We start from the raw sequence: 57671 nt of genomic DNA, 5'->3' as shown, positions 1-57671 counted from the left end.
CCTGCCTCTCCCCAGGAAGCACGTAATTTTAAACCACTTAAAATATTATTGATTTTACCATTTTTCCAGAAATCTAAATCAGATGGTACAAAACTACCGCTCAATTTAGGATATAATTGCTTAGTCTCACTTGGGGAGAATTTAGACGAACGATCCTGACGGATAGCACCTGTAATGAATGCCAGGTTTTTGTATCCGAAAGTAGCTTGTCCGAAAACTCCACTCAGGCTGTATTGGTCTAAACCAAAACCAGCTGTTACAGTTGTACTTGCAGCACCACTTACAGTTTCAATGAATGGAGCTAGGTTTTCACCGCTGGCTCTGGCAAATTCCACTTTGCTCGATTGATAGTTACCACCTGCAATCAGGCTCATTGTAAAGTCTTTACTTAATTCACGTTGATACGAGATGTTCAAGTCAGTATTGAAAAGCAAAGAATTATTATTGGCATTCGCCGCATACCCATTCGGATAACGTTCAGCTGGAAGACCTGCTACTGCCTGATATGGATATGCAGGGATATAGTTTTTACCTAGTGCTGAATAAGCGTCAACCCCTACAATCCAGTCAATGGCAAAACCTTTGAATGGTGTTAAGTTCAACTGGAAGTCGTTAACTGTACGGTTGACAGCTTGTGTAAACTTCATAGCTTCAATAGTAGTCAATGGGTTCACACGTGTTGGTTCAACTGCCTGTAAGTTTCCGGCTGCATCGCGTACTGTAATATCATAAATATTATTGGTGATATTAATTGAGTTGATAGGGCTGTAGAATACGTTACCATTAGCTTTCTCATTAGAGAAACTATTAGTATAACTTAAACCTACCGACATTTTAGCCCAGTTAGCCAGACGTTGGTCAACTCTGGCTCTTACACCATAACGGTTGAAATCGGTGCCTTTAATAATACCTTCGTTTTTCATGTATGACAATGAAGCGAAGTATTGCGTTTTATCATTACCACCGCTGATAGACACATTATTGTCTGTTCCCAATCCCGTCTGGAATATCTGATCCTGATAATCGTAGCGTTTCACATCTACTAGATTACTAGCTAAATTATTGATAGTTCCATCACGGAGAATACCTACAACCGTTGTTCCCGGATTAGCCGCAACCTGGGCCGGCGTAACAACACCGATAGTATGCAAGCGAAGACCTGCAAAACCAAACTGTTTGCCATAGGTAGAGATAAATACCTTTTTACGTAACTCATTTGCATTTACGCTGGTAGTAAATGTTATACGAGGCGTACCTGTTTTACCGCGTTTGGTTGTAATTAAAACCACACCGTTTGCTGCACGAGAACCATATTGTGCTGCTGCTGCTGCACCATTAATTACATTAATACTTTCGATATCAGCAGGGTTAATGTCGGCTAAACGGTTGGTTCCGATGGTAGCTGCACCAACCTGATTGCCCAAAGCTGTCTGTGAAACGTTAGCAGAAGAGTTACTTACAATTACTCCATCAATTACATAAAGTGGGTCTGAACTACCCTGAATAGATTTTACCCCACGTAAACGAACCGTAATTCCACCAGCAGGGTCTCCTGAGTTCTGGGTAATCTGTGCACCTGGAACTTTACCTTGTAGTGCACTTACCAGGTTTGATGAACCCGTTTCTTTCAATTGGTCTGCATTCACTGCGCTGATGGCATTTCCTAATTCACGACGAGATGTACGGATAGTTGAACCTGTTACTACCACCTCATCAAGATTCATTACATCATCTGTCAGGGTTACATCTAAAGTAATAGACGTCTGATTGTCTAAACTTACTTCCTGTGTCTTAGTAGCATATCCTACTGAACTTGCCGAGATTTTGTATTTTCCAGAACTAAGATTGGCATTCAATGTGTATGAGCCTTCCATATCTGTCATTGTACCAAAGGCCGTTCCGTCAATTTTAACAGTTGCTCCCGGTACACCGCCAGAGGCATCTGAAACCTTGCCCTTAATCACATAGGTTGTTCGTTGCGCCCATACGCTCAGCGAGCAGAGCAGCATCACAGCTATGTAAGTAAAAGTCCTTAATTTTACCTGGTAATTTTTCATCATAAGAATAAGAGTTTAATATGATTAAGTAAATAGCTGTTGAAAAACGCATAAAACCGCATTTCTTTTTAGCAGATTGATTTGCATATTTACGACTAAAATGTTGATTATAAAATTATTGTTTTAAATTTTTATTATTTTTTTTTTGTATTTGAACTGATTCATATAACTTAGCTTATATAAAATTGCATAAAACCGCAAAGTAATGATGCACAAAGTCGCAACGCCTCTATTATTGAAAAAAGAACGTCAGGATTTCATTATTAAAGAACTGAACTTACATAATAAAGTACTGTCGTCAGACCTTTGTAGTCAACTCAATGTTTCAGAAGATACTATCAGGCGTGACTTGAATGAACTGGCAGAAAACAGCAAATTAGTAAAGGTGCATGGCGGCGCTTTATCGGTTTCTTATTCTGGTAATAGTAGTGAAGATGTAATTTATGCCCGAGAGCAAAAACTTGCTATTGCTAAAAAAGCCGTAAGCCTTATACAAGATGGTATGCTTGTTTTAACCAGTGGAGGAACTACTTTGCGAGAGGTAATTAAACTATTGCCCAAAGACCTGAATGCCACCTTTTGTACGGTAAGTTTAATGACCGCAGAAGAACTATTGAAACACCCGAATATAGAAGTGATTTTTATTGGTGGAAAACTATCAAAAGATGCCAAAATATCTGTGGGTGGTGATTCTATTCTGAGACTTGGCGAAATGTCTTTCGATTTATGTTTGATTGGTACTAATGGCATAGATGCTAAATCTGGCTTGACAGATTCTGATCTGGAAGTTGTGCAAGTAAAAAAAGCTATGCGCCGGGCTTCAAAAAAACTGGTAGTACTCTCAATCTCCGAAAAACTGAATACTGTTTGTAGAGGCAATATCTGTAAACCAAATCAAATAGATTATCTGATAACTGAATTAGATGAGGATGCACCAGAATTAATAAGCTATCATGAGGCAGGTATAAAACTATTGTAATAATGTGGCTAAACTGATAAATACTTGTAATTAAGCCACTTAATTCTCCGAAGTTTTTTATTATCCTATTCTTTTCCGAACTTTGTAGGCTGAATAGCCGTTAGTCTATTCTATGTTTATCAAATTCCAATTATTACAAAGTTGAAAACAAAAGGTTCTCTCAAAAATAAAGTTAATATAGTTACACTTGGTTGTTCGAAAAACCTGGTCGATTCAGAGTTGATTTATACACAATTGAAGGGGAACGGATTAAATGTAACACACGAATCAAAAAAAGATGATGCCAATATCGTCATTATCAATACCTGTGGATTCATTGATAATGCCAAGCAGGAGTCGATAGATACTATTCTTCGCTATGCTGATGCTAAAGATGCAGGTGTAGTAGATAAAGTATACGTAACGGGATGTTTATCCCACCGTTACAAAGACGAATTAGAATTAGAGATTCCAACCGTTGATGCCTGGTTTGGTACAAACGAATTACCACGTTTATTAAAGACTTTAAAAGCTGATTATAAGCAAGAGCTGGTAGGGGAGCGTTTATTGACTACTCCGGCACACTATGCTTATATGAAGATTTCAGAAGGTTGCGACCGTCCTTGTAGTTTCTGTGCGATTCCGTTGATGCGTGGCAAACACGCTTCGAAATCTATTGAAGAACTAGTGCTGGAAGCAAAAAATCTGGTAAGAAAAGGCACTAAAGAGTTGATTCTGATTGCACAAGACTTAACTTATTATGGTCTGGATTTGTATAAGAAAAGAGAATTGGCTAATTTACTCGACCAATTATCAGATGTGGAAGGATTGGAGTGGATTCGTTTACAATATGCCTATCCATCAGGCTTCCCTTTAGAGGTTTTGGATGTTATCAAGAACCGTTCGAATATCTGTAAATATCTCGATATGCCTTTGCAACATGGCTCAACTGAAATGTTGAAAATCATGCGTAGAGGTATTACCAGAGAAAAAACAGAAGATTTGATCAAAACTATTCGTGATACAATTCCCGAACTTGCTTTACGTACAACTTTAATTACCGGACACCCGGGCGAAACAGAAGAGCATTTCGAAGAAATGTATCGCTTCGTAGAGCAAACCAGATTTGAGCGTTTAGGTGTTTTTCAGTATTCGCATGAAGAAAATACTCATGCCTATTCAATGCCGGATGATATACCTGCCGAGGTAAAACAGGAACGCAATGATTTGATTATGGAATTGCAACAGGGCATTTCGCAGGAGTTGAATCAGGAAAAGATAGGTAAAACCTTTAAGGTATTGTTTGACAGAAAGGAGGGAGGACATTTCATTGGCCGTACAGAGTTTGACTCACCAGAGGTAGACAATGAAGTACTAGTACCCGCTTCTCAATATGTTCGCAGAGGAGATTTTGCCAATATCAGAATCACTGATGCCACCGAATTTGATTTATATGGTGAAGTAGTAGTTTAATACTTCACCTTATGATATAGATTGCTTTCCCTTTACATGAGCCAATTATAAACTTTCCACCTATTCGTTAAATCAACAGGTTTTTGAAGATTTATTAAAATTTTTAAAAATGCTAATAATATTACGAAACCTGACGTTATTTAATCGATGTTCATGTCAAGATAAGTGATGAGATTGATTTTGTATTCGTGTGTATCTGTACTTGTTTCAGTCGAGTTACTGGCGCAACAACCTGTTTTTCGATCGCAGAGTACAAATGTGAGTGTTTTTTCGTCAAACACCACGCACACCATTTCTAAGCCTAATTCTTTTATTCCGGAAACTGAAAAAAAGAACACGAAAAAACATTTCGCTCCTGCCGGAATAAATATCCATCTGATGCCTCTGTTTGGTGGATATGACAAAACCGACAGCCAGAAAGCTATTGATGCCGAATTTCTGAAAGTGTGCGATGTGAACTTCAAAAACCGCAAAGAGGCAAGTGAATTCTTCTCTATCAGGGCCTGGGAGTATTTAAGCGAAGGACAAAAAGATACAGCTACATACCGTTTCAATCTGGCATATCTGCTCGATGATGAAAATATAGATGTTTATTGGGGGTTAGGAGTAATTAACTATCAGAATGAGAAGTATGAAGATGCGGTCAATCTGATGGAACATGGATTACAATTAGACGATGAAGACAATGCAACTCTGATGGTTGATTTATCGACGGTATACCTGAAATGGTTTATGGTTGATAAAAAGACCGAGCATTTAGATAAGACATTCGATTTATTAGCGAGTGCTCTCAGAAAATCTCCTGAAAACGCCAATGCGTATATGCAATTATCGTTGGCCAGACTAACCAATAATCAGATTGATGAAGCGTGGGATAATTTCCATAAAGGCTATGAACTAGACCCACAAAACGCTAATCCTGAAATCCTGCAAGCATTGTTAGAAAAGAAAGAGGATCCGAAAGGGGTTTTCAAGAAATAATTTACCCAAATCTTCTCCTATAAACCAAAGGTGTTACGCCTGTCTGAGTCTTAAAAATCCTGTGGAAATGGGATAGATTCTGAAACCCACACTCAAGACTTATCTGGCTTATGTCCAGTTGATTATCCATAAGCATTTTGCGGGCATTGCTCAATCGTATTTCGTTCAGGAAATACACATAGGTCTTTCTGGTACGCGATTTAAAGTATCTGCAAAACGAAGGGACGGTCAGATTCGCAATTTCTGCGATGGTTTCGAGCGAAATATCTTCTTTAAAATTCTCCAGCGTAAACTCTAATATCTTTCTCATACGCTCATTTTCGGTCTCATCAGGTCTGATACTAAAACCTTCACTGGCTAAAAGCTCATGATTTTCACTTTTAGCTAAAGCCTCCAAAGCGCTAATTAAAGCCAATAATCGTGCTACACCCTCAGTCTCAAAGATTTTCCAGATAAAGGGCGCTAATTCTTTTGAAAACCTGATACCAAGTTTTGCTGTATTTAGAAGCCCTATAATAGAACTACATTCAGGTAAATTAATCAATATATTGTCCACAAAAAGCGTAGAAAACTGAACCACCACAGCTTCATGCAGTTCTGTATTATTTTTAGAATTTAAATCACTTCGCCAGAAGTGCGGGAGATTTGAACCTAATAAAACTAAATCTCCTGGTTCAAAATTAGCTACATGGTCTCCTACAAATCGTTTGCCTTGTCCTTGTACTATCAGGGTCAGTTCAAATTCTGGATGATAATGCAAAGGCGCATCAAATTGAGGCAAAGCTACATAGCGGGTTAGAAAAGAAGAACCTTCATCGGCCGATACTTTTTCGAACAGGGCTTTCATACAAGATTTAATTTAGGAAAATATAAACACGCATTTATTTTAAAGAAGCACATTAATTAACATTGAGATTCTTTAAATAAACAAATTTATGTTAAAATACTATATAAAAATGAGAATAATAAAGATTTTTCTTAGAAAAATTCTATCGTACTTTGTGGTACTCTATTCAACCTTAACATGATTAAGCAATGACTGCTCATTCAGAGAAAGCGTCGCTTTTGCACCAACTCAACGAACCTTTTCAATTGTCAGACGAAGCCATCGCATTTTATCGTGAGAATGGTTATGTAAAACTCAAAAATGTTCTTTCTGCTGAATTATTAGCTTATTACGGCGAAATTATAACAGATTGGGTTTTTAAACTAAATAAACTTACAAAACCGATGGAAGAGCGCACAACTTACGAAAAGGCTTTTCTACAGATCATGAATATGTGGCGGGAAAATGAGGAGGTGAAAGAATTTGTTTTTTCTAAACGTCTGGCGCGAATTGCAACGGAATTGATGGGAGTCTCAGGTGTGAGACTCTATCATGACCAGGCTCTTTACAAAGAACCTTCGGGAGGTATTACCCCCTGGCATGCCGACCAGTTTTACTGGCCTTTGTCAAACTCTAATACGATTACCGTTTGGATTCCTTTGCAGGATACACCAATGGAAATGGGCCCTCTGGCCTTTGCCGAAAAAAGCCAGAACGTAGAAATTGGGCGTGATAAGGAAATATCGGACGAGTCAGAAGCTTTACTGACAGAAACATTGAAACAATTCAGTATGAATGATACACCTTTTGCCTTAGGCGAAGTAAGCTATCACGCAGGCTGGACTTACCACAGAGCAGGCGCTAATTTGTCAGGAAAACCCCGTAAAGTAATGACCATGATTTACATGGACAAAGATATTAAAGTGATTGAACCTACCAACGAATATCGTGTAGCAGATTGGCAGACATGGCTTGATAGCAAGCCGGTTGGTAGCATTGCAGACGGAAAGCTAAACCCTATACTATACTAATCCACAAGAGGAGGGGCTTTACGCAATTTTTCTTCGTAAAGCTCCAAATCCCAGAGTAGCTACTAAACCCAACGAACCTAGAATATACCATAGCGCATCAAATCCGAACAAAGCAATGGTTTGTGTACCTATTAATGGTGCCGAAATCTGAGCAATCGACCAGCTCATGGCGTATAACGCCGAGTACTGCCCTCTATTATGTGGCTTTGCCCGCTCAATACTAAACGCATTCATAAAAGGCATGGCAAACATTTCGGAGAATGTAGCGAATATAATCCCAACAATCAACCAGGCATAATTATGTGTAAGCAGAAAAATGATATAATTAGGTATCACCAGAAATGCACCAAAGCTAATAAGCGATAGCCGCTTGAATCTGCCCTCAATTTTATAGATAAAAATCATTTCAAATAAGGCTACCACCAGGCCGTTCAGCCCTAATAAATACCCAATCTGAACTTCCGACAGATTGCAGGCTTCTTTATAGAAAAGCGGCCCTATAGTGAATAATTGTGAGAAAGCTATGGCATAAAAAGAAGCTAATACAATAAATATCATATAAGTACGGTCTCTTAAAGCCGAATCTTTCTTGTCAATTATTACTTTGCTGATTCCTACCTCTTTTTTCTTTTTAGTACTTCTCAAAAATGCCCATACAAATATTCCTGCGCCAATATTTGTCAACCCATCTGCCCAAAAAAGTAATTTATAATCTCTTGCTGCCAGAAAACCACCAATAGCCGGACCAATAGACCAACCTAAATTAATAGCTAAGCGTATCAATGAAACGGAACGTGTAAAAGTTTCTGGCGTACTGAAATCGGCAATGGAAGCAGAGTTGGCAGGGCGATAAGCTTCTCCAAAGGCACTGAGGCCAAAGGCATAAATACACAAGAGATAGAAGTGTTGCGTATGCACCATTACGATAAACATGATTCCTCCCAGAAGAAGACTCCAGAATTGTACCGGATAGTATCCTATTTTATCAGTTAACTTTCCACCTACCCAGGTGCCAAAAATAGAACCGACACCAAACATCGTCATCACTATTCCGGCTTCCCGTACGCTGAAATTCAGTTTTTGAGTAAGATAAACCGTCAGAAAGGCAATGACCATCGTACCGCTCCGGTTGACGAACATCACAATTGCCAATAACCACACTTGCCGGGAGAGCCCACCAAAGGCATTACGAAATAAGGAAACCATGTGAGGATAAAAGAAGATAATAGGACTATAACAAAGGTAATATTTTCTGAACTTGCATCAAACTAAAGAAATTCTTAGTTTTGTCAAAGGAGGTATGCAAGCATACCAATTTCAACTAAAACATACTATTCAACTAATGGAAGCATATATATATGATGCCATCCGGACTCCCAGAGGCCGTGGCAAGGCAGATGGGGCTTTATATGATGTACAGCCTATACAGTTACTCTCCACTGTTCTGAAATCTTTAAAAGAACGCAATGATTTAGATACCAGTTATGTCGACGATGTAATTGTAGGATGTGTCTCGCCTATTGGCGAGCAAGGAGGTGATATTGCTCGTGCGGCCGTATTAGATTCGGGTTATGCACAGACGGTTGCAGGAGTCCAAGTTAATCGTTTCTGTTCATCTGGTTTAGAGGCTATCAATATGGCGGCTGCTTATGTGATGTCTGGTCAGGTAGATTTACTGGTAGCAGGAGGGGTAGAGTCTATGTCGCGTGTACCGATGGGTTCTGACGGTGGTGCTTTGATGATGAACCCTCAATTGATAGCAGCGCATAAATTGGTACCACAAGGTATTTCTGCCGATCTGATTGCTACTAAATTTGGTTATTCAAGAACTGATGTAGATACCTATGCCGCTGAATCTGTGCGCAGAGCAGTAGAAGCGCAAAAAAGTGGCTATTATAAATCAATGGTTTCTGTAAAGGATGAAATAGGAATTACAGTTTTGGATAGAGACGAGGGCATCAGACCAGATACAACAGTAGAATCTCTAAGCAAACTCAAACCTGCTTTTGAAATGCTTGGTAGTATGGGGCTTGATGCTTTAGCTTTGATGAAATACAATCATCTAACTAGTATCAATCACGTTCACCATGCCGGAAATTCCTCACAAATCAGCGATGGAGCAGGGGCATTGCTGATAGGTAATAAAGAAATAGGAGAGAAATTAGGTTTAAAACCTCGTGCTAAAATCAGATCTTTTGCCATCGTTGGCTCAGACCCTACAATTATGTTGACTGGCCCAATACCTGCTACACAAAAGGTATTAAAGAAAGCAGGAATGAGCCTAAGCGATATAGATGTTTTTGAAGTAAATGAAGCCTTTGCGGCCATACCAATGTTATTTATGGATCAATTGGGTGCAGATCATACCAAAGTAAATATAAATGGTGGGGCAATTGCCTTAGGCCATCCGCTAGGTGCTACCGGAGCGATTCTTTCTACAGCCCTGATTGATGAAATGGAGCGTTCAGATAAAGCAACTGGTCTGGTAAGTCTTTGTATTGGCGGAGGCATGGGCATTGCTACGATTTTTGAAAGAGTGTAAAAGGGAGCTTTATAACATAAGCAATAAAACAAAAATCTCTGAAACTTTAAGTTTCAGAGATTTTAATACACCTTGATAAGACATTTATCGTAAATCAACTACCTCTACACCTGGATAAAGTTTTTTATCGAATGTGAATATTTTATCGTCGGCAGGGGCGTTTGGCATAAACTTGTCAACACGGAAAACGGTACGTTTGCCACTTTTATCCCACACTTTCCACGATTTCACAGATTTATCATTCTTATTGACTTTGATTTGTACCTTTGCAATCTTGCTTGATTTATCTTCAGGCGAAAGCTCAACTACTTCATAAAACTGGCTACCTTCTTTTACTTCTTCCAGAAATACGTATTTATAGCCTTTTTTGTAGATAGTATAAATCTTGGTTGGAGATAACTCTTCCTGTGTAGTAGGGTCAAACTCTGTAATGTTTACTTCATTGGTCTCTTTTACGTAAGTATACATATCCTTGCCATTCGCAAATACTTCCTGACCAGCCATTTTCAAACGGAATTTAGCGCCTTTTACAGTGACATCACCTTTATAACTCTCGGTCATTTTTGCATTATTACCTTCGGTGCCGTAAGTAAAAGAAGCATTAAATGATTTCATGTTCTGATACTTCTTACTCATTTCGTCAAGAATTACCGTAGCTTTCTGGTCTTTCTGGGCATATACTAAACTGCTAACAAACAGCAGATTAGCAAGTATTAAAAATAGTTTCTTCATCTATGTAAAAAGGGGTTAATTTGGGATACTTACTTAATCTTTAGACTAAAAAAATGTTCCAAGGATTAATTCTTTCGCAAATTTCGTAAAATTTCTTCTAAATGGGTAATATCTTTCACTAAAACCTCACGGGCCTTGCTGCCTTCAAATGCACCTACAATGCCTGCTCCTTCCAGTTGGTCAATGATTCTCCCGGCTCTGTTGTAGCCCAATTTCATTTTTCTTTGTATCAAAGATGTACTTCCCTGCTGATGTGTCACCAACAGACGAGCCGCCTCTTCAAACATCGGATCTAATTCTGATGGGTCAAAATCTAGAGTTTCACTCTCATCATCGCCATAGAATTCAGGGAGCATATAGGCAGAATCGTAGGCTCTCTGGCTACCAATAAATTCACATATCTCTTCCACCTCCGGCGTATCTACAAACGGACATTGCAGACGTACCATATCCGAACCCATAGAAAGCAACATATCTCCATTACCAACCAATTGCTCAGAACCACCTGTATCCAGGATAGTACGTGAGTCAATTTTGGAAGTAACTTTGAACGACAAACGAGCCGGGAAGTTGGCTTTGATAAGACCCGTGATTACGTTCACCGACGGACGTTGTGTCGCCACAATCAAGTGAATACCGATGGCACGGGCTAATTGTGCCAGACGAGCAATCGGTTGTTCAACCTCTTTGCCCGCTGTCATCATCAAATCGGCCAACTCGTCAATTACTAATACGATATATGGTAAGTATTTATGCCCCTTTTCAGGGTTCAGACGACGCTGAATAAACTTGGCATTGTATTCTTTAATATTTCTTACCCCTGCGTCTTTTAATAAGTTATAGCGGCTATCCATTTCGATACAAAGCGAATTGAGCGTATAAATTACTTTCTTGGTATCTGTAATAATAGCCTCTTCCGAATTAGGTAGCATAGCCAAGAAATGGCGCTCAATTTTATTATAGAGTGTCAACTCCACTTTCTTAGGGTCAACCAATACAAACTTTATCTGAGACGGGTGTTTTTTGTATAACAAAGACGTCAGGATCACGTTCAAGCCAACTGATTTACCTTGTCCTGTCGCCCCTGCCATCAATAAGTGAGGCATTTTGGCAAGGTCAGTAATAAAGGCTTCATTAGAGATAGTTTTTCCTAAAATGATAGGCAATTCAAAATTACTTTTCTGAAACTTCTCATTAGCAATAACCGATTTCATCGTTACCATTTCACGGTTTTTGTTCGGTACCTCAATACCCACCGTACCTTTACCCGGCATTGGCGCAATGATACGAATACCCAAGGCTGCTAGATTTAGCGCAATATCATCTTCCAGATTCTTGATTTTCGAGATTCTGATACCAGCATCCGGCACAATTTCATAAAGCGTTACCGTAGGGCCAATCGTAGCTTTAATGCTCGCAATTCCAATCTGGAAATTGCGCATGGTTTCTACAATTTTGTTTTTATTTGCCTCTAATTCTTCTTCCGTTACCTTACCACCTGCATGACTGTACTCACTTAACAAAGTAATAGGCGGATACTGGTAATTGTCTAAATCAAGGGTAGGGTCATACAGACCAAAGTCTTTTAATACCTTCTCATTCACATCATCGTCGTCCAGATCACCCTCATAATCATCGTCTGGCGTATCATTATTTCTGGTATCCTCTATAATAAAAGTTGGTTCAACCTTCGGCTCATTCTTTATAGGCGCAGGCTTATCTACTTCTAATTTAACACCATTATTAGCCACCGGAGTTGGTACGGGTTTTTCAATAAACGGCTTTTCTTCAAAAGGCTTTGGTACTTCAATTTCATCCTCGTAGCGCGGTGCTTTGTAAAGATCATTTACGGTTACAGGCACAGGAATAGGCTCCGGCCTTTTTACAGGCTCTCTGAATGGCGACTCATTATCTTCTACATCATATTGCACAGCTTGGCGGATACGCTCAGTAGAAATATCTTCTTTCGGTGGACGATTAAAGTATTTAGCCAGAAACCAATCATCAATATTGGTATAGCCATGAAAGAAAATAACCCATGCTGCCAATGCCAATAAGATAATTAAAATACCTCCAGAACCAATGGCATGATATAGAAACTTATTGACTGAATATCCAAGCCCTCCACAGAAAGTACCTGCCGGAAGCTCAAACAATAAAACAAAGTAACCGATACAGATACTTGTCCAGAAAATATAGAAAATGCTGCCCAATGTAAAGCGATTCAGGCTTTGTGGCAATAAATCACGCTTAAAAACCAATCTGTATCCAGACCAGAAAACAACCGGTAACCATCCGAAGGCAGCTATACCAAACCATTGAAAGATGAAATAATGAGAAATATAGGCTCCCATTAAACCCATCATATTGCGTGGCTTGCGATCTGTTTGTTCGAGAGCAGAGCTAAATGTACGTTGTACAATATCCTGATCAGCATCGCCAACGGCCAGATGAGATACAAATGATACCAGAAGGATGACCGATAAAATCAATAGAAAGATACCAAACGCTAACAGATAGCTGTCTGTACTCACATTGAACTCAATAGGCACTTGAGTTCCGCCGCTGCTACTTTGGCCTTTCGAAGGTGTACGCGGGGCATTCTTCGGTGGCTGTTTTTTGCGAAATGTATTACTACTAGACATCTGAGAATTTTATAGGAAAGCAATGAATTTTAAAACAAATATATGAATTTTACAATAAAACCCCTTAAAATCTGATAAAATAGTATTGTATAGATACGCAATCAGCTAGTATCCAATAAAATACCAAAACCTGCCAGTTACAAACTTTCACTGCCCACCTACAAATTATTACTTCTATCTAAAGAGCAGATAAATGATATTTGTTACATCAATTTAATTCAGCCAGCCATGAGCGAAAATACAATCTATCGGATGAGTTTCTTTTCTGCATTCTATGCCATCTGTTTTGTTGGTATGTATTTCTATGGCAGAAAAGGTTCGCCTGTATTAGCTCCTGCTTTATGCGCCGGACTATGGGTATTTTTCACCATTGCTACTTATTTTGTTGGCGGAGCGCCCATGAGCTTGTTGGCTCTCCTTACTGTAGTCGTCTTACTATTTACTTTTAAATCTCCACCCGATAACAGCATCCAGCTATTTTTCAGCGAAAACAAAATCTATAAATCAGGAAAAAGACCCAAGGCTGTCATAGACGTACTGGGCGACAGAAGATGGGTATTAGCTGAAAGCAAAATATACACCCGTAATAACGAATGGGTGAATTATTTGTTTTGGCAAGGCATGACAACTTCGGGTATTTATAACGGCAAAACCTACTCAACCACCTATCGGCACTATCTGGCTTTTATTTTTGAGCCGAATACGGTAAGCGAAAATTTTAAGAAAAAGGCAGAGGCTTTAATGGATAAATCACATTATACATTCAAGGAAAAATGGAAGTACTTCTTTACGCTTGATACTGATAAGCCATACCTTGTAAAAACCACCGAAGATGGCGGCTTTGTGATAGCATTTGACACCTTTGTCGACGCCAAAGTATATGCCAAAAATCTGGCATGGATAAAAGCGAATATCGAAACAGCACCTAAAGCGAATCAACGAACCCCAACTTACCAACAATCATGGCGCTAAAGAGCTTATTTTTAAGTCTGATATTGACTGCTTTTTTCGGTTATAGCTTCACAGTAGGCCTTACTACCAAAGACTCTTTTATTCAGAAAGTTCCTGAATGGGGAGGCTTTGTGATTCTGATAGGAGGAGGGGTGCTCTATTTATTAGCATTCTGGTGGGGCATCAAAGGATTTCCTCAACATAAATTCTTAAGCATTGTTTCATTAGGCTTAAGTGGCTTCGGGCTAGCTTGTTACGCTCTGGTTATTTCTATGGAATTGAATAGGGGTAAAGCATCTCCCGGACAGTTTGATTATGACTTAGGGAAAATTCCGGTACAGGAACAAGCCGCTATCCGCTCACTTGCCAAACAAACTGGTATACCCGAAAAAGAAATTCATTTGACTGAATACTGGAAACTCCGGGATTTCCCGATGGCAGTTTGTCTTCAAAAAGGGCACGTGATGGGGATAGGTGTAACAGATAGACCTATTACTGATATATCTGTTTTATCGGTCTTACCAGAATTAGATGGACTTTATCTCAGAGGCACACACCTGAAAGACTTAAGCGATTTAAAATCATCTAAACTGTATCGTCTGGAATTACAAAACAATGAGTTTACTGATTTGACAAGTTTCTCTGGTATCCCCAATGTCGAATGGCTTTTTGTAGATAATAACCACCTGAAAACGTTGGAGGGTATAGAGCAGATGCCAAAATTAAAGGAAAAGAGTTTTAGCGGAAACCCTGATCTGCAAGAAAATTAAGTATGAAAAAGACCATGTTATATATCGTCATTGGTTTTAGCATCTTGTTCATCATTTAAAAGAGACTTGCCTATCATGGTTTCCAACGATTATTTTCTGGAATCGGCCAATGGGAATGCTTATATCGTAGCCAATAGCCTGATCTATAAATTTAGTATCACCCACTAAAATATTCCCCCAATGAATCGCTCACAGATTTTATTAACTCTAGGTATTATTATCGCCTTCCCAATTCTTTTTGGTGGAATATGGAGTGGCGTCTGCTATATGATTAGTGCCATAGGCGGCTGGCAAAGCTTATCTAAAAAATATGAAGCACCTAAAGATACTTTTGTCGATCAGAAATTTACCGACGAAAACGGCAGGTTTGGTCTATCAAACTATAAATTTACTTTGACAGTCGGGTTTTCCAACGCGGGCATTTTCTTTGCCAATAACCCATTTTTCAGAATTGGCCATCCGCCTTTACTCATTCCGTGGAGAGAGGTAAAACTGGTTTCAGCCAACGGAATGTTTCTGCAATTGCAGATAGATAATACTAATATATGGTTGAATTCGAAGTTCTTAAGTACAATTCAACAACATTTACGATAATTCAAAAGCCATGAGCACTACAACCATCCTTCTCGTTTTCTTTGGTTCTCTAGCCTATTATTATTTCGTTTTACGGAAATATAATTCGCTGGGTTTCCGGATGTTTTCTCTCTTTACATTCATGACCACCTGTTTCATTTACTGGTGGTATGGTGGCTATAAAGAACTGGAAGACCTCAAAAAAAATGGGACTCATACCGAAGCCACAGTTATCAAAAAAAGCATTGAAGGAAAACCCAACAGCAATGTACCAGACAACGTGGTAACCATCAGCTATATGTCAAAGAACGGTAAAATGCTCACAGCCGAAGCCCGTGAAATGACCTCCAAAGAAGAATATGAAGAGGTATCTGTCGGACAAAAAGTACAGATAGTATATGGCAACAGAGCGAAAAATATTCAATTACAAACTACTTTTGACAGGTCACTAAAAGACTATAACTGGATTCTTGTCATGCCTGCCCTCTTTTTCTTAATAGGGCTGGGCTGTCTGATATTTTTAAGCAAACTCAAAGTACATGCGCACGAAGGTACTGTATATGAGTACGTGACCGACGAAAACGGAAAAGTAGTGCTTGATGATAGGCAGTCAGATACTACTCGTACGATCAAAAAGCTAAATCTAGTCTCAAAGATTGTTCAGGCGTTCGCTAAATAGGAGAGAACAGATTTATTTCTGCGTTTTAGTAACCCAAAAACGCTCTCCTCTGAACTGGCACCAGGCTTTATTCACAGCCCCTGACTCATTTCTTACAAACAGAATATTCATATTCATTGATGAGAAATAGTCTGGGGCATCCTGGTATAAATGAAAGAAATTCCGGGTATCTTTGCCATTCCAGATGAAATGCAGGATATTGTCTTTCTGGCTTATCTCCAGTTTCTTGCCCGTGGCATCTTCATAAGTGCCTTCATAGGCAGCATATGCTGCTCTCCGGTCTTTCATAGTTGGCAAAGCACAAGTAGCCACACTATCTATTTCTTTCATCAACTCCTGGGCAAATGAAGCCATGTTTTTCTGCCCTTTTTCTTTTGTGCCTAGCGCCGCATAACCATTAATCCCGCTGGTATTCAGGTTGCCTGTTTCAATAATTAACGGTGTCATATTCCCGCTTTTCCCTTTCATGCTCGAATCATTCACTGCCTTTCTCATATCTACCAGATCCGGACGGAGACTTAATACATTTGAGGTCTCTAATTCATCCGCATGGCCGCTATAAGTTTTGGTTCGGATACGCGCCTCCGCTTGATCAAAAGAAGGACGGCTGTACTGACTATAATACAACAATATACCCTCTTCAGCCAATGTTTTAGCCGCCGTTTCAAGCGTAGGAGTCGTGCTGACACCCACATTAATAATATAAAACCTCTTTGGCCCATACCCGGCCAGACTCCTTACAATCTCAACTACCATATTGGTAGCGGTAGCAAAAGTAGTACTCGTTGAGCCCGGATATTTTAAAAAAGCCGGATAAAATCCATAGCTAACTACGGGTGTAATCACTACTTTCTTCTCTAAAGCCACTCTTTTAGACAATCCCTCAGCTTGAAGAAAATCGGTCGATAAGGGTAGATGAGGGCCATGTTCTTTAGCCGCAGCGCCCAAAGGAATTACTACAACCGTTTCACTATTCAATACCTTTTGGGCCTCAGTCCAGCTAATATCTTCCAGATAAATGGCTTTATTAGCTGGGTTTCTCTGCTGTGCCAGGCAAGCAAACGAAAGATTGATGAAAAAGAGGATAAAGATTTTATTCATAAAGTTTAGTTAATTCGAGAGACAATTTCGTTACTAAAAGTTGTGTTGGTCGCAAAAGGTAGTCACCGTAGCGTATACCTTTTTACGTTAAACAAAGCCTTGCAAAAACCTATTTAAGACTACTCACAAACCCATTAGCCAATGTCGGGACACTGCTTTTCAATAATGATTCATTCACTAATAAATTAAAACCACCGGTTTCGTTGTGACGGGCAATAATGCCGTTTTTCTTTAAATTTTCCGAGAATGCTTTCGGTTCAATCCCTTTCACTTTCAGCTTGAAAATATTCGTTCCATTCTGAATCCTTTGTATTTCAAAACTATCATGGCTATCCAGCTTTTTCATCAACTCTTCTCCCATACTCACAGCTTTGCTATATCTATCCGAAAAGCCCTCTAAATAATGCAAGGCTACTGCCGCGTAGGTCCATACCTGATGTAAGCCTCCGCCAAACATCCGTCGGGCATGATACATCGGAGCAATCAATTCTTTTGGTCCGGCCAGTATAGCACCCGATGCCGCATTGAAATATTTATACAAGGAGATATAAACTGTATCAAACAAAGAAGCATAGGTAGCCGGACTAATGCCAGTATACCCGGATGCCAGAAAAAGCCTTGCCCCATCCAGATGCATTTTTATATCATTGGTTCTGGCTAAGGCCGAAATCTGTTTCATTTGCTCATAATCAAATAGCTCTCCGGTTTTTCTGCGCACAGGTGATTCGATAGAAATAACACCTACTTTAGAAGCTACTCTCCCTCCAGCAGTGCGTTTCAGCACTTCATTTACTTCATCAACTGTAAAGGTTGCCTTATCAAACCCCAGAGGAATCAGATTAAGGTTACTCAAAGTCTGAGCACAATCACCAGTATCATTATACACATGGCTTTCATGTTGCAGAATAACCCGGTTGTTTTTGCCCGCCAGCGTTCTGATCGCTAAATGATTGGCCAATGTACCTGTCGGCATAAACACAGCCGCTTCTTTACCCAATAATTTAGCCATTTTATTCTCTAATTCTTCCACACACCCATTCAACGAATAATAATCGGCTGCTAAATCATCCTTTTTGGTAAGTTCGCTCAATAATTGAGTATAAGCCAAAGGAGAAAGGGAGATTCCATCAGAAACAAAATTGACCATACCGGCTGGCGTATCAATCAGATTTGCTTTGGGTGTAAAAGCCTGAGCAGATAAAGCAGGAGCTATCGAAAGCGCAGAAGACAGCTTCAGGAATTTCCTCCGTTGTAGGTGGTTCATGGGTTTGTGAAGTGTTTTTTAGAGAAGTACTAAAATTAAGGATAATTTTTAATGATTGGAAGCAGATGAAAGTTTTTATCAGTAATTATTTTATGAAAACATACTGTATCTGAGTACTTATTTTTAATAAAAAGAAGATGCCCGAAGTGTGATAAAATTATACAAGGTATAAGATATTTAGTTCGTATATTTGAATATGTTTGAATATGGTCGGCAAGTATAAAGAGTAATGCTAATTATCAGATAACCAAAAATGAAAATAGAAATAATAGCTGAGGAAAATCTTAAACCGCTCATTGATTTGGTTTTGGAACTCTGGCCGGATTGCTCGTTTGAAGAAGAATTTGAAAATTATAGAAGTATCATAGGCACTGAAAATGAAATTTGCTATCTGGTAAAAGACCATGGGAAATACATAGCTTTTATACATGTAGGTACCCGCAGTGACTATGTGGAAGGGTCAATAGAATCGCCTGTTGCTTATATTGAAGGGGTTTATGTAAAACCCGAATTTCAGAAAAAAGGCATTGCCAGAGAATTGATAAATACGGCAAAAAATTGGGCTAAAGAAAAAGGATTTAAGCAAATAGCATCAGATACAGAACTTTCAAATACATCAAGTATAGATTTTCATAAAAAATTGGGATTCACAGAAGTGGATAGGATAGTTTGTTTCATTAAAGACCTATAAAAGAATAGAATTGGGAAACAGTCCAAAAAATAACTACTTACATAAGCTAACATTAATTTTTGTTGGAATGATGGCCTACATTTTTGCAGACATTATTCACGAAGCTATTGGGCATGGGTTAACATCTTTGATTTTAGGAAACAAAATCACTCTGCTTACTTCTGTATATTTCAGAAGTGAAAAACATAGTTTCATAACAGATGCCTGTGGCCCTTTACTCAATCTTGCAGCAGGTTTGTTAGTCTTAGTGTTTTTAAAAAGAGTAAATATTGCTGATTTATATGTCAGACTTTTGCTCGTTCTAACTGCGGCATTTAACTTCTTTTGGTTTTCATGGATGTGTATTTATAGTGGATTTACGAATAAAGGAGACTTTGCTTTTTATATTTCATCACCAATAGGCGTTTATGTCTGGCAATTTTTTCTGATTATTTCAGGATTCTTGTCTTATTACCTCACTTTCAATAGTATTATTAAAAGAACAGGATTCCAAAGTGTATCAACTATTATTGATTCAGACAGGTTATTTTTAATTCCATATTTGGCAGCAGGAATATTTTCGTTCATCGCCGTATCGTTTTACCTTCCCTGGTCGTTCAATAATTTTTATGAAGCATTTGTATTCCCTATGTTTCTTCCAACAGTCTTTCTATCAATACAACCAAAAAATAGTATTCCAATTGAGAAAAACTATACGTTTGAGCAGCAAAAGATTCTGATTCTGGCAGGGATAATTTTATTAATTGTATTCTGCTTAACGATGGGAATAGGTATAAGACCGTAAATTTAATAACACCAATAGTAGGTCTACCACAACCAATATAAACTTTTAAGGTTTAAACAAATTATACATTTTTTTTATACATTTGTTAGAAACTCGTCTATACAAGTTCCCTGAAAATGAATTATTAAAATATTTTAATAATATAAGAAAAAGTTTTATTTTTTCTGGAAAAAGTGCTAAATTTGTTTCCCAGATAACCTCTATTTAACACCCTGAATGAAAACGCTAACCGTAAAGATTAAATACCTCTTTCTCCTTTGCCTCGTTACGGTAGGCATTGCTTCTATTGTATGGAATTGCACGAGTGCTTCTGCTGAAACCTCTGCTATGCCTGACGAAGTAGACTATAATTTTCATATCCGCCCGATTCTATCTGACCGTTGTTTCAAATGCCACGGCCCTGATGCCAATAAGAGAGAAGCCAATTTACGCCTCGATACACCCGAGGGCGCTTTTGCCGCTCTAAAAGATAATCCGAAAGCACATGCCATTGTAGCAGGTAACCCAGATATGTCAGCCGTGTTTTTGAGAATTACTTCTAAAGACTCCACTCAATTGATGCCTCCGGTTGAATCTAACCTGAAACTGACTCAACACGAAATAGACCTGATTGAAAAGTGGATCAAACAAGGAGCTAAATACAAAGCGCACTGGGCATTTATTGAGCCTAAGAAGACGAATGTTCCGAAAGCAGATGAAGATTGGGTAGTAAACGAAATCGACAATTTTGTATACGACAAAATGCGCGAAAAAGGACTCAAACCTAATGAGGAAGCTACTAAAGAACAATTGTTAAAGAGAGTAAGCCTTGACCTGACCGGACTACCCCCAACCATAGAAATGCAGGAACGCTTCCTGAAAGATACATCTCCGAATGCCTATGAAAAAGTAGTAGATGAACTCCTGAAAAATAAGCATTATGGTGAAAAAATGGCAACTTATTGGCTCGATGTAGCCCGTTATGCCGATTCACATGGGTATCAGGATGATGGCTTACGCACCATGTGGCCGTGGAGAGACTGGGTGATTCATGCCTACAACGATAATTATCCATATAGCAAATTTTTAAGCTGGCAATTGGCCGGAGATTTATTGCCTAACCCCGATGGTAGCGATAAACCTTCTAAAGAAATGCTATTGGCCACAGGTTTTAACCGCAACCATAAAATTACGCAAGAGGGTGGAGTAATAGATGAAGAATATCGCGTAGAATACGTAACCGATCGTACCAATACCTTTGGTAAATCTTTCTTGTCGCTCACATTTGAGTGTGCCAAATGCCACGATCATAAGTATGACCCGATTTCACAGAAAGATTATTATAGCACCTTTGCCTTCTTCAATCAGGTGCCGGAAAAAGGGCTTTTCGGAACTATCGATGCCTCTTATGCCGATCCACCAAATATGGCAATTACCGATGCAGATGTGAAATCTTTATTGAAATTTATCAATAAGAAAGACACCGCCAAAGTGATGGTAATGGTCATGAAAGATACGTCTAAAGTGCGTACTACTTATGTACTGAACCGAGGCAATTACGATGCGCATGGCGATTCGGTAACGTATGGACTACCCAAGAGCATATTGAAGTTTGATACGATTCAATACGGCAAAGGTCGTTTGGGCTTGGTGAAGTGGCTATTAGATAATAAAAATCCACTTACGGCAAGGGTATATGTCAATCGGCTATGGGCGCAATTCTTTGGTAGAGGAATCGTAAAAACATTAGGTGATTTTGGGATGCAGGGCGAATTGCCATCTCACCCGCAATTGCTTGACTGGCTGGCAGTAGATTTCAGAGAAAAAGGCTGGAATGTAAAGCGATTGGTGAAACAGATTGTGATGTCGGCCACTTATAGACAATCCTCAGTGATTACGGATAAGCACCTGAAAACTGACCCTGAAAATATCTTTCTGGCACGCGCTTCCCGCATTCGTCTTCCGGCTGAAAATGTGCGTGATTATGTATTATCAAGTAGCGGTATTCTGAATGATGAAATTGGCGGACCAAGTATCAAACCCTATCAACCGAAAGGCTTATGGGAAGTAGCTACTTCGGGTAGAGGCAGTTTATCGAGATATGTACAAGACCATGAATCTGAGCTATATCGCAGAGGTATGTATGTGTTTATCAAGCGCACCGTGCCACCGCCAACCATGCTGATTTTTGATGCAAGTAACCGCGACCAATGCGAAGTACAACGAGTACGTACGAATACACCTTTGCAGGCTTTGGTGATGATGAATGACCCGCAGATGATTGAAGGCTCACGGGTATTAGCCGAGAATCTGACGCTTGAAAAAGGCTCTATAGATGAGAAACTGGAGAAGGCATTCAGAAAAGTGCTTTGCCGTGCACCAAAAGAAAAAGAAATGGCTGTGATTAAACAGTATTTCGACAATGAAGCTAGTCTCCTGAAAAAAGACCCTAAAAGAGCTGAAAGGCTTTTGAATATAGGCGAATACAAGCACGAGACCGTAAAAGATAAAGCCTCGGCTGCTGCCTTAATGCAAACAATTCAGATGTTATATAACATGGAAGAAGCCATTATGAGAGTCTGACTTTCTTATGCTTTTCCCTTATCATAAATTTTTCCGATGGAAAACGAGTTTCTTAAAAACAGATTTAATATTAACCGCCGCCATTTCCTGAGCAAATCTGCCGTAGGTCTGGGTAGTATGGCATTAGGTTCATTATTAATACCCGGATTATTTACGGGTGAAGAAGATAGTATGGCGCAATTGCCGTTGGGCTTGCCACATTTTGCACCTAAAGCCAAACGCATCATTTATCTGTTTCAGAATGGAGCCCCTTCTCAATTAGAGACTTTCGAATACAAACCATTATTAAATAAAATGGCAGGAGAAGAACTGCCGGAATCTATCAGAGGTACACAACGATTGACGGGTATGACTGCCAATCAAAGCAAATTCCCTTTGATAGGTTCTTATTTTGGTTTTAAACAATACGGCCAATCGGGGGCTTGGGTGAGCGATATGTTTCCGAACATGGCCAAGATTGTAGACGACTTGTGTATCATCAAAACCATGAATACAGAAGCCATTAACCATGACCCTGCCTTAACCTTTATCCAGACCGGAGCACAGGTAGGCAACCGCCCAAGTATGGGTGCATGGATGAGCTATGGCTTGGGCAGCGAAAACAAAAACCTGCCTGCTTTTTGCGTATTGCTTTCTCGTGGTCGTGGCAATGGACAAGGAGTGTATTCTAAATTATGGACTAACGGTTTCTTAGATTCAACGCATCAGGGCGTAGTATTCAGTAGTGGAGAAGACCCGATTTTATATCTGAAAGACATTGATGGTATCGACAAAGATTCTCGTCGCAGAATGCTGGACAAGTTATCAGAGCTTAATCATTTAGGTTTTGAGACAAGTGGTGACCCCGAAGTACAGGCCAAAGTACAACAATACGAAATGGCTTACCGTATGCAAACGGCTGTACCTGAATTGACAGACTTATCAAAAGAACCTGACCATATTGTAAAAATGTATGGCCCTGAATGTCTGGTACCGGGCACTTATGCAGCCAATGTATTATTAGCCAGAAAACTATCTGAATCAGGCGTACGTTTTGTGCAATTATACCACCAGGGATGGGATCAACACGGTAATTTGCCAAATGAAATGCCTTTACAGGCCGAAGATGTCGATCGCTCATCTGCAGCTTTGATTATGGACTTAAAGCAACGAGGTTTATTAGACGAAACACTGGTAATATGGGGTGGAGAATTTGGCAGAACCAACTATTGTCAGGGTACATTTACCAAAGATAATTACGGCAGAGATCATCACCCAAGAGCCTATACTATCTGGATGGCAGGAGGCGGTGTAAAACCGGGCATTGTCTATGGCGAAACAGATGAGTTTGGCTATAATGTGATTAAAGACCCTGTGCATATCAATGATTTCCACGCAACGGTTATGCACCTGATGGGCTTGAATCACGAACAACTAACCTATAAACACCTGGGCAGAAGATACAGACTGACAGACGTAGCAGGCAAATTAGTGCCGGGCATTATAGCCTAGCTCATTGTCTCAAACCACCTATTGCACCCTAAACACATCGAATGAATCGTTTTTTTAAAGTTTGCTCGTATCTTTTACTGGTAGGCAATATCCTTTTACTATTCTTACTCTTTTTTGAGCAACGGGTCAGAATACCTGTCTGGATTAGTCCGTTTGGGCGTTTACATCCAGCACTTTTACACTTACCGATAGGCTTCTCTGTCATTCTGGTTATATTCTTATTATTTAAAAAGGAGTTTGAGCCTAAAAGCTTTTCTTTCTTTGTAAAACTCTTATTAATTATAACAGCGCTTACCTCATGCCTTACGGCTTTGATGGGCTTCTTTTTATCAAGAGAGGGTGGCTATGATGCCAGACTTCTGCAATGGCATAAATGGACAGGTGTAGGAGTTAGCCTATTTACTTATGCACTAACCTGGTTTTATGATGAATTATCGCAGAAAACCAGAACTTTGCAAGTATTATCGGCAGGTGGTTTAATCCTATTTATACTAGCCGGACATTATGGCGCAGCCATCACACATGGAGAAAACTATGTGTTTGAAGCCTTTGAAACCAAAACAAAAGCGCCGACATTCTCACAAGACAGCAGCCTATATCAGGCAGCCATCATGCCGATTCTGGAGAAGAAATGTATGAGCTGCCACAACGACCAGAAGGTAAAGGGTGAATTGAATATGGCGAGTGTAGCAAAAATTCTGAAAGGAGGTAAACATGGCGCTTTATGGAAAGCAGGCGATACTACAAGCCTTTTATTACAAAGGATTTACCTGTCTGAAGAAAAAAAAGAACATATGCCGCCTAAAGGCAAAGAGCAATTAACGGTTGAAGAAGTTGCCTTATTGACAGCATGGATTAAAGAAGGTGCCGACATGAAGAAAGCTGTGAAAAACTACGTGCCTCTCTCAAAAGCTAAAGCATTAGCCTTTAAAATAGCCGGAAGCAGCGGTACCGAAAAAGTATATAGTTTTCCGGAGGCTTCAGAAAAGGCTTTGACAGAAGTAAATACACCTTTTTGCGTAGTTGCTCCCTTAGCCACAGGTTCACCAGCATTAGAAGCAGAGTTTTTTGTGAGTAGAAAATTCGACCGTAAATCTTTAGAAAACCTATCAAAAGTACAAGAGCAATTAGTGGAACTAAGTCTGGCGAAAATGCCAGTAAAGGATGAAGATATAACCCTGATTGCCAAATTTCCGAATCTTGAAAAACTGAATCTGAACCAGACAGATATTACAGGTGCTACCTTAGACCAACTGGCGCAGTGTAAACATTTGAGTTCAGTGGCCCTATCCGGTACTAAAATCAGCAAAGAAAAAATGCAGAAATTGATGGCATTACCAGCCTTGTCAGAGGTTTTTGTATGGAATACTGCCTTAGATTCAGTAGCTATACAGGAACTTTCAAAAAAGTATCCAAAAGTGGCAATTGATGCAGGATATAAATCCAACCCAAATGAAATTCTGAAACTGAATCCTCCGATTCTGGTAAATGAAGAGTTTATCCTGAAAAAGAATGCGCCTATTGAATTAAAGCATACACTCAAAAACGTACAGATTCATTATACTTTAGACGGCAAAGACCCGGATTCAACTACACAGACTATCTATACCAAACCTTTAGTAGCTGAGAATTATACCCGCATTAAAGCGATGGCTACCAAAGACGGCTGGCGTGCCAGCGGCAAAGTAGATTATACTTTCTTTAAATCAAGTTTTGTGGCAGATACGGCTATTTTGCTTTCTGAGGCCAATGAGCGGTATAGAGGCAAAGGTGCTAAAAACCTAATAGATTTAAAGAAAGGCCCTAACGACAATCATGGAGATGCCGCCTGGTTAGGCTATCAGAATAAGGATTTTGTGAGTCTGGTTGAATTCAAAAAGCCTGAGCCACTTACTATGGTTACCATCAGTTATTTACAAAAAATAGGTTCACATATTATGCCTCCAGCCACCGTTGAGATCTGGGGAGGAAATAGCGAAGCTGATTTAAAGAAATTGCAGAAAGTTACCCCTGAACAACCCGTCAAAGGCGATGGCATGGCCAATCTGGGCATCAATGTGCCAATCAAATCAGGATCATATAAGGTCTTGAAGGTCATTGTAAAACCATTACCAAAACTCCCTAAATGGCATTCAGACAAAGGCAAACCGGGCTGGTTTTTTGTGGATGAGATACTTTTTAATTAAATGAATGATTGAGTGAATTAGTGATTGAGCGATTAAAATTTTTGATACCAATTGTGTACAGATTTTAATGGATTCTTGCTTCCGCCTAAATACATTAATAAATTCGTATATAAATAATTCTAATCACTCAATCACTAATTCACTCAATCACTCAATTCTCATGCAAATCTCCCGACGCTCCTTCTTAATATCCAGCTTGGGCTCCCTGGCCTTCACCATGAAAAAGCCACAGGTAATGACCATTAATGGTTGGATAGATGCTTCAAAAATGGGCAAGACCTTAATCCATGAGCATTTTCTGGTAGATTTTATAGGTGCAGACAGAACCAATACGAGCCGTTGGGATAAAGAGAAAGTGATAGCCAAAGTATTACCCCATCTATCAGAACTAAAAGCCTTAGGAATAAAAACTATTTTCGATTGCACGCCAAACTTCTTGGGAAGAGATGTAGAACTACTGAAATTATTAGGCCAGCGAAGCGGTCTGCAAATACTCACCAATACAGGCTATTATGGGGCCGTCAAGAATAAATATCTACCTCAATGGGCATTCACAGAAACAGCAGAGCAACTAGCCGATAGGTGGATAAAAGAATTCAAGAATGGCATTGATGGCACTAATGTAAAACCCGGATTCATCAAAATTGGAGTAGATAGTGAAAAAACCTTGACCGAACTTCACCAGAAATTAGTCAAAGCCGCAGGTTTGACCCATTTAGCGACGGGACTTACCATTTGCTCGCATACAGGGCCAGCCAACATTGCCTTTGAAGAAATAGAAATATTAAAAAGGATAGGGGTGAGCCCGTCGGCCTTTGTATGGGTTCATGCGCAAGGAGAACATAATAAAGCCGGACATACCAAAGCCGCCCGAATGGGCACGTGGGTGAGTTTGGACGGCATAGGTTGGGGAGATTTCCAAACCTATGCCGATTCAATTGATTTAATGAAGTCGAATGGGGTATTAAACCACTTATTGATTTCGCATGATGCCGGATGGTATAAACCTGACGAACCCAATGGCGGAGATTTTAAAGGCTATACCAATATCTTTAAAGAATTAATGCCTCTACTGAAACAAAAGGGCTTCACCGATGCTGATTTTGAACAGATTTTAGTTCGTAATCCTGCTGAGGCATTTGCTATCAGAGTCAGAAAAGCTTAATACTATTAATAACTTACCGCTTTGTCTTTCTTAAATGGCTTGCCAGACCAGGCTTTTTGCTGCGTCCATTCAGTATCAGCATCTGCCCAGAAAGGGTCAGTGGCTGGTAAACCTAATGGCAAAAAGCCCAATGTGGTCAGATACATACTACCAGCATTAGAATAAGAATCAGCTATACCGGGTTGGTGCCCTGCAAAACCTAAGCTTAACCAGCCTTCTTTATCAAAAACTCCTTCCTGTGCAAACATTCGCTTCATAACAGCCGTCAAGGCACATCTTACCTGTGCCGGACTAACTCCTTCAGGCAATTGATGCAAAAGGGCAGTATGTGTCAAAGCCTGAAAAGCGCCTAAACGATAAGTAATACTACGCCCAAAAGGAGGGAAGCTACCTTCCGGCGAAATCAATCGTTCTAAGAAATCAGCCTGCCGCTGCATTCTTTTTACTGCTTTGGTATATTGGTCTTCGAGATTCTGGTTTTTCTTATCCGGCGATTGTTTCTGATGCACTTTCAGCATTGTATCCAAGACATCCACAATCATCGGGTGAATAACAAAGGAATTATAATAATCCATATGAAAAACCTCTCCGTCTTTAAACCAACCATCACCTACATAAAAGTCTTCAATTTTTCTTAACCCAAATTCAATCCTGAAACGGTCTGCATCCTCACCGATAGCTAATAAAAATACCTCAACAATAGCCGCAAATAAGAGCCAGTTATTGTTAGGCGGAACAACCCTTCTCAATAACCTAAACTCCTCTATCACTCGTTTTTTAGCGGTTTCATCCAAAGGTTTCCATAGCGCATCGGGTGCTTTCAGAAAACTTTGGGCTAAAAAGGCCGCATCAACCAGCGTTTGTCCTTCCTTTCGCCACAACATATAATCAGGGTTACTTGGGTCAACACTATTCTGGATACTTTTAATGGCATAAGTTCTTAGTTGCTTCCGTAGTTTGCCTTCTTCCGTAGTATCGTCTGGCAAAGCCAGCCAAGGTGCCACACCGACCATTGTACGAGCAAATCCTTCCAGATAAGCCACTTTGGCATTGCGGTTATCCCAGATAGGACTATATTCTACTGACCAGTTTTTCTGTAAAGTACTTTCGCTTAGATTTTTTAAAACAGGCTCGGCTATTTTATTGAGGAGTTTTGCCCAGTAAAGTCTGGTATCGTCTTGCGGAGGAGCTGTGTTGGCATTTACGTTGGTTTGGGTTGCAACAACGGCAAGCCCTGCCAAGGTGTTTTTCTGGATAAAATCTCTTCGGTTCATGGTTAAGGCATAATTTTCCGTGAATTTAGATTGAAAATCCCTTGCAAGCAATCAGGTTGCTATATAAAGTCCGGAAAATTATGCTGAATAACCTTTAATTTGTTATCTCAATTTCATCTCCGTGTTTATTCAGGAAATGGAATTCAGTAATACCAATCGAGGAATCTTTCGTGAGTTTTACCCATGTACGATATTTGAAGAACCACTGCATTTGCTTAGAGATGATTCCTTCACGATAATACGCGTACACAAACGGGTGAAGAATGATACTGATACCGCTCTCATTCTGTTTCGAGAGGATATAGTCCAGATTATTTTCAATCAAATCAGTAATCACAATACTTGCCTGAATCGTTCCGGTACCACCACAGGTAGGGCAGGTTTCACGGGTTACGATATTCATTTCAGGGCGTACACGCTGGCGGGTAATCTGTAATAATCCGAATTTAGAAATAGGTAGAATAGTATACTTCGATCGGTCTCCCTTCATTTCTTCTTTCATTGCTTCCTGAATCAAACGACGGTTCTCGTTTTTCTTCATATCAATGAAATCGATTACAATGATACCGCCCATATCGCGCATCCGCAACTGACGGGCAATTTCTTTGGCTGCTTCCAGATTAACCGTTAAAGCAGTTGATTCCTGGTCGCCCTCCTGCGTAGATTTATTGCCACTATTGACATCAATTACGTGGAGTGCTTCTGTATGCTCTATAATGAGGTATCCACCACCGGATAAACTAACCGAACGGCCAAAAAGCGATTTAATTTGTTTTTCTATACCATACTGTTCAAAAAGCTTGTTTTTGCCGGTATGGAGTTTCAGAATCTTTTCTTTATCAGGGGCAATGGTATGCAGGAAGCTCTTAACTCCGTCAAAATTTTCTTTTGAATCTACATAGATATTGTCGAAATCATCATTCAACATATCGCGCAGAATCGAAGACGCTCTATCCATTTCACTGATGATGCGGTCACGAGGTTTGGCATCACGCAGGGTTTTCATACCCGACTCCCACTTATCTACGCAAAAATCAATATCTCTTCTTAATTCATCCAGGTCTTTGCCTTCAGCCACCGTTCTTACAATCACCCCGAAGTTTTCAGGTTTGATAGAAGATACTAACTTATGTAAACGCTGACGCTCCTGCTTATTAGTGATTTTCTTAGAGATATTCACCGAGTTACCAAATGGTACCAGCACGATATTACGCCCTGCAATAGATATATCGCAAGAGAGCCGTGGGCCTTTGGTAGAAATAGGTTCTTTCACCACTTGCACCAGAATAGGAGTATTCTTGGTAACAACGTCGTTGATCTTACCTAATTTATCTATATCCTTTTCTAACTGGAATCCTTTTAAACGAAGATTGACCGGACGTTTCGCAATTACGTCTTTGACAAACTTGCTGAGAGAATTGTACGAAATGATTTCGTTGTAGTGCAGAAATCCGTCTTTGTCGTAGCCAACGTCTACAAAGGCAGCATTATTACCCTGTACGACTTTCTTGACTACACCCAAATAGATATCTCCGACGGAAAACTGATGTTCCGTCTCGTCAAAGTGATACTCGATGAGCCTTTTGTCTTGTACTAGGGCTATTCTATCACCTTTCTGTGTGGTACTGATATATAATTCGTTGCTCAAACTTGAGGTAGAATCAAAAGTGTTAGATATTGTTTTGGCTAAATTGATGGTATTATAGATAGCCACAAGGGCAACAGCTAAGAACTTAACTTGTGGCTATCTTATAAAGAAAGATTATTTTTTCTTATGACGATTTTTTCTAAGACGTTTCTTTCTTTTGTGAGTCGACATTTTATGTCTTTTTCTTTTCTTTCCGCAAGGCATATTTGTAATTGATTATAAACCTCTGATTTCCAGAAGGCATTTAATAAAAATTATTTCCGTATATTTTTCCCTATCTTTTATAAATAGGTGTTTTTATCGAACCGCAAAGATAATGAATTATTTTATACTCTCCAAAGTCTTATTGAGTTCTTCTAATAAAGTCGGTTCTTTTACTTTTTGTTTTAAATCAAGCAGGATTTTTTTCGCCTGTTCTTTTTCTCCCAGTTCCAGCAAGCTATAACCTAATCCAAACTGCGCATTTACATTGCCAGGGTTGATTCTCAACACCTGTCTGAAACGGTCAGCAGCCTTGGCATACTGGTTCGATTGCATCGATAATACACCCATGTTCATTAAGGCAGGCTCAAAGTTTGGTTCTTCTTCCAATACCTCTCTCAGCATCATAATGGCTTGCATCGGTGAGTCAGTCTGTACATAAGTCATAGCCAGGTTAGTCTTGGCCTGCAACTGTCTCGGACTTTTCTCTAATACTTTGTTATAAGCCGCACGGGTCTTTCCTGCCAGACGTTCTACATTTTCTGGTTTCAAAGCCAGGGTAAACGCTTGGTAATAAGCATCTCCAGCTCTCAGCCAATGTTCGGTAGTAGGTTGTGCCAGTGCGATTTTTTCAACGTAAACTGCTGCACTGTCAAAACTGTTAGCTTTGGCAAATGCCTCTGCTATTTCATTATAAACAGGTACTTTGTCGGAAGCAGCGGCTAATTTTTGTTTCAGTTCGCTTATTTGTTTTTCTTCTTCCGGCGATAATTTCGGTGCCTGTGTGGTAATATCACCTTTGCTTTTGTCTGCTGCAGGTGCTTTATCACTAGCTACCTGATCACGATTAGCTTTGGCTTCGTTTTTAACAACTACTTTCGGGCGATAATAAAGAAAGCCCGTCAGGGCTATCGCTATCACAATTAATATCAGAGAATGTCGTTTCATAGAAAGATTTTTTAATCATGGATAGCTCGTCACTATCCATGATCGGGCAATTGGCCCTTTAGGGCAATGAGATTATTTCACGTTTGCTTTTACTTGTTCCGTAAATTCTTTGGCTGGTTTAAAGCCCGGAACAGAGTGAGCAGGAACGGTCACCGTAGTTTTAGCAGAAATGTTACGAGCTTTTTTAGCAGCTCTTCTTTTGTTTACAAAACTTCCGAAACCTCTAACATAGACAGCATCGCCTTGGGCTAATGTGTCTTTTACTGTGTCAAAAAATGCCTCAAGTGTAGATGATACACTTGCTTTGTCCACGCCAGTCTTGTCGGCAATAGCTGAAATTACTTCTGCTTTAGTCACGATCGTAACGTTTTTTTAAGAGTGATAATATTGATTTTCACCAAGATAAATATTGAATTGAAAGGACGTAAAAAAAACTAAATCAGAAGCACTCTGTTTTATTAATTCAACATACCCAAACTCTTTGGTTTTATTTTGGGTTTGCAAAGATATAGGATTTAGCAATACTATGCCAAAAAGATTTTAATATTTTTTTATATAATCGCTTAATAATTAGTGAGTTATACTTTTTTTAATGACAAAATACTTTTTTAGGGAAAGAAAAAATAAGAGATTATTAAGAAAACTTCGATAAAAATTGGAAAGACAAACGTTTTCCGAAATACTTCAAAACTGGTATCAGCGGAATAAAAGAGATTTACCATGGCGGAATACCAAAGACCCTTATCAAATTTGGTTATCGGAAGTAATCCTGCAACAAACCCGTGTAGTACAGGGATTGCCCTACTACAATAAATTTGTTGAAAAATACCCCACCATTATAGATTTGGCCAATGCCGAAGAAAAGGATGTGCTGCGCCTCTGGCAGGGATTAGGCTATTATTCGAGAGCCAGAAATATGCACCAGACTGCCAAAATTATTGCCACTGAATGGAATGGTCAGTTCCCTGAGAATTATGCCGGATTACTCAAATTGAAAGGCATAGGCCCTTATACAGCTGCGGCCATTGCTTCTTTTGCCTTTGACGAAAAAGTAGCAGTAGTAGATGGAAACGTATACAGAGTATTGGCAAGACTATTTGATATTGAAACAGACATAGCCAGCCATGAAGCCAAAAAAGTTTTCAGCGATTTAGCCAATGAATTGATTTCAGAGAAGGCTCCCGGTACACACAATCAAGCCATGATGGAATTCGGGGCAACTTATTGCACGCCCGCAAATCCTGGCTGTATGTTTTGTATTTTCCATTATGATTGTGAGGCAAACGCTAAAGGGAAACAGGCCGTTTTACCAGTAAAATCAAAGAAAGTAAAAGTCAAAAAACGCTATTTTGATTATTTCGTGATTGAACAATCAGGAAAATGGATGATGTCTGAAAGAGGCCCTAAAGATATATGGGAGGGGCTTTACGATTTTTTTCTGGTAGAAAGTAAAGACAGTCTGTTACAGATAGAAGCAACTGACAATGATTTTCTGCTGGAGATTCTACCAGTCTCCACTATTAAAAATACCTCAGAAATTTATAAGCATGTATTAACCCACCAGACTATTGAAGTAAGATTCTGGCATATAGTACTCAATGAAGATACGGGCATACAAATACCATTAGATTATGAATTTTATTCATGGGCAGAAATAGAAGATTTACCAAAGCCTATTCTGATCGAAAAATATTTAAAGAAGCATCAGAACGAATTTAATCCTCAATCATAGATATATACCTATGTTTTACCACGGAGTCGCAAAGAGTTTCACTGAGACAACATCTAAATGCTTGGTACTAATCCATGCAAAACTCCGTGATAAAATGGTTATTTGAATTTATTCATCTTTATTCAGATGACTATGCCGGGCGCTATAAGCGAAATAGATAACAATACCAATTATACTCCAGACAAGTAACCGTAACCACGTCGATTTATCCAGACTAAACATTAGAAGCACGTTAAATATAATTCCCAAAGGAGCTATCAGCGTAAGATACTTTAGCTTGAATGGCCTATGCAAATCAGGTTGTTTTTTTCTGAGAACTAATACCGCCGCACAAATCATAGCAAAGGCAAACAGCGTACCGATACTGGTCATTTTGGATGCTTTTTCGATAGGTGTAAGCGCAGCTACAATAGAAGCCACAAATCCAACCAGTATCGTGCTTTTCCATGGAGTTTTAAAGGTGGGATGAATGGCAGCAAAGTATCTGGCAGGTAATAATCCATCTTTAGCCATATTCAGAAAAATCCTGGTTTGTGAAAGTAGCATTACTAGCATAACTGATATTAATCCTACTACTGCCGCAATAATAATCAAACCAGATGCCCAGTTGAGCCCTACTTCACTAAAGGCAGAAGCCACAGGCGCACCTAAATCAAGACTTTTATAGTTGACCATTCCCGTTAGAACCAGCGAGACCAGCACATATAAAAGCGTACAACAGATTAGCGAAACAATAATAGCAAAAGGAATATCTTTGGTAGGATTAACCGCTTCCTGCGATTGCGTAGATACCGCATCAAAACCAATAAAAGCAAAAAAGACAATCCCTGCGGCAGTCATCACACCGGAAATTCCATAATGAGAATCACCATTGGCATCTACTACTTTTTCAGGAATATATGGCTGCCAATTTGATTCTTTTACATAAAAGGCACCAACAATAATTACAAATAGCACAGCAAGCACTTTGATTGTCACAATCACGTTATTGGTTTTGGCCGACTCTTTTATGCCCTTTACTAATATATAAGTAACCACCCAGAGTATTAGCATAGCCGGAAGGTTGATTGAAAAGGCAGGCGCCTCTATGCCTTTGAGAAGTGCTTCCTCCTTAGCACTAATAGGGTCATTTAATAACCAGACCGGAATGCCATCAACGTTAAACAAATGCAGGAGTTTAACGAAATATTTTGACCAGCTAACAGCCACAGTAGTAGCCCCCATCAGGTATTCCAAAATCAAATTCCAACCTATGAACCACGCAAAAAACTCTCCCATTGTACCATACGAATAGGCATAGGCTGAACCCGAAACAGGTAATATACTGGCAAATTCGGCATAGCATAAGCCGGCAAACAAACAGCCAATGCCAGCTAAGATAAATGAAATGGTTAAGGCCGGGCCTGCATATAAATTAGCCGCTACGCCCGTAAGCACAAAAATACCTCCGCCAATTACCGCGCCCACACCAATAGCGGTTAATTCCCATTTGCCAAGTACTCTTTTGAGTTCACTATTATGCAGGTCGTTCTGATAAGCACTAAGAGGCTTTTTTCTGAAATATTTTTCTAAAGACATAAGTATTGTTAGGGTTATCGTTTTGTTTAGGTAGTATTTATACAGCTGGTTTATTTCTGCTTATATCAGATTTGAGTCTGGTTAATTCGCCTAGTAGTCGGGTTTCTTTTACCAGATGTGCCTGGCCAATGGCTTCGGCCATTTTCACCACAGCAAAATTGAGTGTTTCAATCTCGGTAGTTCTTTTATTGAGAATATCCTGATAAGAAGAAATAAGTTGCCCGTCAGAGAACTTACTGATCATCAAAAGACTATCCAATACCTCTTGCGATGAGAGTTCAATCCCATAAGCATGAGCCACCTGAATACATTCATCAATGATTCTTTTAGCAATGGCAAGCACATCAGCATCTCTATGGAAGATGCCATTATCTACCTCAATTAGTGGACAAACAGAATTATATACACAATTAGTAATAGCTTTTTTCCAGATGATTTTCTGAATGTTTTCTTCTGCTTTGAATGGGAAAAGTTCGGTGTTGAGACTTTCTACAATGGTTAATAATTCATTTTTATTACCTTTAATGGTGCCAATAACCGAGGCCGAAACAGGTTTAAAACTCACTTTGTTTTGATCTAATACCTGACTCGTCGCAAAAAGCACACATCGATAAATTTGTGGGAATTGATTTTCAATAAAAATATCTTCCACTCCCAAGCCATTTTGGAGAATTATAATTGGGGAGTTTCCTGTTTTATCTTTCAACAATTCACAAATCTGCTGATTCCCATATGATTTATTGGTTAGGACAATAAGGCCATCCAATTTTTCATATTGATTAATAGAAGAGATTTTCACCGTAGCCGGAAGCTCACTGCTAGTACTTAAAATCAGGCGTAGGTCCGTATTATATGCTTTTGCTTCAGCCACAGTCGCCCTTAGTAATGTTACGTTATGATTGGTGTTGCTCAGGGCAATAGCCAAAGCCTTTCCGATAGCACCTGCCCCCACGATATAGATATTCATAGAATGTTTCACTCGCTTTTGATAGATAATATGTAATGACCAAATGAACGTGTATTTCAACAATTCATCGGCCGGACAAAATTCTATAATTGAACTTTACCATAACAGATGCAGTTTTGTTATTTTTAACCATAGCAGTTATGACAAGCAGATTAACCAGCGATGAATTTTTGTATGAAAGAATAGCCTCAGTCATTGAGCGGCAGATTATAAAAGGTGTCCTCAAGGTAGGAGAGAAAATTCCTTCCCTTCGCACTATTTGTCAAGAATATGGTGTGAGCCAGAGCACGGCCTTGCAGGCGTATTATTTTCTGGAAAGTAAGGCTTTAATTGAAGCCAGACCACAATCAGGCTATTTTGTGTGTAATTCCCCTAAAAAAATGCTGGATGTGCCCATGGTAAGTAATCCATCAAATCATCATTTTGAAGGAACAATTGAGACACTCGTGTCGAGGGTTTATGATAATATGGGCATTCGTGAGAAATATATTTCACTTTCGTTAGGGATACCTGCCAATGAATTATTGCCTATTGCCAAATTAAACAAAGGACTGGTACAAGCCATGCGGCAGATGGAAGGAAGTGGGATACCGATAGAGCATCCGCAAGGCAATGAAAAATTACGTAAACAAATTGCCAGATGGGCCTTTGCCATGGAAGCCAATCTTGACCCGGATAATATTATCACCACAAGTGGCTGCCTGAATGCTATCTCGTATTGCCTGATGGCATTAACTAGGCCAGGAGATACCATTGTTCTTGAAAGCCCCGTCTCTTTTGGTATGATACAGGTAGCCCAAAGTTTACAACTGAATATCATTGAGCTTCCATGTTATGCCGAGACAGGCATTGACCTTAAAACACTGGAAGAAACCCTGAGCCAAACTCCAATAAAACTTATTTTGTTGATTACCAATTTCAGTAATCCATTAGGGAGCTGTATGCCCGATGAAAATAAGAAAATACTGGTAGAACTGCTAGAAAAATACCAGATACCTCTGATTGAAAATGATATTAATGCCGATGTATATTTCGGCAATCAACGCCCGAAATCCTGTAAAACATTTGATAAAACAGGCTTAGTACTATGGTGTGGCTCGGTTTCTAAAAGTCTGGCACCGGGTTATCGGGTAGGTTGGGTTGAAGCAGGAAGGTTTAAAGAACAGGTATTAAAGAAAAAACTCTATCATGCCATCTCCTCAACCAGTATCACAGAAGAAGCCATTGCTATTTTTCTGGAAAACGGCCGATACGAAACGCATCTGCGCAAACTAAGAAATACTTTGTATTATAATTATCTGCAATACCTGAAAATCATCAACGAGTTTTTTCCTGAAGGCACCAAAGCCAGCAGACCCAAAGGTGGTTTTGTACTCTGGCTTGAATTGGACGAAAGAATTGATACAGTTGAATTATATGAGCGAGCCATTAAACAGAAAATAAGCATTGCTCCGGGCAAAATGTTTACCTTAAGAAACCAATTCAATAATTGCCTGAGGTTGAATTTCGGACTTCACTGGAACGACCAGACTTATGAGGCACTAAAAACACTTGGGCAAATTGCGAAGGATTTGATAGGGTAATGTGTATAAAAAATCTATCCAACTTTCAAATATCACTAACCAGATAATCAGCCAACGCCACCAGCAATCAATCGTCACTTTGGGCATTTGGATTTTCTTCCACCTTTGTGTAATCATTATAAACTAAAACATTGCTCAGATGGAAAGAATGAATTTTAATACGCCTAAAGTGCCCAGAACTAATCTGGCTTTTCAGCAGGCAGTTATTGCCGGAGATTTCATTTTCCTTTCAGGTACCTGGGGACTTAGCCCCGAAACCGGAAAACTCATCAGCGATAGTTTTGAAGACCAGGCCATGCAGACATTCAGAAACATCGAAACAATTCTGGAAGAAGCAGGCAGTAGCCTACAAAAAGTAATAAAGACCAGTGTTTTTATGGTCTCAGGCTGTGATCCTGATTTTAGTGTAATCAATAAAGTATACACTCAATTCTTTCCTGAAAATGCCCCAGCCAGAAGTGCACCACAACTAATGCCTTTCCCGGGTAATATTCTTATTTCAGTAGAGTGCATTGCCATCATTTAAAAAGATTTTTCGCTAAAAATCGACCTTAAAAAATGGCCTTTTTCTCTATTTTATTAAAAATAGAGAAACTCCCGGACGGCTCTGAAAAAGTATGATAAAAACCACTTGAAACTTAAAATAATTGACAAAATTTTAATAAAAATCCAATAAATTCTTTGTAAATTTGTTTATTATCAAAACGTCAATATTTCAAACATTTCAGAAAAATGGCTGGTGTAAACAAAGCGATTATTTTAGGAAGATTGGGGTCAGACCCCGAAGTCCGCACACTTCCGAACGGTGGTAAAGTGGTAAACTTTAGCATCGCTACCTCAGAAAACTATACAAACAGAAACGGTGAAAAAGTAGAGCAAACAGAGTGGCATCGCATTGAGCTATGGGAGAATCTGGCAAATGTTGCTGAGCAATATTTGAAGAAAGGAGACATGGCTTATGTAGAGGGAAGAATTCGTACAGAAAAATGGACTGACCAGAACGGTCAGGAGCGATATACGCAAAAAATCAGAGGCACGGCCCTGCAATTAATAGGGGGTAGAAGCAATGCCGTTGAAGAAAATGAATCAGCATCATCTTATGGCAGCAACAGCGGCGGTGGTGGATATGCACCAAAACCTGCGCCAATACCAACTTCTCCGCCGATTGAAATGGCCGGAAACGGTGGTGATGATTTGCCTTTCTGATTTCGAAATGATATTACAATAAAAAACGTAGGGGTTCAGAATTCTGAACCCCTACATTTTTTATATACATCGTTTTATAATTTCTCAATCTTCTCTTTCAACTGAACCATTTCATCTCTGAATCTGGCTGCCTCCAGGAAGTCAAGCTCTTTGGCGGCACGTTCCATCTTTTTCTGGGTTTCTTCCATTAGTTTTTGTAATTGCCCTTTGTTCATATAACCTACAACAGGGTCGGCTGCTACATTTACTTCCTGTGGTTCCAGATAATAAGTCTTGGTAGTTGCTCTACTATCAGCAATAGAGGTTTGCTCCATAATAGCCTCTTTCGATTTAAAGACCGTTTTAGGAGTAATACCATTGGCCTCATTATAAGCCATCTGGATCGCACGGCGGCGATTCGTTTCTTCAATTGCCTTAGCCATTGAGCCTGTCATGGTATCGGCATACATCAATACCTTACCATTTTCATTACGGGCTGCACGGCCAATTGTTTGAATCAAAGAGCGAATATCACGCAAGAAACCCTCTTTGTCGGCATCCATAATCGCTACTAATGATACCTCTGGCAAATCAAGCCCCTCTCTCAATAAGTTAACCCCAACCAATACATCAAATATACCTAATCTCAATTCCCGAAGAATCTCAACACGCTCAAAAGTTTTCACTTCCGAGTGAATATATCGGCCTTTAACACCCACTCTATCCAGAAATTTACTCAGCTCTTCAGCCATTCTTTTGGTTAGCGTAGTAACCAGTACCCGTTCTTTTCGTTCTACTCTGAGGTGGATTTCTTCCAGTAAATCATCAATCTGATTAATACTTGGTCTCACCTCAATTTCAGGGTCAAGTAATCCTGTTGGACGGATAATCTGCTCTACTACAACTCCCTCAGCTCTTCTGATTTCATAATCGGCAGGAGTCGCACTTACAAAAATGGTTTGCCCCACCAGCTCTTCAAATTCCTGAAACTTCAACGGGCGATTATCCATAGCCGATGGTAAACGGAAACCGTATTCTACCAACGACTCCTTACGTGAGCGGTCTCCACCCCACATGGCTCGTATCTGAGGCATTGAAGCATGGCTTTCATCTACCACCAGAAGAAAATCTTCCGGGAAATAATCTAATAAACAGAAGGGACGCTGACCGGGTTGGCGTCTATCAAAATATCTTGAGTAGTTTTCAATGCCCGAGCAATAGCCCAACTCACGCATCATTTCCAGATCAAACTCAGTTCGCTCCTGAATCCGTTGCGCTTCCATCAAGCGTCCATCAGACTCAAAATATTTAACCTGTTTCACCAATTCGTCCTGTATCTCATGAATGGCATTATGCATCACATCTCTTCCGGTTACAAATAGGTTAGCGGGGAAAATAGCAATCTGCTTTTCAGTCGATAGTTTCTTGCCGTTATTGGGGTCTATCCGCTGAATCTCTTCTATTTCATCTCCAAAAAATATAAAACGGAAAGCAAAATCAGCATAACTTGGATACAAATCTACCGTATCACCTTTTACCCTGAAATTCCCACGGGTAAACTCAGCCTCTGTGCGGGAGTAAAGAATTTCAACCAGTTTATAGAGAAACTGATTCCGGCTAAAGTTCTGCCCTGTTTTCACCTGAATAATACTCTGTTGCATTTCATGCGGGTTTCCTGCACCATAAATACAGGAAACCGAAGCAACTACAACTACGTCGCGACGACCTGACAACAAAGAAGAAACAGTTGAGAGCCTGAGCTTATCAATTTCTTCATTAATCATCAAATCCTTTTCAATATAGGTATTGGTAGTGGCAATATAGGCTTCCGGCTGATAGTAGTCGTAATAACTGATAAAATACTCTACCGCATTTTCGGGGAAGAATTGTTTGAACTCTCCATATAATTGAGCAGCAAGGGTTTTGTTGTGGCTTAGTATCAGCACAGGCCGATCCAGTTGTGAGATAACATTGGCAACAGTAAAGGTTTTGCCCGAACCTGTAACCCCCAATAAAACCTGGGTTTCTTCTCCATTTTTAATTCCCTCTACCAGTTTTTCAATCGCTTGTGGCTGGTCTCCGGTAGGTTTATAATTCGAAGTGAGTTTGTATTGCATAAGGTGAGAGTCTTTGATAAAAGGCTATTAAACAAAAACAAAAGTTTAGTAGTTATAGTTTCGTATTTTCTAACAAAAACGACCATGAAAAACCTCTTCTTTCTACTTTTTTGTAGTTCAAATTTGCTTTATGGTCAGTACAACACTTTCTATCTATCTCCGGCTCATTCTCTTATCAATGTAGGGCAAAGTGTTAATCTGACGGCCTCCGGCTGCACGGGCAGCGTTACCTGGTCAACAGGGCAAACAGGTACCAGTATCAGCGTTTCTCCGGCGAGCACAACTAAAATTTCGGCGAATTGCAGCACAAGCGGCGGATCAAATAATGAAATTATTGTAGAAGTCATTCCATGTGCAGATAATGTGGTGGTAAACACCGGACTTACCAGTGGTACACACGTTTTCGAAGCAAATAATGTAACAGGAACCAGTTTTATCAATGCCAGCACCAATGTTCATTTTAAAGCAGCAAAGGGTGTAGCTTTAAACACAGGTTTTGAGGCGAAACCCGGAAGTATTTTTAAGGCAACCATTGAGGCTTGTCATGATACTTCTTATTTACAAACCCGCAGAGTAGCAAATAAGCTAAATTTTCCATGGGAGATTTTATGGGGGCCAGATAATTATATCTGGATGACCGAAAGAAGTGGTAAAATCAGTCGAGTGAATCCGCAAAATGGTCAGATTATATCAGTTTTTACTGTTCCTGACGTATTGAATAATGGCGAAGGTGGTTTATTAGGCATGGTACTTCATCCTGATTTCAGTAATTCGCCTTATGTTTATGTTGTGCACAATTATACCAATGGAAGCTCTCAGGAGAAAGTAGTCAGATACACCTATAATGGCACTACTTTAGAAAGCCCTCAGATTCTGTTAGACAACATTGCCGGAAATACGATTCACAACGGAAGCCGATTATTGATTACACCGGATCTGAAATTATTTATCACCACCGGCGACGCCGGAAATGGCAATTTATCTCAGGATTCTACCAGTGTCAACGGTAAAATTCTAAGAATAAATCTTGATGGAAGTATTCCGGCTGATAACCCTTATGCAGGTAGCCCTGTCTGGAGTATCGGGCATAGAAATTCACAGGGAATGGTATATGCCAATAATAAATTATATGTCAGTTCTCATGGTGGTTCAATCGAGGATGAAATAAATCTGATTCAGAAAAAAAGGAATTATGGCTGGCCTACTGTAGAAGGGCCTTGTAATACCCCTTCTGAAATAACTTTTTGTGCAAACAACAATGTGGTTGAGCCTATTTTCTCATCCGGTGGCTCAACATGGGCTTTCTGCGGATTAGATTATTATAATAACAATGCTTACCCTGCATGGCAAAACCATTTATTGATGGTATCTCTGAAAAATCAGACCTTTTATAGTTTCGAGCTAAGTGGCGATGGTAATACAATTATTGGCCAACCCACTTTATATTATGCCAGCCAGTTTGGGCGCCTGCGAGACATCGCCATATCGCCTGATGGTAAGGTATATATATGCACCAGCAATGGCGGAAATAACGACCAACTGGTTGAAATAAAACCCATGTCTTATTAGGAATACTTAAAATGAATGTGCAATTCTGAGGGAATTGTGTTTATTTTGCCAAAAAAACATTTTTATGAAGCCAGTTTACAAAGCACATCCTTGGCATGGTATTCCGATTGGAGAAAAGGCCCCTGAAACAGTCACAACATTTATTGAAATTGTACCATCTGATACCATCAAGTACGAAATTGACAAAGAATCCGGTTATTTGAAGATAGATCGTCCGCAAAAGTATTCAAACATTATTCCGTCTTTATATGGCTTTATTCCACAAACCTATTGTGGTGAAGAAGTAGCCAAACTAGCTCGTGAGCGTGGCTCTGAAAAAGTAACAGAAGGCGATGGTGACCCATTGGATATTTGCGTATTATCAAGCCACAATATCCCGCATGGTGATATTCTTTTGCAGGCTATTCCGATTGGTGGTTTGTGTTTATTAGATAAAGGCGAGGCCGATGATAAAATCATTGCTGTATTGGTAGCTGATCCGATCTATCAGAAATTTCAGGATATCAGTGAACTACCAGAGGCTATTTTAGCGAGATTGAAACACTATTTCCTGACTTATAAGAGTTTGCCTGATGAAAAGAATGCCATCGAAATCTCGAATGTATATGGCAGAGAGGGCGCACATGAAGTAATCAGAAAATCAATGATGGATTACCGTGATTTGATTTTTAAACCGATATAAATATGTGTCTACTAAGAATGGCGATTGTTACTATAAACAATCGCCATTTTTTGTTTATACATACTTATTAAACCTATTTTAATAAAAATATCATTTTATTATTGTACCTTTGCGCCTTGATAATCAATATATTACAGCAGTGATGCTGCAAACTCAATGAAAAATACAGACAGACCTCAAAGACCGAGGAAAGACACGAAAGAAAAATCTTTCAATCAAGGAGCCGATAAGCGCTCAGACAAAAAAAGCTTTTCAGACGATAAACGTCCACGCAGCGAAAAGAAATCTACAGAATCAGTTGCCAGACCTAAGGGCAATTTCCCCAAAAAAGATGGTTTTGAAAGAAGTTTCTCCGAGCCTCGTTTCGGTGAAAAAAGACCATTTGGTGATAAAAAACCATTCTCTGGCGACCGCCCAGCACGTCCATTTGCAAAAAGAGACGGCGATAGTTTTGAAAAACGTCCTTATGGTGATAAGAAGCCTTTTTCAAGTGACCGCCCAGCGCGTCCATTTGCAAAAAGAGACGGCGATAGTTTTGAAAAACGTCCTTATGGTGATAAGAAACCATTTTCAAGTGACCGCCCAGCGCGTCTATTTGCAAAAAGAGACGGCGATAGTTTCGAAAAACGCCCTTATGGTGATAAGAAACCATTTTCAGGTGATCGCCCGGAACGTCCATTCCAGAAGAGAGACGGGGATAGTTCTGAAAAACGCCCTTATGGTGATAAGAAACCTTTTTCAAATGACCGCCCGGAACGTTCATTCGATAAAAGAGAAGATAGCAGAGAAAAACGTCCATACGGCGAAAAGAAATCATTCTCTGGCGACCGCCCAACTCGCCCATTTGCTAAAAGAGATGGCGATAGTTTTGAAAAACGCCCTTACGGTGATAAGAAAACTTTTTCAGGTGACCGTCCGGAACGTTCATTCGATAAAAGAGAGGACAGCAGAGAAAAGCGTCCTTATGGTGATAAAAAACCTTTTTCAAGTGACCGCTCAGAACGTTCATTCGATAGAAGAGACGATAACCGTGAAGAAAGAGGTTTTGGCAGAAATGCTAAACCAGAAAAAAAAGAGAATCAGGCAAGTGGATCTAAATTATCAGCACCCAACTATAATTTAGATAAAATGAAAAGCTCGTTGCCGGCAAGAGTGCAGCGCAAGGTAGAAAAAGAAGAAAGAGAAAAAGATTCAGATGGACTGATAAGACTGAATCGCTATATTTCTAATGCAGGTATTGCTTCCCGCCGTGATGCGGATGAACTGATAGCCTCAGGCCAGATTACAGTGAATGGCAAAGAAATCACAGAAATGGGCTATAAAGTTAAGCCAAACGATGTGGTGAAATATGGCAAGAAGATATTGAACCGTGAGAAAATGGTTTATCTTTTGTTGAATAAACCAAAAGATTTTATCACCACTACTGAAGACCCGAACGAGCGCAAAACAGTAATGGATCTGGTAGCCAATGCCTGTGAAGAAAGAATATATCCGGTAGGACGTCTCGATAGAAACACTACTGGTTTATTACTATTAACCAATGATGGAGAATTAGCCGAAAAACTATCGCATCCGTCAAATGAGATAAGAAAAATTTATCAGGTAGAATTGGACAAACCCATTACGACCGAACATTTTGAAGCCATTAAAAATGGAGTTGAATTGGAGGATGGTTTAATCAAACCAGATGATTTAGGTTTGGTAACGCCGGATGCCGAAGTAGTAGGAATCGAGATTCATAGCGGTAAAAATCGCATTGTTCGTCGTATTTTCGAGCATTTTGGCTATGAAGTCATGAAATTAGACCGTACTACCTATGCAGGGTTAAACAAAAAAGACCTGCCACGTAGTAAATGGAGATTCCTGACAGAGAAAGAAGTGATCAGACTCAAATATATGATTTAAAAAAGATTTCTAAAATGCCATAACTTTGAGTTATGGCATTTTTTATTGCTGCCACTTGTATAGATTAATACTAGCGATTATCTAAAAATTATTACATTTGCAAAAAAGTATTTGTAAAGAATGAATTATAACCTAAGTCAAGTCCCTAAACGTACTGGTAAACCCCGTGAGTCTGGTCTAACAATGGTAATGGATAAAGGGTTGAGTATCAGAGAAGTAGAAGATATGCTTTCTATTTCCGCACCACATATCGACATCGTGAAACTGGGCTGGGCCACTTCTTTCGTAACGCCGAATCTGAAAGATAAATTGAAAGTGTATAAAGACGCAGGTATTCCTGTGTACTTTGGCGGTACCCTCTTTGAAGCTTTTGTGGTAAGAGACCAGTTTGAAGATTATCTGAGAGTATTGGATCAGTTTGACTTAGAGCATTGCGAGGTTTCCGATGGTTCTATTGAGATTCCACATGATGAAAAGTGTGGATATATAACTCGCCTGGCTACCCGTGCAAAAGTGCTTTCAGAAGTAGGTTCAAAAGATGCAGAAAAGATTTTTGCTCCTTATAAATGGATTGAAATGATGCAGGCCGAACTGAATGCAGGTGCATGGAAAGTAATCGGTGAAGCACGCGAAGGTGGTAATGTGGGTTTGTTCCGTAGCAGTGGAGAAGTACGCCAAGGATTGGTAGATGAGATTATTCATGCTATTCCGGCTGAGAAAATTATCTGGGAAGCACCACAAAAATCACAACAGGTATATTTCGTGAAACTGGTTGGTGCTAATGTGAATGTGGGAAATATTGCCCCTAACGAAGTGATTCCTTTAGAAACGATCCGCTTAGGATTAAGAGGCGATACCTTCGGTACTTTCTTAACTGAAAAAGCCAAGAAACGTTTCAAATTGGGTAAGTACAGCAGCGATAGAAGAATCGTTCAGGACGAATAAATCCGATTAAATCACAAACACATATCCTTTTAACTCCAATTGGGGACAGACTTTTATGGAAATTATACATTTTCTCATCGACTTACTCAAAGACCCTTTATTGACCTTACAGGGTTTTCTTGATAAATACGATACGCTCACTTACGGTATTCTATTCCTGATAATTTTTGTAGAAACAGGATTAATCGTAATGCCATTATTACCGGGCGACTCATTGCTTTTTGCCGCAGGTTTACTGGCTTCTTCAACCGGAAAACTGGATATTACCATAATGATTCCTTTGTTAATTCTGGCGGCATTATTAGGTGATAACGTGAATTATTTTATCGGCAAAAATTTTAGTAATTACATCAAATCAAGAGATAAAATACTTTTCTTAAAGCGCTCATATATTACCCAAACCGAAGAATTTTACGAAAAACATGGTGGTAGAACCGTAATTTTAGCCCGTTTTATGCCTATCGTTCGTACTATCGCTCCGTTCGTAGCCGGTGCAGGTAGCATGAAATACCCTAAATACATTACGTACTGTATCCTTGGCGCTATTTTGTGGGTAACAAGCATTACGCTTCTGGGTTATTTCTTAGGCTCTAACCAATGGGTGAAACAGAATTTTGAGAAAGTAGTTTTGGGCATCGTCTTTATTTCAATTGCTCCAATGCTTTGGGCAATTATTAAAGCCAATTTCTTTACTAAAAAATGAACATCTACGGATTGATTGGCTACCCTCTTGGCCATTCGTTTTCAAAGAAATATTTTACTGAAAAATTTGCACTCATAGGTATTGCTGATAACAATGCCTATGAGTTATTTGAGCTATCCGATATTCAGACTTTTCCTGAATTAATCAAAAGCCAATCTGATTTAAAAGGCTTGAATGTAACTATTCCACACAAACAGGCAGTGATGCCTTTTCTGGATGGTCTGGATGCTTCTGCCGAAAAAGTTGGCGCAGTAAATGTGATTAAGATAGGAGAGGGAGGGAAACTAATAGGCTATAATTCTGATTATTACGGTTTCAAAACTTCATTAGAAGAATTTATCCCAGCTAACACACCGCTAAAAGCCTTGGTATTAGGCAATGGTGGAGCTGCCAAAGCAGTCATTGCCGCACTTAATGATTTATCAATCTCCTATAAGATAGTTTCTCGTACCAAGTCAGATGATACGCTTGGTTATGAAGATTTAGCTACTGAAATCGGTAACTATCAACTCATTATTAATTCTTCGCCCGTTGGCACTTATCCCAAGGCGGACGTTTGTCCTGATATTCCTTATGAGCAATTAACGTCCAATCATTACTTATACGATTTAGTGTATAATCCGGTGCAGACGCTCTTTTTGCAGAAAGGAGAGGAGCAAGGCGCTAAAACACATAATGGCTTGAAAATGCTCCACCTGCAAGCCGAAAAAGCCTGGGAAATCTGGAATTCTTAAGCAACCTTTTTATTGGAATAAGCATCTTATAGTCAATTGTGGCGCGAACGTCCCGTTCGCAGTTGGTATAGCTTCTTTTGTGATTGGTTTTATTGGGAATAGTTTATGAATGCAAACAATAATAATTGCTAATACTTAAATTACCTCAAAACAGTTTTCCGTTTTTCTATACCAATCGCGAACGTCCCGTTCGCGCCACAGTTACTAATTTACATTAAACCTCCCTCCACAATGAAAACAAAACTAAATCTCCTGTTAATCTTGCTTTTGGGTATTACTATCTCAGGTTTTGCCGCTACCGCTGCTACTGGTGCTAGCACTGCTACTGTCGCCTCGGCTGATTTAGAATACAAAGAGCAAACTATTGATAATGAATTTGCCAAAGTAGAAAAACTGGAACAATACCTGGCAGCGCATCCTGAAGCTAGTTTAGAGATGGTTAAGAAATCCAATCCTGAGTTATTAGAAGGTTTTGATTTGATTCCTAACACCGAAACAAATTTTTCGCCAAACAAAGAAATGCCCATTGTTGGTGGTTTCTGGTGGGGCTGTTGTTTAGGTATTGTGGGCTTAGGCTTGGTTTATTTCATTACTGACAATGATAAGGATCAGGTGAAACAAGCGCTCTGGGGCTGTATTATTGCTACTATCATTTGGGGTATAGGTGGTCTCTGGAACCCATTCGGTTGGTTCTGATAACAGAAAGAACATATACAATATGCCACAGACGCCACAAAGTTTTCTTACCTTTGTGGCGTTTATTATTATTTTAACGACAGCATATGAAATTTAAAAAACACGTATTTATTTGTACTAACGATAAAGAAGCCCCTAAGAAATCTTGCGGAAGTGTACACGGTCTGGAATTAGTAGAAGCTTTTAAAGCCTCTATCAAAGACAAGGGATTGTCATTTGCTGACATCAGAGCGCAAAAATCAGGTTGTCTGGACGCTTGTGCCTTTGGCCCATCAATGGTTGTATATCCTGAAGGAGTATGGTATGGCAATGTGCAGTTGAGCGATGTAGATGAAATCGTTGAAAGCCATTTAGCAAATAATCAACCTGTTGAGCGATTGATCATTAAATTTCCTGTCAGAGCCTAAGGCAGGAAATACATTCTCTTATGTATAAGCATCTCTTTTTTGACCTCGACCACACACTCTGGGATTTTGAGAAAAACTCCAGAGAATCTTTGGCAGACTTGTATGAAGCTTTCAGCCTTCACACATCAAATATATCTGAATTGAGTGCCTTTCAACAAGAGTTTTCAGTAGTCAACAAGCGCTATTGGTCTTTGTTGGAAAGAAACGAGATTACCCATGAAGAACTCCGCCGTCGCCGGTTCAGAGACACGCTTGTTAATTTGGGAGTAGATGCTGACGAAACTTTTGGACTGCAATTAAATGAGGCTTTTTTAGAATTGCTTCCGCAAAAATCTCATCTGATAGAAGGGGCTATTGAAATTCTTGATTTTTTTGCACCTAAGTATGAATTGCACATCCTCAGCAATGGTTGGCAAGAGGTACAGGCGAGAAAAATAAGTAGCTCTAAGATTGATCACTATTTTAAAGAGGTGATTACCATTGAAAAGGCAGAGGCTCGCAAGCCGGATAAAAAGATTTTCGATTATGCCATTCGGGTAACAAAAGCTAATCTCTCTGAAAGTATCATGATTGGTGACAACTTTGAAGCGGATATTCTGGGCGCCATAAATGCCCGGATGGATTCAGTTTTCTATAATCCAGATGATTTTGTGGCAACGCAGAAGCCTACTTTCGAGATTAAGAAACTAGTGGAATTGAAAGAGATTCTCTGATAAATTAAAAATGCCTGACGAACATCAGGCATTTTCATTACTTGTTTAATGATTAATTTTACTAATGTATCCTTAATAGAAAATATCAATGGAGACCTGTATAAAATAATTTTTATGCTCGTGCAGACTTTAGTCTGCACTTGAAAGATGACATTTCCTTTGTTATTTTAGACGGCGAATTCATTCTCTGTTACTTTTCATTAGTTTTTGAAATACCTGGGATAACGCGTAAAACGCAAGCCCACAGTAAAATCTACTCTGCTCAGATCTACAGGATTCGCCAGACTGACTACACCTTTGCCATCACTGAAATTCATTGATTTAATTTTGCCGTAATTATATCCGGCTTCCAGACTCAGAATAATGTCTCTGCCCGTAATATCATTACCCAACAAGAAATCTATTCCTAGGGTAGCTGCACCGCCAAAATCCCAGCCTTTATAAGGAATGGTATAACCATTATAAGTGCCTTTATCACTATAAAAATAAGCGCCTGGTGACAAGCCTAGAATAACCATGGTTTTAAAATCAATATTTTTACGGAAATAGACCACAGGCCCGACAAATTTAGCAGAACGTTTATTGGCTATACTACCCGAAGTATCTTTGGGTAATCCGTTCTCCATAAAGTTGAAACGAATATTATTCGCACTGTTTTTACTCTGAAAATTATTGAACATGATCCCGAATCCGAAGTTATCAGTCGGGAAGTAAGCGAAGTCTGCACCCCATGTCCAGCCTCTCATGAGCTTTTCTTGATAAAGTCCAAATTCATCTGTTGTATTCAATTTTGTCAGCATATTTCCAAAACCACCTCTTACCCCAACCCTGAATTTCAGGTAATCATCATATTCGCTTTTGGCTTTTTTGGTGGCCATTGGCGTATTGGTTTTTTCTTCTTTTTTAGTTAATGTCTTTTCTTCCTGTTTTTTAGGACTACTTTTAGATATGTTCGATTCAGCCTTTGGTTGTTCCTTTTCTTTATTATCTACTTTTTCTTTTTGTGTATTCTGTGTTTCTTTCTGTGTATTCTGCTTGTTTTCTGCAATTTTTCCATCCGGTTTCTTTGTTGCATCAGCATTGGCTTTATTTGTATTAGCCTTCTGATTATCAGACTTTTGGGTCTCATTGGTTTTAGGGGTATCAGTGCTCGTAGCAGGCTCTTTAGGGCTTGTTTTAGTTACAACCTTATTGCCTTTGGTTACCAGGTCTTCCTCATAAAAATTATACTTAAAATCAGTAACCAGATTCTTGAAAATTTCATTTCTCAGAACCTTCCCTGTGGGTGTTACATAAGCATAAATAAAGCGGGTAGGGGTTTCATCCAGAATCCTGCATCTTATCTTTTCTCCTGCTTGAGTAGTTATCTGGTCTCTTTGTCCGAATGACTTGCCGACAGAAAAAGCTAAAACTAAGAAAAGTACAATCCCTGTTTTGCTTAAAAATCGGCTTTTCTCAGACCCGAAGCCAAATGCTGCTGGCGGTACGAAAAAAGCACGTCGTGCCTCCTGATTTTCTGATTTTAAAAATTCCGGAGACTTTAGGGAACATTTGTTAGTCAATCGTAACATTTGATATTAATACTTTTTGATAGATATATTAGCGTGGTACAAAAACTATACCGAAAAACCACAATGCAATATTATGCATGCATAAGGTATTGATATTCAGGTACTTATTGTAGTAAAACTAAGCAAAACAAAACGGTATAATTTTTGGTTTTATTTCGTATATAACGTTAAACCCGAAATATCATTTGGTTTATTAACAAATTATTAACTAAAATATTTGTATTAAAGACTTGACAGGAATCACTTTTCTTTACTATCTTTAAACATTCAAAAAAAATCTTCGAAATTTAAAACCAAAATGTACAATATGATATAAAGCTCTACGTTAACTAAATTGAAATACAAAAATGGGAAAAATCCAAGTTAGCGATAGTGAGCTAGTATCATTGTATATCCGCGGTAATGAAAAGGCTTTTGCCACACTTGTACAACGTTATAAGTCTAAAGTCTATACCACCATATACCTTGTTGTTAAAGACCAATATGTAGCAGAAGATTTGCTACAAGATACCTTTATTAAAGCTGTAGAAGTTTTACGTGAAGGTAAATACAACGAAGAAGGTAAGTTTCTTCCGTGGGTACTAAGAATAGCTCATAATTTAGCAATTGACTTTTTCCGTAGAGAGAAACGCTACCCTAGCGTAGTGTTTGAAGACGGAAGTAGCGTGTTTAACACACTTGAGTTTGCCGAAGACTCGATTGAGTCTATGCAAATCAAAAGAGAGTCTCACGAACATTTAAGAGATTTGATTAAACGTCTTCCTGACCAGCAGCGCGAAGTGCTTGTGATGCGTCATTATGACGACATGAGTTTTCAGGAAATCGCAGATGCTACTGGGGTCAGTATCAACACAGCGTTAGGTAGAATGCGTTATGCTCTCATCAACCTTAGAAAAATGATGAGTAAAACCGCATATGCTTATGATACAAACCTTTACCAATACGCAAGATGATGTAATTCGCTATTTGTATAACGAGACATCCAATCAAGAAAGCTCACTGATTGAAGAAACCATGCTTCATGATGGCAATTTACTTGACTTCTACCTCGATTGTGCAGATATCAAACTAGGATTAGACCAGATTCAACTCTCGCCTTCGGATAGAGCGATTGACAAAATTTTAAATTTCTCAAGAAATTATCAGCCCAAAATCTAATTTTGGGCTTTTTGTTTGGTTATGGGTATAAAGTTTTTGTGCCAAATAATATTTGGATAGACCCCACCCTAACCTTTCCCAATAATGGGGAGGGGACAAAAAAAGCCCCTCTCCCCAACAATGGGGAGAGGGGTTGGGGAGTGGGGTCAAATTCTGCCAAATAATGTTTTGTAGTCCGATATTTTTAGGCGCAACCCTCAGCCAAATTGGTAAATCTTTAAATGATTCATTACCTTTGGTTTTTTAACGAATCAAAGGTAAAATGTCTGTTATCATATCTCCAATTACCGAAAGTCTGCAAAATTTTCTGGGTCAGAAAGACTATTCCAAAATCATCGTTCTGGCAGATACCAACACCAAAAAATTCTGTTACCCTTTCATCAAAGATTCTTTGCCCAAGCACACCTTGATTACAGTTAAGGATGGCGAAGAATACAAAAACCTGACTACTTGCGAACAAATCTGGTCGGCCATGACTGCTGAAGAACTAGACCGCCATGCCCTGATGATTAATCTGGGAGGTGGAGTAGTGGGCGATATGGGCGGTTTTTGTGCAGCTACCTATAAGCGCGGAATTGATTTTATCCAGATTCCGACTACATTGCTGGCGCAGGTTGATGCCAGTGTAGGAGGAAAGTTGGGCATAGATTTTCATGGGCTTAAAAACCATTTAGGTGTTTTTACCTTGCCTAAGGCCGTGTTGATAGACCCTGTATTTTTAGGAACACTTTCGGAAAGAGAAAAACGATCAGGCTTTGCCGAGATTATTAAACATTGCCTGATTCAGGATGGCGAGAAGTGGGACGAAATCAGAAGGAAAGATTTAGATCAGCAAGACTTCCCCGATTTGATTGCGCACTCGGTTGAAATCAAGAAAAAAATAGTGGAACAAGACCCGACTGAGAAAGGTCTGCGCAAAATTCTGAACTTCGGACACACCCTCGGGCATGCCATTGAGACCTATTTTTTAGATAAAGGAAAAAAAAGATTGCTTCATGGCGAAGCAATTGCAACCGGAATGCTCTCAGAGTCGTATATATCTTTTGAAAGAAAACTCATTAATGAGGAAACATTAGCCCAGATCGAAGAGTTTATATTTTCGGTATATGGAAAAGCGTCAATGAAAGCCGATGACTTTGAGGCAATCATCAGGCATACACAACAAGATAAAAAAAATAAAGGTAAAGAAATACGTTTTTCGCTGATTAATGGTGCAGGTAGTTGTCTATACGATATTGCAGTATCAAAAGGAGAAATGAAAAGAGCTTTGGAATATTATGTGAGCTGACGGCAAGGTTTTTTGGGAATACTGCAAAATGAGCGATGGGTAAATTGAAACGTATGTTTTTGCGTAAAAACATTAAAATCAATCAATAAACTTATCTTGACTTTTTAGAAAACGATCACTATATTTGATGTATGCCCGTTGTGCAATGAATAGGTGAGATTGTTGATAAATGAGTTTGAATAAGCTGTATTTAACCAAAAATAATCTGTATGCCGTATGAAAAAATTGTATTTATTTTCTGCTCTTATTGCCCTAGGTTTTCTTAGTACAAGTTGTAATCGCCTCAAATTGTTGGTAGATAACGATTATAGTTATGAAACCGACTTTACCAAGTACAAGACTTACAATTTCCTGAATTGCGAAATTGACACTTCGTTTGTTTGTACTGAAATTCAGGATGCCATTCGTCGCCAGATGAAAGCACGTGGATATAAAGTAACCGATAAGGAACCAGGCTTACTGGTAAGTTATAGTATCATCCGTGACCGTGTAGATTATAAAGGCTATTTTCAGCCTGCTTTAGACCGTTGGGTGAATCATTTCGATGAAGACGATACCTATAAAGCACAGAATTTTCACTTTGGTGGCGGAATGATTTTAGTGTCATTATTAGATGCAGAAAGTAGCAGATTAATATGGCGTGGATACGCTTCCGGCGTTTTCAATAAAAATGTAAACAAGCCTATCAATTATTACCGCAGTGTCGTGCGAAACATTTTCGACCAGTACCCGCTTTTTGCCGCAGGAGAGAAACCTCGTAGGATAGACGAATATTAATCGACTTTATCATGAAAAGGTTAATGCTTCTACTAAGCCTGATGGTTTTATTGGGAAGTTGTGCAAAGGTTTTTGTGGAAAATGATTATCGTTATTCTAATCACCTCGGAAAATATCGCTCATATGCTTTTGTAGATTGCGAGCGCGACACAACAGTTATATGTGAAGACGTGCAGCAAGCCATACAATATCAGATGAGAGCACGCGGCTATGTGTTTAATGCCCAGGCACCTAATGTATTTATTAATTTTACTATCTATAACGATGCCGTAAGGTATAAGGGTTACGAACAACCCTCATTAACCAGTTGGCTATTATCAGAAGACGATAATACAGAGTATCGACCAGTAAAATATGATTTAGGCAAAGGTACATTAATGATTTCTTTAATAGAAGCCGAAACAAGTGAGGTTGTCTGGAGAGGATATGCCACCGGAATTTTTAATAAGGCTTCATCAAAGAAGAATTATTTCAGGAGTATTGTCCGGAATATTTTCGACCAGTATCCACTTTTTGCCGAAGGCCAGAAGTCTCATAAGATCAAAGAAAATCTATAAAATAGTATAAGGTGTTTCATTAAATGAGGAATGCACGGCGTTCCTCATTTTTTATGTTTTAAGAAGCAATTTGCCCATTTTCTTGCTGAAAAAACTACCTTTGTAACCGGAGTGGCAGTCAAGAAATAGAATTCGCTAATATGATTCTTGAAACTATAATTTTTAAATAAATAGAAAATGCTTACAGTTTACGGAATACCCAATTGTGATACAGTCAAGAAAACATTAGATTGGTTCAAAGCCAATAATATAGCCTATCAGTTTCACGATTATAGAAAAGAAGGCATCAGTGCTGATAAGCTAAAAGAATGGCTTACCCAAGAGCCTTTGGACAAGATATTCAATAAAAATAGTAGTACCTTTAAAGAATTGCCCGAGGAAGTAAAAAGTAGTATTAATGATGAAGAGTTCGCCATTAAGTTGATGACGGAAAGCAATTCTATTATCAAGCGACCAGTCGTAGAAGATGGCAAGATTAAGGCAATAGGTTTCAAAGCCGACCAATATAAAGCCATATTTACACCTGACGTACAATAATCAGTAGACTTGTGATATCATTCGTGCGTAAGCAACTCTCCTTCAGGGGTCGGGGGCTATATAGCCTTTTTCAGGATTCGTACGGCGTCTTCCGTTTCTTTCTGATTCATACTGGCAAATCCCATGCGGCAGGCGTTCAGCATGGGATTTTCTTCTTTATAATTTTGTCCGTTAGCTAAATATAATCCTTGCTTCGCCACTTTTTCCGAAAGCGCCAAAAGCGGAATATCAGCACTAAAATTCGCCCAGATAGCCATACCTCCATCCGGAATTTTAAAATTTATTTTATCACCCAGAGCATCTTTCAATAGCTGGCAGGTAAAATCCCGTCTTTCCCGATACACTTTCATAGCTTTAGTAGCATATCGTTTCAAATCTCCGTTTTCCAGCATATCAGCCAGACAGTATTCAAGAATACTATCATTCTGGCGGTCAATAATCCGGCGTAGCTTAGTCATTTCTTCTATAATACTTTCATGCGCAGCAACATAGCCTACCCTGAATGTAGGCGCAATTTGCTTACTGAACGAACCCACATAAATCACCCAACCATAGCGATCGGCACTGGCTAGAGGTAGGATAGGGTTATTGGCGTAGTGATAATCGTAGTCATAATCATCTTCAATAATAAAAAACTGATATTTTTCGGCCAATGCCAATAATTTAAGCCGCCTTTCGGGCTTTAATGTAACTGTAGTAGGATGATAATGATGCGAAGTCACATACATGAGTTTCACCTTTTTACGTTGACAAATCTCTTCAATTTTATCGACCTGCAAACCCTCCTCATCCACTGGAATAGTGACTAAATCTGCCCCTAATTGCAAGAATGTAAGATTAGCCGCCCTATAACTCAGTTCGCCCACAATAGCCGTTTCACCTTTTTGCAGAATAGTTAAACCTGCCAGATAAATACCCATCTGGCTACCACGGGTTGTAATGAGATGATTGGGATTTGTCTGTATCCCTCTGGTTTCATTGAGATATTTGGCAAACAGTGTACGGAATCTGATATTCCCCTGCGGGTCAGTATAACCAATACTTGAGGGGTCTGCATAGCGGATATAATTGGCTTGTAATCTTGCCCATTCTTCTCGTGGAGCTAGTCTTACATCGGGTAATCCATCATTAAAAGCCAGTTTCTGGTCAATATGGGGAGGCAAATAGATGGATGAATGAGGGTTCAAACGTCCATTTATTTTGCTGTTCCATTCTTCTTTTGAAGTTTTTTCTGTGAGTGCTGTTGGCTTGATTGTCGGAAGTTTTGTAGCAACAAAAGTGCCTTTTTGTGGAATGGTCTCCACCCAGTTTTGTGAAAGCAACTCATCATAAGCAGCTATGACTGTCTTACGGTGTACTTCCATTAATTCCGCTAGTTCTCTTGTACCGGGCAATCGGGTATTAGTTGGCAGAATACCATTTTGTATATTTTTGATAATGGCATTGGTAATCTGTATATATAATGGAATCGAAGAGTTTTTATCAAAACTAATCAGACTCTTAAATGGAATTTTCATCTGGACTACTTGATGTTGAAAAAATGGATTGGTATACTGATCCAGTAAAAGTATAGTTTTGCCTCAATATTAGCTATTTATCTTTTATAATTTTTTACAATATGTATCCGGTTACTCCTAAAACCAAGCCAAGTCGCGTTGCCAAAAGAGCAGTGTACGACGAAGAAACTATCTATCAGATTTTAGATGAAGGACTTTTCTGCCATATCGCCTATGTGCAGGACGGTCAGCCTATGATGATACCCACAGGCTATTGCCGCGTAGGTAATAAGATTTACATACATGGTTCAGTAGGCAGCCATTTTATGCGAAATCTGGCCGATGGGCGAAGGGTATGCCTGACCGTTTCTTTTATTGATGGCTTGGTGTTGGCCCGTTCGGCTTTTCACCATTCAGTTAATTATCGCTCGGTAGTACTTTTTAGTTCAGCAACGCTTGTTACCGATGAACAGGAACGTTGGGATGCTTTAGAAGCCTTCACTAATCAGATTATTCCGGGACGCTGGGAAGAAATCAGACAACCCAATGACAAAGAAATGAAAGGAACCATGGTGATTTCATTTGAAATTGAAGAAGTATCAGCCAAAGTAAGAGTAGGCAATCCAGGCGATGATGAAGAAGATTACCAATTACCTGTATGGGCAGGTGTATTACCTTTAAAATTACAGGCACAAACACCAATAACGGATCCTAAAATGTTGCATGATACACCTGTACCGGCTTATGTAGTAAATTATAAAGAAACAACGCAGCAAGCATTATGATACCAGCCAAAGACCTATTAATTTTTGTATTAGCCGCCTTTGGCTTAGTCATTACACCGGGGCCTAATATGATTTATCTTATTTCACGCTCAATTACACAGGGGCGATGGGCAGGGCTTATTTCTCTGGCAGGTATTGTAGTAGGCTTTGGTGTGCATATCTTATTGGTTTCCTTTGGCCTGACAGCCGTTTTATTTACCATTCCTTATGCTTATTTAGTACTGAAAAGTTTAGGCGTGTGCTATCTCTTGTATTTAGCTGTTCTGTCTGTTTGGCCTAATGGAAAAGGCGTATTTGAGATAAGAGAGGATTTGAAAGCAGATAAACCCCATAAACTATTCAGCATGGGATTTCTGACCAGTACGCTCAATCCTAAAATAGCTGTTTTCTATTTATCCTTTTTTCCGCAGTTTATTAAGGTTGAAAATGGCTCAGTACTTACCCAAAGCCTTG

The 57671-nt window shown here is 39.3% G+C and carries 52 protein-coding genes (2 of these 52 running past the window's edge); 36 read left to right on the top strand and 16 right to left on the bottom strand.

Annotated features, from left to right (window positions below):
- Positions 1–2060 carry the 5' portion of a SusC/RagA family TonB-linked outer membrane protein gene (locus ACYVFA_RS26630; protein WP_460474909.1) on the bottom strand. The gene continues 1111 nt to the left of window position 1, outside the view, so 2060 of the gene's 3171 nt are visible here — the first part of the coding sequence; its start codon is at positions 2058–2060; its stop codon lies beyond the left edge, outside the window.
- 202 nt (positions 2061–2262) lie between these two features.
- On the opposite strand from ACYVFA_RS26630, the gene ACYVFA_RS26625 reads away from it, so the two are divergent.
- The 3 genes from ACYVFA_RS26625 to ACYVFA_RS26615 all read left to right on the top strand — a co-directional run bounded on the left by ACYVFA_RS26625 (position 2263) and on the right by ACYVFA_RS26615 (position 5469).
- Positions 2263–3036 carry a DeoR/GlpR family DNA-binding transcription regulator gene (locus ACYVFA_RS26625; RefSeq protein ID WP_460474908.1) on the top strand — a complete coding sequence of 258 codons (774 nt, stop codon included), beginning with the start codon at positions 2263–2265 and terminating at the stop codon, positions 3034–3036.
- 141 nt (positions 3037–3177) lie between these two features.
- A complete protein-coding gene (rimO, locus tag ACYVFA_RS26620; RefSeq protein ID WP_460474907.1) occupies positions 3178–4488 on the top strand; it encodes a MiaB/RimO family radical SAM methylthiotransferase in 1311 nt (436 codons plus the stop codon).
- A 168-nt stretch (positions 4489–4656) separates the two neighbouring features.
- Complete coding sequence (locus tag ACYVFA_RS26615; RefSeq protein ID WP_460474906.1) at positions 4657–5469, top strand: tetratricopeptide repeat protein; 813 nt, start codon at positions 4657–4659, stop codon at positions 5467–5469.
- Position 5470: 1 nt separating this feature from the next.
- Here ACYVFA_RS26615 and ACYVFA_RS26610 read toward each other — a convergent pair whose 3' ends face one another.
- The gene (locus tag ACYVFA_RS26610) at positions 5471–6316 is read right to left on the bottom strand and encodes an AraC family transcriptional regulator (protein ID WP_460474905.1); all 846 of its coding nucleotides are present in this window, start codon (positions 6314–6316) and stop codon (positions 5471–5473) included.
- Positions 6317–6504: 188 nt separating this feature from the next.
- On the opposite strand from ACYVFA_RS26610, the gene ACYVFA_RS26605 reads away from it, so the two are divergent.
- Positions 6505–7326, top strand: coding sequence for a phytanoyl-CoA dioxygenase family protein (locus ACYVFA_RS26605; RefSeq protein ID WP_460474904.1), 822 nt, complete (start codon positions 6505–6507; stop codon positions 7324–7326).
- 18 nt (positions 7327–7344) lie between these two features.
- Here ACYVFA_RS26605 and ACYVFA_RS26600 read toward each other — a convergent pair whose 3' ends face one another.
- Positions 7345–8532 (bottom strand): MDR family MFS transporter, encoded by a 1188-nt coding sequence (locus ACYVFA_RS26600; protein WP_460474903.1) that lies wholly within the window; start codon positions 8530–8532, stop codon positions 7345–7347.
- 136 nt (positions 8533–8668) lie between these two features.
- Here ACYVFA_RS26600 and ACYVFA_RS26595 point away from each other — a divergent pair, with 136 nt between their 5' ends.
- On the top strand, positions 8669–9868 hold the full coding sequence (locus ACYVFA_RS26595) for an acetyl-CoA acetyltransferase (protein ID WP_460474902.1): 1200 nt from the start codon (positions 8669–8671) through the stop codon (positions 9866–9868).
- Between the two features lie 84 nt (positions 9869–9952).
- Here the strand turns inward: ACYVFA_RS26595 and ACYVFA_RS26590 are convergent, their stop codons facing one another.
- Positions 9953–10600 carry a LolA family protein gene (locus ACYVFA_RS26590; RefSeq protein WP_460474901.1) on the bottom strand — a complete coding sequence of 216 codons (648 nt, stop codon included), beginning with the start codon at positions 10598–10600 and terminating at the stop codon, positions 9953–9955.
- 65 nt (positions 10601–10665) lie between these two features.
- On the bottom strand, positions 10666–13245 hold the full coding sequence (locus ACYVFA_RS26585) for an FtsK/SpoIIIE family DNA translocase (protein WP_460474900.1): 2580 nt from the start codon (positions 13243–13245) through the stop codon (positions 10666–10668).
- Between the two features lie 228 nt (positions 13246–13473).
- Between ACYVFA_RS26585 and ACYVFA_RS26580 the strand changes: the two genes are divergently transcribed.
- The 4 genes from ACYVFA_RS26580 (at position 13474) to ACYVFA_RS26565 (ending at position 16218) form a co-directional block, all read left to right on the top strand.
- Complete coding sequence (locus tag ACYVFA_RS26580) at positions 13474–14217, top strand: hypothetical protein (protein WP_460474899.1); 744 nt, start codon at positions 13474–13476, stop codon at positions 14215–14217.
- On the top strand, positions 14208–14966 hold the full coding sequence (locus tag ACYVFA_RS26575; RefSeq protein WP_460474898.1) for a leucine-rich repeat domain-containing protein: 759 nt from the start codon (positions 14208–14210) through the stop codon (positions 14964–14966). Before ACYVFA_RS26580 ends, ACYVFA_RS26575 begins: the two co-directional genes overlap by 10 nt.
- A gap of 180 nt (positions 14967–15146) precedes the next feature.
- The gene (locus ACYVFA_RS26570) at positions 15147–15560 is read left to right on the top strand and encodes a hypothetical protein (RefSeq protein ID WP_460474897.1); all 414 of its coding nucleotides are present in this window, start codon (positions 15147–15149) and stop codon (positions 15558–15560) included.
- A 10-nt stretch (positions 15561–15570) separates the two neighbouring features.
- Complete coding sequence (locus ACYVFA_RS26565) at positions 15571–16218, top strand: hypothetical protein (RefSeq protein WP_460474896.1); 648 nt, start codon at positions 15571–15573, stop codon at positions 16216–16218.
- A 12-nt stretch (positions 16219–16230) separates the two neighbouring features.
- Here the strand turns inward: ACYVFA_RS26565 and ACYVFA_RS26560 are convergent, their stop codons facing one another.
- Both ACYVFA_RS26560 and ACYVFA_RS26555 read right to left on the bottom strand, forming a co-directional pair.
- On the bottom strand, positions 16231–17319 hold the full coding sequence (locus tag ACYVFA_RS26560; protein WP_460474895.1) for a creatininase family protein: 1089 nt from the start codon (positions 17317–17319) through the stop codon (positions 16231–16233).
- Between the two features lie 109 nt (positions 17320–17428).
- Positions 17429–18583 carry a threonine aldolase family protein gene (locus ACYVFA_RS26555; protein ID WP_460474894.1) on the bottom strand — a complete coding sequence of 385 codons (1155 nt, stop codon included), beginning with the start codon at positions 18581–18583 and terminating at the stop codon, positions 17429–17431.
- A gap of 253 nt (positions 18584–18836) precedes the next feature.
- Here ACYVFA_RS26555 and aac(6') point away from each other — a divergent pair, with 253 nt between their 5' ends.
- The 6 genes from aac(6') (at position 18837) to ACYVFA_RS26525 (ending at position 27462) form a co-directional block, all read left to right on the top strand.
- A complete protein-coding gene (gene aac(6') / locus ACYVFA_RS26550; RefSeq protein ID WP_460474893.1) occupies positions 18837–19274 on the top strand; it encodes a GNAT family N-acetyltransferase in 438 nt (145 codons plus the stop codon).
- Positions 19275–19341: 67 nt separating this feature from the next.
- Positions 19342–20058, top strand: coding sequence for a hypothetical protein (locus ACYVFA_RS26545; protein WP_460474892.1), 717 nt, complete (start codon positions 19342–19344; stop codon positions 20056–20058).
- A gap of 216 nt (positions 20059–20274) precedes the next feature.
- Positions 20275–22620 carry a PSD1 and planctomycete cytochrome C domain-containing protein gene (locus tag ACYVFA_RS26540; RefSeq protein ID WP_460474891.1) on the top strand — a complete coding sequence of 782 codons (2346 nt, stop codon included), beginning with the start codon at positions 20275–20277 and terminating at the stop codon, positions 22618–22620.
- Positions 22621–22656: 36 nt separating this feature from the next.
- Complete coding sequence (locus ACYVFA_RS26535) at positions 22657–24111, top strand: DUF1501 domain-containing protein (RefSeq protein WP_460474890.1); 1455 nt, start codon at positions 22657–22659, stop codon at positions 24109–24111.
- Between the two features lie 41 nt (positions 24112–24152).
- Positions 24153–26297 carry an FN3 associated domain-containing protein gene (locus tag ACYVFA_RS26530; protein WP_460474889.1) on the top strand — a complete coding sequence of 715 codons (2145 nt, stop codon included), beginning with the start codon at positions 24153–24155 and terminating at the stop codon, positions 26295–26297.
- A 217-nt stretch (positions 26298–26514) separates the two neighbouring features.
- Entirely contained in the window at positions 26515–27462 is a 948-nt protein-coding gene (locus ACYVFA_RS26525) for a phosphotriesterase family protein (protein WP_460474888.1), read from the top strand.
- Positions 27463–27467: 5 nt separating this feature from the next.
- Here the strand turns inward: ACYVFA_RS26525 and ACYVFA_RS26520 are convergent, their stop codons facing one another.
- The 4 genes from ACYVFA_RS26520 to ACYVFA_RS26505 all read right to left on the bottom strand — a co-directional run bounded on the left by ACYVFA_RS26520 (position 27468) and on the right by ACYVFA_RS26505 (position 31890).
- The gene (locus ACYVFA_RS26520) at positions 27468–28736 is read right to left on the bottom strand and encodes a DUF2264 domain-containing protein (protein ID WP_460474887.1); all 1269 of its coding nucleotides are present in this window, start codon (positions 28734–28736) and stop codon (positions 27468–27470) included.
- Positions 28737–28830: 94 nt separating this feature from the next.
- Positions 28831–30384, bottom strand: a complete 1554-nt coding sequence (locus tag ACYVFA_RS26515; RefSeq protein ID WP_460475220.1) for an Rne/Rng family ribonuclease — start codon at positions 30382–30384, stop codon at positions 28831–28833.
- A 321-nt stretch (positions 30385–30705) separates the two neighbouring features.
- Positions 30706–31533: a tetratricopeptide repeat protein gene (locus ACYVFA_RS26510; RefSeq protein WP_460474886.1), complete on the bottom strand. Its 828-nt coding sequence runs from the start codon at positions 31531–31533 to the stop codon at positions 30706–30708.
- A gap of 72 nt (positions 31534–31605) precedes the next feature.
- Complete coding sequence (locus ACYVFA_RS26505; protein WP_130018959.1) at positions 31606–31890, bottom strand: HU family DNA-binding protein; 285 nt, start codon at positions 31888–31890, stop codon at positions 31606–31608.
- Between the two features lie 298 nt (positions 31891–32188).
- On the opposite strand from ACYVFA_RS26505, the gene mutY reads away from it, so the two are divergent.
- Complete coding sequence (gene mutY / locus ACYVFA_RS26500) at positions 32189–33265, top strand: A/G-specific adenine glycosylase (protein WP_460474885.1); 1077 nt, start codon at positions 32189–32191, stop codon at positions 33263–33265.
- A 108-nt stretch (positions 33266–33373) separates the two neighbouring features.
- On the opposite strand, the gene ACYVFA_RS26495 is transcribed toward mutY, so the two are convergent.
- Both ACYVFA_RS26495 and ACYVFA_RS26490 read right to left on the bottom strand, forming a co-directional pair.
- Positions 33374–34843, bottom strand: coding sequence for an APC family permease (locus ACYVFA_RS26495; RefSeq protein ID WP_460474884.1), 1470 nt, complete (start codon positions 34841–34843; stop codon positions 33374–33376).
- A gap of 37 nt (positions 34844–34880) precedes the next feature.
- Complete coding sequence (locus ACYVFA_RS26490; RefSeq protein WP_460474883.1) at positions 34881–35810, bottom strand: ketopantoate reductase family protein; 930 nt, start codon at positions 35808–35810, stop codon at positions 34881–34883.
- 140 nt (positions 35811–35950) lie between these two features.
- Between ACYVFA_RS26490 and ACYVFA_RS26485 the strand changes: the two genes are divergently transcribed.
- The 3 genes from ACYVFA_RS26485 to ssb all read left to right on the top strand — a co-directional run bounded on the left by ACYVFA_RS26485 (position 35951) and on the right by ssb (position 38599).
- Positions 35951–37393, top strand: coding sequence for an aminotransferase-like domain-containing protein (locus tag ACYVFA_RS26485; protein ID WP_460474882.1), 1443 nt, complete (start codon positions 35951–35953; stop codon positions 37391–37393).
- 139 nt (positions 37394–37532) lie between these two features.
- The gene (locus tag ACYVFA_RS26480) at positions 37533–37919 is read left to right on the top strand and encodes a RidA family protein (protein WP_460474881.1); all 387 of its coding nucleotides are present in this window, start codon (positions 37533–37535) and stop codon (positions 37917–37919) included.
- 206 nt (positions 37920–38125) lie between these two features.
- On the top strand, positions 38126–38599 hold the full coding sequence (ssb, locus tag ACYVFA_RS26475) for a single stranded DNA-binding domain-containing protein (protein ID WP_460474880.1): 474 nt from the start codon (positions 38126–38128) through the stop codon (positions 38597–38599).
- Positions 38600–38673: 74 nt separating this feature from the next.
- On the opposite strand, the gene uvrB is transcribed toward ssb, so the two are convergent.
- Entirely contained in the window at positions 38674–40695 is a 2022-nt protein-coding gene (uvrB, locus tag ACYVFA_RS26470) for an excinuclease ABC subunit UvrB (RefSeq protein ID WP_460474879.1), read from the bottom strand.
- A gap of 84 nt (positions 40696–40779) precedes the next feature.
- Between uvrB and ACYVFA_RS26465 the strand changes: the two genes are divergently transcribed.
- The 9 genes from ACYVFA_RS26465 (at position 40780) to ACYVFA_RS26425 (ending at position 49049) form a co-directional block, all read left to right on the top strand.
- A complete protein-coding gene (locus ACYVFA_RS26465) occupies positions 40780–42264 on the top strand; it encodes a PQQ-dependent sugar dehydrogenase (protein ID WP_460474878.1) in 1485 nt (494 codons plus the stop codon).
- 64 nt (positions 42265–42328) lie between these two features.
- Complete coding sequence (locus ACYVFA_RS26460) at positions 42329–42946, top strand: inorganic diphosphatase (RefSeq protein WP_460474877.1); 618 nt, start codon at positions 42329–42331, stop codon at positions 42944–42946.
- A gap of 156 nt (positions 42947–43102) precedes the next feature.
- On the top strand, positions 43103–44851 hold the full coding sequence (locus tag ACYVFA_RS26455) for a pseudouridine synthase (RefSeq protein ID WP_460474876.1): 1749 nt from the start codon (positions 43103–43105) through the stop codon (positions 44849–44851).
- 120 nt (positions 44852–44971) lie between these two features.
- A complete protein-coding gene (locus ACYVFA_RS26450) occupies positions 44972–45796 on the top strand; it encodes a phosphosulfolactate synthase (RefSeq protein ID WP_460474875.1) in 825 nt (274 codons plus the stop codon).
- A gap of 55 nt (positions 45797–45851) precedes the next feature.
- Positions 45852–46499, top strand: a complete 648-nt coding sequence (locus ACYVFA_RS26445) for an SNARE-associated domain-containing protein (RefSeq protein ID WP_460474874.1) — start codon at positions 45852–45854, stop codon at positions 46497–46499.
- Positions 46496–47233 carry a shikimate dehydrogenase family protein gene (locus ACYVFA_RS26440; protein ID WP_460474873.1) on the top strand — a complete coding sequence of 246 codons (738 nt, stop codon included), beginning with the start codon at positions 46496–46498 and terminating at the stop codon, positions 47231–47233. The genes ACYVFA_RS26445 and ACYVFA_RS26440 overlap by 4 nt, the downstream gene beginning before the upstream one ends.
- Positions 47234–47464: 231 nt before the next feature.
- Positions 47465–47929: a hypothetical protein gene (locus ACYVFA_RS26435; protein ID WP_460474872.1), complete on the top strand. Its 465-nt coding sequence runs from the start codon at positions 47465–47467 to the stop codon at positions 47927–47929.
- 86 nt (positions 47930–48015) lie between these two features.
- Positions 48016–48336 (top strand): (2Fe-2S) ferredoxin domain-containing protein, encoded by a 321-nt coding sequence (locus ACYVFA_RS26430; protein ID WP_460474871.1) that lies wholly within the window; start codon positions 48016–48018, stop codon positions 48334–48336.
- 20 nt (positions 48337–48356) lie between these two features.
- Positions 48357–49049: a YjjG family noncanonical pyrimidine nucleotidase gene (locus ACYVFA_RS26425; RefSeq protein ID WP_460474870.1), complete on the top strand. Its 693-nt coding sequence runs from the start codon at positions 48357–48359 to the stop codon at positions 49047–49049.
- Positions 49050–49249: 200 nt separating this feature from the next.
- Here the strand turns inward: ACYVFA_RS26425 and ACYVFA_RS26420 are convergent, their stop codons facing one another.
- On the bottom strand, positions 49250–50620 hold the full coding sequence (locus ACYVFA_RS26420; protein ID WP_460474869.1) for a hypothetical protein: 1371 nt from the start codon (positions 50618–50620) through the stop codon (positions 49250–49252).
- A 347-nt stretch (positions 50621–50967) separates the two neighbouring features.
- On the opposite strand from ACYVFA_RS26420, the gene ACYVFA_RS26415 reads away from it, so the two are divergent.
- The 6 genes from ACYVFA_RS26415 (at position 50968) to ACYVFA_RS26390 (ending at position 54937) form a co-directional block, all read left to right on the top strand.
- Positions 50968–51573, top strand: coding sequence for an RNA polymerase sigma factor (locus ACYVFA_RS26415; protein ID WP_116982786.1), 606 nt, complete (start codon positions 50968–50970; stop codon positions 51571–51573).
- Entirely contained in the window at positions 51542–51778 is a 237-nt protein-coding gene (locus ACYVFA_RS26410) for a hypothetical protein (RefSeq protein ID WP_460474868.1), read from the top strand. The genes ACYVFA_RS26415 and ACYVFA_RS26410 overlap by 32 nt, the downstream gene beginning before the upstream one ends.
- Positions 51779–52040: 262 nt before the next feature.
- Positions 52041–53066, top strand: coding sequence for a 3-dehydroquinate synthase (gene aroB, locus ACYVFA_RS26405; protein ID WP_460474867.1), 1026 nt, complete (start codon positions 52041–52043; stop codon positions 53064–53066).
- A 216-nt stretch (positions 53067–53282) separates the two neighbouring features.
- Positions 53283–53843, top strand: a complete 561-nt coding sequence (locus tag ACYVFA_RS26400) for a DUF4136 domain-containing protein (RefSeq protein ID WP_460474866.1) — start codon at positions 53283–53285, stop codon at positions 53841–53843.
- An 11-nt stretch (positions 53844–53854) separates the two neighbouring features.
- Complete coding sequence (locus tag ACYVFA_RS26395) at positions 53855–54400, top strand: DUF4136 domain-containing protein (RefSeq protein WP_460474865.1); 546 nt, start codon at positions 53855–53857, stop codon at positions 54398–54400.
- Positions 54401–54577: 177 nt separating this feature from the next.
- A complete protein-coding gene (locus tag ACYVFA_RS26390; RefSeq protein WP_460474864.1) occupies positions 54578–54937 on the top strand; it encodes a thioredoxin domain-containing protein in 360 nt (119 codons plus the stop codon).
- A gap of 56 nt (positions 54938–54993) precedes the next feature.
- Here ACYVFA_RS26390 and pdxR read toward each other — a convergent pair whose 3' ends face one another.
- Positions 54994–56454, bottom strand: a complete 1461-nt coding sequence (gene pdxR / locus ACYVFA_RS26385; protein ID WP_460474863.1) for an aminotransferase-like domain-containing protein — start codon at positions 56452–56454, stop codon at positions 54994–54996.
- A 101-nt stretch (positions 56455–56555) separates the two neighbouring features.
- On the opposite strand from pdxR, the gene ACYVFA_RS26380 reads away from it, so the two are divergent.
- Both ACYVFA_RS26380 and ACYVFA_RS26375 read left to right on the top strand, forming a co-directional pair.
- Positions 56556–57218 (top strand): pyridoxamine 5'-phosphate oxidase family protein, encoded by a 663-nt coding sequence (locus tag ACYVFA_RS26380; protein WP_460474862.1) that lies wholly within the window; start codon positions 56556–56558, stop codon positions 57216–57218.
- Positions 57215–57671, top strand: partial view of a LysE family translocator gene (locus ACYVFA_RS26375; protein ID WP_460474861.1) — the 5' portion only. The gene runs 179 nt beyond the window's last position; 457 of the gene's 636 nt are visible here — the first part of the coding sequence; its start codon is at positions 57215–57217; the stop codon falls past the right edge of the window. Before ACYVFA_RS26380 ends, ACYVFA_RS26375 begins: the two co-directional genes overlap by 4 nt.

The sequence above is a fragment of the Emticicia fontis genome, assembly GCF_054779675.1.
This window is presented reverse-complemented; position numbering and strand designations above follow the sequence as displayed.

Coding starts and splice junctions, on each gene's coding strand:
- pdxR (WP_460474863.1), bottom strand. CDS start 56,454: ATGAAAATTCCATTTAAGAGTCTGATTAGTTTTGATAAAAACTCTTCG.
- aroB (WP_460474867.1), top strand. CDS start 52,041: ATGTCTGTTATCATATCTCCAATTACCGAAAGTCTGCAAAATTTTCTG.
- ACYVFA_RS26480 (WP_460474881.1), top strand. CDS start 37,533: ATGGAAAGAATGAATTTTAATACGCCTAAAGTGCCCAGAACTAATCTG.
- ACYVFA_RS26415 (WP_116982786.1), top strand. CDS start 50,968: ATGGGAAAAATCCAAGTTAGCGATAGTGAGCTAGTATCATTGTATATC.
- ACYVFA_RS26440 (WP_460474873.1), top strand. CDS start 46,496: ATGAACATCTACGGATTGATTGGCTACCCTCTTGGCCATTCGTTTTCA.
- ACYVFA_RS26450 (WP_460474875.1), top strand. CDS start 44,972: ATGAATTATAACCTAAGTCAAGTCCCTAAACGTACTGGTAAACCCCGT.
- ACYVFA_RS26625 (WP_460474908.1), top strand. CDS start 2,263: ATGATGCACAAAGTCGCAACGCCTCTATTATTGAAAAAAGAACGTCAG.
- ACYVFA_RS26580 (WP_460474899.1), top strand. CDS start 13,474: ATGAGCGAAAATACAATCTATCGGATGAGTTTCTTTTCTGCATTCTAT.
- ACYVFA_RS26560 (WP_460474895.1), bottom strand. CDS start 17,319: ATGAATAAAATCTTTATCCTCTTTTTCATCAATCTTTCGTTTGCTTGC.
- ACYVFA_RS26465 (WP_460474878.1), top strand. CDS start 40,780: ATGAAAAACCTCTTCTTTCTACTTTTTTGTAGTTCAAATTTGCTTTAT.
- uvrB (WP_460474879.1), bottom strand. CDS start 40,695: ATGCAATACAAACTCACTTCGAATTATAAACCTACCGGAGACCAGCCA.
- ACYVFA_RS26400 (WP_460474866.1), top strand. CDS start 53,283: ATGAAAAAATTGTATTTATTTTCTGCTCTTATTGCCCTAGGTTTTCTT.
- ACYVFA_RS26600 (WP_460474903.1), bottom strand. CDS start 8,532: ATGGTTTCCTTATTTCGTAATGCCTTTGGTGGGCTCTCCCGGCAAGTG.
- ACYVFA_RS26595 (WP_460474902.1), top strand. CDS start 8,669: ATGGAAGCATATATATATGATGCCATCCGGACTCCCAGAGGCCGTGGC.
- ssb (WP_460474880.1), top strand. CDS start 38,126: ATGGCTGGTGTAAACAAAGCGATTATTTTAGGAAGATTGGGGTCAGAC.
- ACYVFA_RS26570 (WP_460474897.1), top strand. CDS start 15,147: ATGAATCGCTCACAGATTTTATTAACTCTAGGTATTATTATCGCCTTC.
- ACYVFA_RS26445 (WP_460474874.1), top strand. CDS start 45,852: ATGGAAATTATACATTTTCTCATCGACTTACTCAAAGACCCTTTATTG.
- ACYVFA_RS26585 (WP_460474900.1), bottom strand. CDS start 13,245: ATGTCTAGTAGTAATACATTTCGCAAAAAACAGCCACCGAAGAATGCC.
- ACYVFA_RS26435 (WP_460474872.1), top strand. CDS start 47,465: ATGAAAACAAAACTAAATCTCCTGTTAATCTTGCTTTTGGGTATTACT.
- ACYVFA_RS26545 (WP_460474892.1), top strand. CDS start 19,342: ATGATGGCCTACATTTTTGCAGACATTATTCACGAAGCTATTGGGCAT.
- ACYVFA_RS26540 (WP_460474891.1), top strand. CDS start 20,275: ATGAAAACGCTAACCGTAAAGATTAAATACCTCTTTCTCCTTTGCCTC.
- ACYVFA_RS26565 (WP_460474896.1), top strand. CDS start 15,571: ATGAGCACTACAACCATCCTTCTCGTTTTCTTTGGTTCTCTAGCCTAT.
- ACYVFA_RS26460 (WP_460474877.1), top strand. CDS start 42,329: ATGAAGCCAGTTTACAAAGCACATCCTTGGCATGGTATTCCGATTGGA.
- ACYVFA_RS26380 (WP_460474862.1), top strand. CDS start 56,556: ATGTATCCGGTTACTCCTAAAACCAAGCCAAGTCGCGTTGCCAAAAGA.
- ACYVFA_RS26485 (WP_460474882.1), top strand. CDS start 35,951: ATGACAAGCAGATTAACCAGCGATGAATTTTTGTATGAAAGAATAGCC.
- ACYVFA_RS26495 (WP_460474884.1), bottom strand. CDS start 34,843: ATGTCTTTAGAAAAATATTTCAGAAAAAAGCCTCTTAGTGCTTATCAG.
- ACYVFA_RS26430 (WP_460474871.1), top strand. CDS start 48,016: ATGAAATTTAAAAAACACGTATTTATTTGTACTAACGATAAAGAAGCC.
- ACYVFA_RS26610 (WP_460474905.1), bottom strand. CDS start 6,316: ATGAAAGCCCTGTTCGAAAAAGTATCGGCCGATGAAGGTTCTTCTTTT.
- ACYVFA_RS26615 (WP_460474906.1), top strand. CDS start 4,657: ATGAGATTGATTTTGTATTCGTGTGTATCTGTACTTGTTTCAGTCGAG.
- ACYVFA_RS26510 (WP_460474886.1), bottom strand. CDS start 31,533: ATGAAACGACATTCTCTGATATTAATTGTGATAGCGATAGCCCTGACG.
- ACYVFA_RS26455 (WP_460474876.1), top strand. CDS start 43,103: ATGAAAAATACAGACAGACCTCAAAGACCGAGGAAAGACACGAAAGAA.
- ACYVFA_RS26530 (WP_460474889.1), top strand. CDS start 24,153: ATGAATCGTTTTTTTAAAGTTTGCTCGTATCTTTTACTGGTAGGCAAT.
- ACYVFA_RS26420 (WP_460474869.1), bottom strand. CDS start 50,620: ATGTTACGATTGACTAACAAATGTTCCCTAAAGTCTCCGGAATTTTTA.
- ACYVFA_RS26395 (WP_460474865.1), top strand. CDS start 53,855: ATGAAAAGGTTAATGCTTCTACTAAGCCTGATGGTTTTATTGGGAAGT.
- ACYVFA_RS26425 (WP_460474870.1), top strand. CDS start 48,357: ATGTATAAGCATCTCTTTTTTGACCTCGACCACACACTCTGGGATTTT.
- ACYVFA_RS26525 (WP_460474888.1), top strand. CDS start 26,515: ATGAAAAAGCCACAGGTAATGACCATTAATGGTTGGATAGATGCTTCA.
- ACYVFA_RS26590 (WP_460474901.1), bottom strand. CDS start 10,600: ATGAAGAAACTATTTTTAATACTTGCTAATCTGCTGTTTGTTAGCAGT.
- ACYVFA_RS26535 (WP_460474890.1), top strand. CDS start 22,657: ATGGAAAACGAGTTTCTTAAAAACAGATTTAATATTAACCGCCGCCAT.
- ACYVFA_RS26490 (WP_460474883.1), bottom strand. CDS start 35,810: ATGAATATCTATATCGTGGGGGCAGGTGCTATCGGAAAGGCTTTGGCT.
- ACYVFA_RS26520 (WP_460474887.1), bottom strand. CDS start 28,736: ATGAACCGAAGAGATTTTATCCAGAAAAACACCTTGGCAGGGCTTGCC.
- ACYVFA_RS26555 (WP_460474894.1), bottom strand. CDS start 18,583: ATGAACCACCTACAACGGAGGAAATTCCTGAAGCTGTCTTCTGCGCTT.
- ACYVFA_RS26410 (WP_460474868.1), top strand. CDS start 51,542: ATGATACAAACCTTTACCAATACGCAAGATGATGTAATTCGCTATTTG.
- ACYVFA_RS26575 (WP_460474898.1), top strand. CDS start 14,208: ATGGCGCTAAAGAGCTTATTTTTAAGTCTGATATTGACTGCTTTTTTC.
- ACYVFA_RS26390 (WP_460474864.1), top strand. CDS start 54,578: ATGCTTACAGTTTACGGAATACCCAATTGTGATACAGTCAAGAAAACA.
- ACYVFA_RS26605 (WP_460474904.1), top strand. CDS start 6,505: ATGACTGCTCATTCAGAGAAAGCGTCGCTTTTGCACCAACTCAACGAA.